Annotated in this window: 60 protein-coding genes (1 of these 60 cut by a window edge); 28 read left to right on the top strand and 32 right to left on the bottom strand. The window is 60.1% G+C overall.

What is annotated here, in order from left to right; genetic code table 11:
* The 5 genes from lgt to IV89_RS05270 all read left to right on the top strand — a co-directional run.
* Positions 1-221, top strand: partial view of a prolipoprotein diacylglyceryl transferase gene (gene lgt, locus IV89_RS05290; RefSeq protein WP_037944745.1) — the 3' end only. 664 nt of this gene lie to the left of the window's left edge; only the last 221 of its 885 coding nucleotides appear in the window; its start codon lies beyond the left edge, outside the window; the stop codon is at positions 219-221.
* Complete coding sequence (locus IV89_RS05285) at positions 218-1,282, top strand: SAM-dependent methyltransferase (RefSeq protein ID WP_037944746.1); 1,065 nt, start codon at positions 218-220, stop codon at positions 1,280-1,282. Before lgt ends, IV89_RS05285 begins: the two co-directional genes overlap by 4 nt.
* On the top strand, positions 1,279-2,034 hold the full coding sequence (pgeF, locus tag IV89_RS05280) for a peptidoglycan editing factor PgeF (protein WP_037944747.1): 756 nt from the start codon (positions 1,279-1,281) through the stop codon (positions 2,032-2,034). Before IV89_RS05285 ends, pgeF begins: the two co-directional genes overlap by 4 nt.
* A gap of 267 nt (positions 2,035-2,301) precedes the next feature.
* Complete coding sequence (locus tag IV89_RS05275) at positions 2,302-2,445, top strand: hypothetical protein (protein ID WP_005849514.1); 144 nt, start codon at positions 2,302-2,304, stop codon at positions 2,443-2,445.
* Positions 2,446-2,644: 199 nt separating this feature from the next.
* Complete coding sequence (locus tag IV89_RS05270) at positions 2,645-3,427, top strand: Hint domain-containing protein (RefSeq protein WP_037944749.1); 783 nt, start codon at positions 2,645-2,647, stop codon at positions 3,425-3,427.
* A 3-nt stretch (positions 3,428-3,430) separates the two neighbouring features.
* On the opposite strand, the gene IV89_RS05265 is transcribed toward IV89_RS05270, so the two are convergent.
* A complete protein-coding gene (locus IV89_RS05265) occupies positions 3,431-3,931 on the bottom strand; it encodes an Lrp/AsnC family transcriptional regulator (protein ID WP_005849518.1) in 501 nt (166 codons plus the stop codon).
* Positions 3,932-4,150: 219 nt separating this feature from the next.
* Here IV89_RS05265 and trxB point away from each other — a divergent pair, with 219 nt between their 5' ends.
* Positions 4,151-5,155, top strand: a complete 1,005-nt coding sequence (gene trxB, locus IV89_RS05260; protein WP_005849520.1) for a thioredoxin-disulfide reductase — start codon at positions 4,151-4,153, stop codon at positions 5,153-5,155.
* A gap of 167 nt (positions 5,156-5,322) precedes the next feature.
* Entirely contained in the window at positions 5,323-7,035 is a 1,713-nt protein-coding gene (locus tag IV89_RS05255) for a bifunctional sulfate adenylyltransferase/adenylylsulfate kinase (RefSeq protein WP_037945104.1), read from the top strand.
* A gap of 131 nt (positions 7,036-7,166) precedes the next feature.
* On the opposite strand, the gene IV89_RS05250 is transcribed toward IV89_RS05255, so the two are convergent.
* Both IV89_RS05250 and IV89_RS05245 read right to left on the bottom strand, forming a co-directional pair.
* Positions 7,167-7,385 carry a DUF1150 family protein gene (locus IV89_RS05250; RefSeq protein ID WP_009825186.1) on the bottom strand — a complete coding sequence of 73 codons (219 nt, stop codon included), beginning with the start codon at positions 7,383-7,385 and terminating at the stop codon, positions 7,167-7,169.
* A gap of 1 nt (position 7,386) precedes the next feature.
* A complete protein-coding gene (locus tag IV89_RS05245; protein ID WP_005849527.1) occupies positions 7,387-7,803 on the bottom strand; it encodes an Hsp20 family protein in 417 nt (138 codons plus the stop codon).
* Between the two features lie 161 nt (positions 7,804-7,964).
* Here IV89_RS05245 and IV89_RS05240 point away from each other — a divergent pair, with 161 nt between their 5' ends.
* The 3 genes from IV89_RS05240 to IV89_RS05230 all read left to right on the top strand — a co-directional run bounded on the left by IV89_RS05240 (position 7,965) and on the right by IV89_RS05230 (position 9,826).
* Positions 7,965-8,189, top strand: a complete 225-nt coding sequence (locus IV89_RS05240; protein WP_005849528.1) for a DUF465 domain-containing protein — start codon at positions 7,965-7,967, stop codon at positions 8,187-8,189.
* An 82-nt stretch (positions 8,190-8,271) separates the two neighbouring features.
* Entirely contained in the window at positions 8,272-8,760 is a 489-nt protein-coding gene (gene purE, locus IV89_RS05235; protein ID WP_180828016.1) for a 5-(carboxyamino)imidazole ribonucleotide mutase, read from the top strand.
* Entirely contained in the window at positions 8,753-9,826 is a 1,074-nt protein-coding gene (locus IV89_RS05230; protein ID WP_037944750.1) for a 5-(carboxyamino)imidazole ribonucleotide synthase, read from the top strand. Before purE ends, IV89_RS05230 begins: the two co-directional genes overlap by 8 nt.
* Positions 9,827-9,844: 18 nt before the next feature.
* On the opposite strand, the gene IV89_RS05225 is transcribed toward IV89_RS05230, so the two are convergent.
* Both IV89_RS05225 and IV89_RS05220 read right to left on the bottom strand, forming a co-directional pair.
* Positions 9,845-10,987 (bottom strand): alpha-D-ribose 1-methylphosphonate 5-triphosphate diphosphatase, encoded by a 1,143-nt coding sequence (locus IV89_RS05225; RefSeq protein ID WP_037944751.1) that lies wholly within the window; start codon positions 10,985-10,987, stop codon positions 9,845-9,847.
* Positions 10,974-11,783, bottom strand: a complete 810-nt coding sequence (locus IV89_RS05220) for an alpha/beta fold hydrolase (RefSeq protein WP_037944752.1) — start codon at positions 11,781-11,783, stop codon at positions 10,974-10,976. The genes IV89_RS05225 and IV89_RS05220 overlap by 14 nt, the downstream gene beginning before the upstream one ends.
* 49 nt (positions 11,784-11,832) lie before the next feature.
* On the opposite strand from IV89_RS05220, the gene IV89_RS05215 reads away from it, so the two are divergent.
* Positions 11,833-12,309 carry an NUDIX hydrolase gene (locus tag IV89_RS05215; protein ID WP_081858799.1) on the top strand — a complete coding sequence of 159 codons (477 nt, stop codon included), beginning with the start codon at positions 11,833-11,835 and terminating at the stop codon, positions 12,307-12,309.
* On the opposite strand, the gene IV89_RS05210 is transcribed toward IV89_RS05215, so the two are convergent.
* The 4 genes from IV89_RS05210 to IV89_RS05195 all read right to left on the bottom strand — a co-directional run bounded on the left by IV89_RS05210 (position 12,275) and on the right by IV89_RS05195 (position 16,103).
* Positions 12,275-13,123, bottom strand: coding sequence for a DMT family transporter (locus IV89_RS05210; RefSeq protein ID WP_037944754.1), 849 nt, complete (start codon positions 13,121-13,123; stop codon positions 12,275-12,277). The two genes, IV89_RS05215 and IV89_RS05210, sit on opposite strands and share 35 nt — an antisense overlap.
* A 110-nt stretch (positions 13,124-13,233) precedes the next feature.
* On the bottom strand, positions 13,234-14,883 hold the full coding sequence (gene groL, locus IV89_RS05205) for a chaperonin GroEL (protein WP_005849541.1): 1,650 nt from the start codon (positions 14,881-14,883) through the stop codon (positions 13,234-13,236).
* 73 nt (positions 14,884-14,956) lie between these two features.
* Positions 14,957-15,244 carry a co-chaperone GroES gene (locus tag IV89_RS05200; RefSeq protein ID WP_005849542.1) on the bottom strand — a complete coding sequence of 96 codons (288 nt, stop codon included), beginning with the start codon at positions 15,242-15,244 and terminating at the stop codon, positions 14,957-14,959.
* A gap of 178 nt (positions 15,245-15,422) precedes the next feature.
* A complete protein-coding gene (locus IV89_RS05195; RefSeq protein WP_037944755.1) occupies positions 15,423-16,103 on the bottom strand; it encodes a DUF2161 family putative PD-(D/E)XK-type phosphodiesterase in 681 nt (226 codons plus the stop codon).
* A gap of 132 nt (positions 16,104-16,235) precedes the next feature.
* Here IV89_RS05195 and IV89_RS05190 point away from each other — a divergent pair, with 132 nt between their 5' ends.
* Positions 16,236-17,156, top strand: coding sequence for a manganese-dependent inorganic pyrophosphatase (locus tag IV89_RS05190; RefSeq protein WP_037944756.1), 921 nt, complete (start codon positions 16,236-16,238; stop codon positions 17,154-17,156).
* Between the two features lie 104 nt (positions 17,157-17,260).
* Here IV89_RS05190 and IV89_RS05185 read toward each other — a convergent pair whose 3' ends face one another.
* A complete protein-coding gene (locus IV89_RS05185; protein WP_005849548.1) occupies positions 17,261-17,827 on the bottom strand; it encodes a carboxymuconolactone decarboxylase family protein in 567 nt (188 codons plus the stop codon).
* Between the two features lie 99 nt (positions 17,828-17,926).
* Between IV89_RS05185 and IV89_RS05180 the strand changes: the two genes are divergently transcribed.
* The 6 genes from IV89_RS05180 to IV89_RS05155 all read left to right on the top strand — a co-directional run bounded on the left by IV89_RS05180 (position 17,927) and on the right by IV89_RS05155 (position 22,546).
* Positions 17,927-18,499, top strand: coding sequence for a TetR/AcrR family transcriptional regulator (locus tag IV89_RS05180; RefSeq protein WP_037944757.1), 573 nt, complete (start codon positions 17,927-17,929; stop codon positions 18,497-18,499).
* A gap of 98 nt (positions 18,500-18,597) precedes the next feature.
* A complete protein-coding gene (locus tag IV89_RS05175) occupies positions 18,598-19,470 on the top strand; it encodes a TIGR01459 family HAD-type hydrolase (RefSeq protein WP_037944759.1) in 873 nt (290 codons plus the stop codon).
* 90 nt (positions 19,471-19,560) lie between these two features.
* Positions 19,561-20,004, top strand: coding sequence for a MaoC family dehydratase (locus IV89_RS05170; protein WP_005849555.1), 444 nt, complete (start codon positions 19,561-19,563; stop codon positions 20,002-20,004).
* Between the two features lie 105 nt (positions 20,005-20,109).
* A complete protein-coding gene (locus IV89_RS05165; protein WP_037944760.1) occupies positions 20,110-21,042 on the top strand; it encodes a bifunctional riboflavin kinase/FAD synthetase in 933 nt (310 codons plus the stop codon).
* Complete coding sequence (locus IV89_RS05160; RefSeq protein WP_037944761.1) at positions 21,039-21,509, top strand: YcgN family cysteine cluster protein; 471 nt, start codon at positions 21,039-21,041, stop codon at positions 21,507-21,509. The genes IV89_RS05165 and IV89_RS05160 overlap by 4 nt, the downstream gene beginning before the upstream one ends.
* Positions 21,509-22,546, top strand: a complete 1,038-nt coding sequence (locus IV89_RS05155) for a beta-eliminating lyase-related protein (protein WP_037944763.1) — start codon at positions 21,509-21,511, stop codon at positions 22,544-22,546. Before IV89_RS05160 ends, IV89_RS05155 begins: the two co-directional genes overlap by 1 nt.
* Before the next feature lie 3 nt (positions 22,547-22,549).
* Here the strand turns inward: IV89_RS05155 and IV89_RS05150 are convergent, their stop codons facing one another.
* Both IV89_RS05150 and IV89_RS05145 read right to left on the bottom strand, forming a co-directional pair.
* Positions 22,550-23,338: an alpha/beta hydrolase gene (locus tag IV89_RS05150; protein ID WP_037944764.1), complete on the bottom strand. Its 789-nt coding sequence runs from the start codon at positions 23,336-23,338 to the stop codon at positions 22,550-22,552.
* Positions 23,335-23,931 (bottom strand): 2-hydroxychromene-2-carboxylate isomerase, encoded by a 597-nt coding sequence (locus IV89_RS05145; RefSeq protein WP_037944765.1) that lies wholly within the window; start codon positions 23,929-23,931, stop codon positions 23,335-23,337. The genes IV89_RS05150 and IV89_RS05145 overlap by 4 nt, the downstream gene beginning before the upstream one ends.
* A 108-nt stretch (positions 23,932-24,039) precedes the next feature.
* Here IV89_RS05145 and IV89_RS05140 point away from each other — a divergent pair, with 108 nt between their 5' ends.
* Entirely contained in the window at positions 24,040-25,059 is a 1,020-nt protein-coding gene (locus IV89_RS05140) for a ribose-phosphate pyrophosphokinase (protein ID WP_005849565.1), read from the top strand.
* 31 nt (positions 25,060-25,090) lie between these two features.
* Here IV89_RS05140 and IV89_RS05135 read toward each other — a convergent pair whose 3' ends face one another.
* The 7 genes from IV89_RS05135 to IV89_RS05105 all read right to left on the bottom strand — a co-directional run bounded on the left by IV89_RS05135 (position 25,091) and on the right by IV89_RS05105 (position 31,492).
* Positions 25,091-25,429, bottom strand: coding sequence for an H-type lectin domain-containing protein (locus IV89_RS05135; protein WP_081858800.1), 339 nt, complete (start codon positions 25,427-25,429; stop codon positions 25,091-25,093).
* A gap of 127 nt (positions 25,430-25,556) precedes the next feature.
* Positions 25,557-25,994, bottom strand: a complete 438-nt coding sequence (locus tag IV89_RS05130; RefSeq protein ID WP_005849569.1) for a F0F1 ATP synthase subunit epsilon — start codon at positions 25,992-25,994, stop codon at positions 25,557-25,559.
* Between the two features lie 12 nt (positions 25,995-26,006).
* Positions 26,007-27,431 (bottom strand): F0F1 ATP synthase subunit beta, encoded by a 1,425-nt coding sequence (gene atpD, locus IV89_RS05125; RefSeq protein WP_005849570.1) that lies wholly within the window; start codon positions 27,429-27,431, stop codon positions 26,007-26,009.
* A gap of 19 nt (positions 27,432-27,450) precedes the next feature.
* On the bottom strand, positions 27,451-28,329 hold the full coding sequence (locus tag IV89_RS05120; RefSeq protein ID WP_005849572.1) for a F0F1 ATP synthase subunit gamma: 879 nt from the start codon (positions 28,327-28,329) through the stop codon (positions 27,451-27,453).
* A gap of 14 nt (positions 28,330-28,343) precedes the next feature.
* Positions 28,344-29,882 carry a F0F1 ATP synthase subunit alpha gene (gene atpA / locus IV89_RS05115; RefSeq protein ID WP_005849573.1) on the bottom strand — a complete coding sequence of 513 codons (1,539 nt, stop codon included), beginning with the start codon at positions 29,880-29,882 and terminating at the stop codon, positions 28,344-28,346.
* Positions 29,883-30,443 (bottom strand): F0F1 ATP synthase subunit delta, encoded by a 561-nt coding sequence (locus IV89_RS05110; protein ID WP_174226613.1) that lies wholly within the window; start codon positions 30,441-30,443, stop codon positions 29,883-29,885. It lies immediately after the preceding gene.
* Between the two features lie 278 nt (positions 30,444-30,721).
* Positions 30,722-31,492, bottom strand: coding sequence for a methyltransferase domain-containing protein (locus IV89_RS05105; protein ID WP_037944768.1), 771 nt, complete (start codon positions 31,490-31,492; stop codon positions 30,722-30,724).
* 151 nt (positions 31,493-31,643) lie between these two features.
* Here IV89_RS05105 and gloB point away from each other — a divergent pair, with 151 nt between their 5' ends.
* The 3 genes from gloB to IV89_RS05090 all read left to right on the top strand — a co-directional run bounded on the left by gloB (position 31,644) and on the right by IV89_RS05090 (position 35,873).
* On the top strand, positions 31,644-32,411 hold the full coding sequence (gene gloB / locus IV89_RS05100) for a hydroxyacylglutathione hydrolase (protein ID WP_037944769.1): 768 nt from the start codon (positions 31,644-31,646) through the stop codon (positions 32,409-32,411).
* Between the two features lie 175 nt (positions 32,412-32,586).
* Positions 32,587-34,908, top strand: a complete 2,322-nt coding sequence (gene clpA / locus IV89_RS05095) for an ATP-dependent Clp protease ATP-binding subunit ClpA (RefSeq protein ID WP_005849580.1) — start codon at positions 32,587-32,589, stop codon at positions 34,906-34,908.
* On the top strand, positions 34,905-35,873 hold the full coding sequence (locus tag IV89_RS05090; protein WP_037944770.1) for a M23 family metallopeptidase: 969 nt from the start codon (positions 34,905-34,907) through the stop codon (positions 35,871-35,873). The genes clpA and IV89_RS05090 overlap by 4 nt, the downstream gene beginning before the upstream one ends.
* A gap of 2 nt (positions 35,874-35,875) precedes the next feature.
* On the opposite strand, the gene IV89_RS05085 is transcribed toward IV89_RS05090, so the two are convergent.
* From IV89_RS05085 to IV89_RS05075, 3 genes are all read right to left on the bottom strand, one after another.
* Positions 35,876-37,624 (bottom strand): peptidoglycan -binding protein, encoded by a 1,749-nt coding sequence (locus IV89_RS05085; RefSeq protein WP_037944771.1) that lies wholly within the window; start codon positions 37,622-37,624, stop codon positions 35,876-35,878.
* 2 nt (positions 37,625-37,626) lie between these two features.
* Positions 37,627-38,829 carry a hypothetical protein gene (locus IV89_RS05080; protein WP_005849585.1) on the bottom strand — a complete coding sequence of 401 codons (1,203 nt, stop codon included), beginning with the start codon at positions 38,827-38,829 and terminating at the stop codon, positions 37,627-37,629.
* Between the two features lie 74 nt (positions 38,830-38,903).
* On the bottom strand, positions 38,904-39,434 hold the full coding sequence (locus IV89_RS05075) for a gamma-glutamylcyclotransferase (RefSeq protein ID WP_005849587.1): 531 nt from the start codon (positions 39,432-39,434) through the stop codon (positions 38,904-38,906).
* A 70-nt stretch (positions 39,435-39,504) separates the two neighbouring features.
* On the opposite strand from IV89_RS05075, the gene IV89_RS05070 reads away from it, so the two are divergent.
* Positions 39,505-40,527, top strand: coding sequence for a DUF2125 domain-containing protein (locus IV89_RS05070; protein ID WP_037944772.1), 1,023 nt, complete (start codon positions 39,505-39,507; stop codon positions 40,525-40,527).
* Positions 40,528-40,538: 11 nt separating this feature from the next.
* Here the strand turns inward: IV89_RS05070 and IV89_RS05065 are convergent, their stop codons facing one another.
* The 4 genes from IV89_RS05065 to rpsD form a co-directional block, all read right to left on the bottom strand.
* A complete protein-coding gene (locus tag IV89_RS05065) occupies positions 40,539-41,312 on the bottom strand; it encodes an extensin family protein (RefSeq protein WP_037944774.1) in 774 nt (257 codons plus the stop codon).
* A complete protein-coding gene (locus IV89_RS05060; protein ID WP_005849593.1) occupies positions 41,309-42,229 on the bottom strand; it encodes a prephenate/arogenate dehydrogenase family protein in 921 nt (306 codons plus the stop codon). Before IV89_RS05060 ends, IV89_RS05065 begins: the two co-directional genes overlap by 4 nt.
* A 1-nt stretch (position 42,230) precedes the next feature.
* Positions 42,231-43,313 (bottom strand): histidinol-phosphate transaminase, encoded by a 1,083-nt coding sequence (hisC, locus tag IV89_RS05055; RefSeq protein WP_005849595.1) that lies wholly within the window; start codon positions 43,311-43,313, stop codon positions 42,231-42,233.
* A gap of 167 nt (positions 43,314-43,480) precedes the next feature.
* On the bottom strand, positions 43,481-44,101 hold the full coding sequence (rpsD, locus tag IV89_RS05050) for a 30S ribosomal protein S4 (protein ID WP_005849596.1): 621 nt from the start codon (positions 44,099-44,101) through the stop codon (positions 43,481-43,483).
* 486 nt (positions 44,102-44,587) lie between these two features.
* On the opposite strand from rpsD, the gene IV89_RS05045 reads away from it, so the two are divergent.
* Positions 44,588-45,511 carry a response regulator transcription factor gene (locus tag IV89_RS05045; RefSeq protein WP_037944775.1) on the top strand — a complete coding sequence of 308 codons (924 nt, stop codon included), beginning with the start codon at positions 44,588-44,590 and terminating at the stop codon, positions 45,509-45,511.
* Positions 45,512-45,526: 15 nt separating this feature from the next.
* Here IV89_RS05045 and IV89_RS05040 read toward each other — a convergent pair whose 3' ends face one another.
* Positions 45,527-46,114, bottom strand: coding sequence for a DNA-3-methyladenine glycosylase I (locus IV89_RS05040; RefSeq protein ID WP_037944776.1), 588 nt, complete (start codon positions 46,112-46,114; stop codon positions 45,527-45,529).
* Between the two features lie 126 nt (positions 46,115-46,240).
* Between IV89_RS05040 and IV89_RS05035 the strand changes: the two genes are divergently transcribed.
* The 3 genes from IV89_RS05035 (at position 46,241) to phbB (ending at position 49,286) form a co-directional block, all read left to right on the top strand.
* The gene (locus IV89_RS05035) at positions 46,241-47,083 is read left to right on the top strand and encodes an EAL domain-containing protein (RefSeq protein WP_037944777.1); all 843 of its coding nucleotides are present in this window, start codon (positions 46,241-46,243) and stop codon (positions 47,081-47,083) included.
* A gap of 121 nt (positions 47,084-47,204) precedes the next feature.
* The gene (locus IV89_RS05030; RefSeq protein WP_037944778.1) at positions 47,205-48,380 is read left to right on the top strand and encodes an acetyl-CoA C-acetyltransferase; all 1,176 of its coding nucleotides are present in this window, start codon (positions 47,205-47,207) and stop codon (positions 48,378-48,380) included.
* A gap of 183 nt (positions 48,381-48,563) precedes the next feature.
* A complete protein-coding gene (gene phbB, locus IV89_RS05025) occupies positions 48,564-49,286 on the top strand; it encodes an acetoacetyl-CoA reductase (RefSeq protein ID WP_037944779.1) in 723 nt (240 codons plus the stop codon).
* A gap of 89 nt (positions 49,287-49,375) precedes the next feature.
* Here phbB and IV89_RS05020 read toward each other — a convergent pair whose 3' ends face one another.
* The 3 genes from IV89_RS05020 to IV89_RS05010 all read right to left on the bottom strand — a co-directional run bounded on the left by IV89_RS05020 (position 49,376) and on the right by IV89_RS05010 (position 50,629).
* On the bottom strand, positions 49,376-49,540 hold the full coding sequence (locus tag IV89_RS05020) for a DUF465 domain-containing protein (RefSeq protein ID WP_005849604.1): 165 nt from the start codon (positions 49,538-49,540) through the stop codon (positions 49,376-49,378).
* A 112-nt stretch (positions 49,541-49,652) separates the two neighbouring features.
* Positions 49,653-50,402, bottom strand: a complete 750-nt coding sequence (locus IV89_RS05015) for a methyltransferase (RefSeq protein WP_037944780.1) — start codon at positions 50,400-50,402, stop codon at positions 49,653-49,655.
* A 5-nt stretch (positions 50,403-50,407) separates the two neighbouring features.
* Positions 50,408-50,629, bottom strand: a complete 222-nt coding sequence (locus IV89_RS05010; RefSeq protein ID WP_037944781.1) for a DUF2007 domain-containing protein — start codon at positions 50,627-50,629, stop codon at positions 50,408-50,410.
* Between the two features lie 59 nt (positions 50,630-50,688).
* On the opposite strand from IV89_RS05010, the gene IV89_RS05005 reads away from it, so the two are divergent.
* Positions 50,689-51,687 (top strand): polyprenyl synthetase family protein, encoded by a 999-nt coding sequence (locus IV89_RS05005; protein WP_037944782.1) that lies wholly within the window; start codon positions 50,689-50,691, stop codon positions 51,685-51,687.
* Between the two features lie 27 nt (positions 51,688-51,714).
* Here the strand turns inward: IV89_RS05005 and IV89_RS05000 are convergent, their stop codons facing one another.
* On the bottom strand, positions 51,715-52,572 hold the full coding sequence (locus tag IV89_RS05000; protein WP_037944783.1) for a 4-(cytidine 5'-diphospho)-2-C-methyl-D-erythritol kinase: 858 nt from the start codon (positions 52,570-52,572) through the stop codon (positions 51,715-51,717).
* Positions 52,569-54,287, bottom strand: coding sequence for a tetratricopeptide repeat protein (locus IV89_RS04995; RefSeq protein WP_037944784.1), 1,719 nt, complete (start codon positions 54,285-54,287; stop codon positions 52,569-52,571). Before IV89_RS04995 ends, IV89_RS05000 begins: the two co-directional genes overlap by 4 nt.
* Positions 54,288-54,399 lie beyond the last annotated feature (112 nt).

Genomic DNA, 54,399 nt, shown 5'->3' with positions numbered 1-54,399 from the left:
CGGAGGGGCTGATCGGCGGCGTCTTTCTGGCCGGCTACGGGGCCGCGCGTTTCATCGTCGAATTCGTACGCCAACCGGATGCGCAATTTGTCAGCGCCGACAACCCGCTGGGGCTGGCGTGGCATGTAAACGGCTGGGGGCTGACCATGGGCCAACTGCTGAGCCTGCCGATGATTGCCATCGGGGTGTTCCTGATCTTGCGGGCGACGCGCAAGGCATGACCACACTACGCGACATTCTACACAGCCGCATCGCGTCCAACGGGCCGATGCGGATCGACGAATATATGGCCACCTGCCTGCTGCATCCGACGCAGGGCTATTATACCACCCGTGACCCCTTTGGCACCCAAGGCGATTTCACCACTGCTCCCGAGATCAGCCAGATGTTCGGAGAGCTGTTGGGCCTGTGTCTCGCGCAGAGCTGGCTCGCCCAAGACGCGCCCACGGCCTTCACCTTGGCCGAGCTTGGCCCCGGCCGCGGCACCCTGATGGCCGATATCCTGCGCGCGACCCGCAACGTGCCCGGCTTTATCGAGGCGGCGCAAATTACGCTGGTAGAGGCGTCCCCGACGCTGCGCGATGCCCAGGCCAAGACCCTTGCGGGGCATCAGGTGATCTGGGCCGACAGGACCGACGCGCTGCCCGACCAGCCGCTTTTTCTGGTGGCGAATGAATTTTTCGACGCGCTGCCGATCCGCCAGTTCGTCCGTGGCGAAACATCGTGGCGCGAACGGCAGGTTGGGCTGGCGGACGGCGCGTTGAGCTTTGGGCTGGGGCCCGAGCTGCCGCAACCCGCGCTGGCCGACCGGCTGGCCGATACCACGCCCGGCGATCTGGTCGAGGATTGCACGCAGCTTGCGCCGATCCTCCACCCCGTGTCGGAACGGATCGCGACCCACGGCGGCGCCGCGCTGATCGTGGATTATGGCGACTGGCACAGTCTGGGCGATACCTTGCAGGCGCTGCGGGGGCATGAAAAAGCCGATCCGCTGGCCGCTCCCGGCCAAGCCGATTTGACAGCACACGTCGATTTTGAAAAGCTTGCCCTCGCAGCCGCACCGGCCAGCCACACTCGCATCACCCCGCAGGGCGTCTTTCTTGAACGCCTCGGGATCACTCAACGCGCACAGACCCTTGCCAAGGGCATGACCGAGGACGCGCTGAACGCCCATGTCGCCGCACATAGACGCTTGACGCATCCGTCAGAAATGGGAAATTTGTTTAAAGTGATGGGGATTTATCCTCCGCACCATAGCCCGCCCCCAGGATTGGAACCATGACGCTGGAAATACTCACCTCCGATAGTCTTGGCGACGTGCGCCACGGGTTCTTTACGCGCCGCGGCGGTGCCTCCTCTGGCGTGTTTGCCGGGCTGAATTGCGGGGTTGGCAGCTCGGACCAGCGCGAGGTCGTAGAGATCAATCGTGCCCGTGTCGCCGATGCAATGGACGTGGCACCGGACCATCTGGTTGGCGTGCATCAGATCCATTCCGCCACCGTCATTAGCGTCGATGGCCCCCTGAACGAGAAACCCCGCGCCGATGCACTGGTCACCGCGACACCGGGGCTGGCCTTGTCGATCCTGACCGCCGATTGCCAGCCTGTGCTGTTCCACGACGCCGAAGCCGGCGTGATCGGGGCGGCGCATGCCGGTTGGCGCGGCGCGCTTGACGGGGTGCTGACGGCCACAGTCGAGGCGATGGAAGACCTTGGGGCCACGCGCGACAATATCACAGCAGTGATCGGCCCCTGCATCAGCCAGCGCGCCTATGAGGTCGGGCCAGAGTTCATCGACGCCTTCCTAGCAGAAGATCCGACATTCGCCCGCTATTTTGCAAATGGTGCCGATGACCGGATGCAATTCGACCTTGCGGGCTTTGGCCTGAACCGCCTGCGCGCGGCAGGTGTGGGCCATGCGGAATGGACGCGCCACTGCACCTATAGCGATGCGGATCGTTTCTATAGCTACCGTCGCAGCACCCACGCGAAAGAGGCTGACTATGGCCGGCTGATCGCTGCGATTGTGCTGTAGCAGCGTGAATTTAGGCAGCAATGCGACAGGCACCTGCCCAAATTTCGCCCCATAGCCAGCGAGCAGCCTGTTTGAATGGCGGCGCATTTTCTACCACAGGTCATAAATTCAAGGGTGTTTCGCGCTTTTGAGGCCGTGCCACAAACCGCTCTCAGGTTTGCTCGAATTATCTGTATTTTTTCGCGAAATGCCCAATCGGTGCCCGAAAGCATTTGCATAGTGATCCTCGACGAAAGGGCATTGCCCATAGACAATAGGATACAGAGCATGAAAACCAACGCACGCTTCATCAAATCGGTTATCGACGCTTCCAACAAGGAAGGCGTGAACCTGCCTTGGTCCCGTGGCACACGCCGCGCCGCGTTTATCGCGAAACGCGCTGCCCTGACGTCCCAGCAAAAAGCCGCCTGAACAGGGTCGGCTTATGGCCCGGGGGGTCACGGGCCGCCGGTGACTCTGCGCGCGGCGGGCGGGTGCCTGTCCGCACAGATGGTTTGAGACCGATCACAAACATTCTCTGCGCGCGGGCCTCTCTCGCGCGGATTAATCCGGATCGCAGGTGTTTCAGCGGGGGCTAGGCACGTGGGATCGACCATATAAAGGTCACATTATGACATTGCATACTGCCCCTGATTTCATCCCCTCCCCTACACATACGGCGCAATCAGCAGCCTCGCGTTCGGTTCTGCGGGAAGCGCGTGCCAGATCCACCGGACGCACCCGCGCGTATGAGATTGCGGTGCTGCGTCAGGACGGCTCCGTCTTTGTGACCGAAGGCTACGCCCCTGCCACACCGCTGTTCGAAGAACCGTTTTCCGCTTTCGCCCATGGCACGTTGATCCGCACGACCCAAGGGGAAATCCCGGTCGAAGACCTTTGCCCCGGTGACCGGATCGTACAGGCCGAGGGGCTGCACGACCCGCTTCTCTGGGTTGGATCAAGCAAGTTCGTCCCTGCGGATATCGGCCATCGCACGCCGCTTGTACGGGTCATGGCGGACAGTCTGGGGCTGGCGCGCCCCTCTGGTTTCCTGACCTTCGGTCCCGCTGCGCGCATCCTGCATACGCCACAAAGTCTTCGCGGCGCAGAGCAGACGCGCAAGGTCTTTACCCTGATGCGAGATCTGGTGGACGGGGTGAATATCATCGAAATTCAGCCTCCGACGCCGGTACGGCTGTATCACTTGGGTCTTGCCCGTCATGCCGCGATCAGCGTCAGCGGTCTGGAGATGGAGACATTTCACCCCGGCCCGTCGACAATCGCAGCCCTGCCGCTGCATCAACGTGACGCGTTTTTATCAATGTTTCCGCATATCAGTGGTGCCAAAGATTTTGGCCCGCTGTGTCACCCCCGCGCGTCAGAACGGTCAGACCCGATCTACGCTGCGCAATAGCCTTTAGGGTTCGCTTTTCAGACGGCTTTCCAGCACATCAAAAGGCACGCCCGGTTCATCTTTGGCCGGGCGGATCACAAGGCTGGTTTTGACGCTTTCCACATTGGGCGTCGTCAGCAATTGTCCGGTCAGAAAGCTCTGGAAGCTGGACAGATCGGGGGCGACGCATTTCAGCAGGAAATCCACCTCGCCGTTGAGCATGTGACATTCGCGGACCAGCGGCCAGTTGCGGCACTTCTCTTCAAAGGCGGTGAGGTCGGATTCAGCCTGGCTGGCCAGACCGACCATCGCGAAGACCTGTACCTCGAACCCCAGCTCACGCGCGTTAACATTCGCGTGGTAGCCGCGGATATATCCGCTTTCCTCAAGGGTCCGGACCCGGCGCAGGCACGGCGGCGCAGAGATGCCTACACGTTTGGCCAACTCAACGTTGGTCATGCGCCCGTCCGCCTGCAATTCGGCTAAAATTTTCCGATCAATCGGATCAAGCCGCGTCCCTGCCATAATACCCCCATAGGATTTTCAATTGTTATAGCACCAACATCGTTGGACGCAATAATCTTTCGCCGGTGCGCAATGTTCTGAATTCAAGCAAAAATCAACCGCATTTTCGATGACGGCGATCTTTGCAGGGCGGATATGCAAACTTGGGGTTTAAGGCAACCCGAGGGGCGTCTATATCGGTTGGAACGCAACAAATTATACATTCTGGGGTTCTTTATCATGGCCGAAACTCGCGAAACCAAGCTTTTGATCATCGGCTCCGGCCCTGCCGGATATACTGCCGGTGTCTATGCCAGCCGCGCGATGCTGAACCCGATCCTTGTACAAGGCATCGAACCGGGCGGGCAGTTGACCACCACGACCGAGGTTGAAAACTGGCCTGGCGACAGCGAGGTCCAGGGCCCCGATCTGATGATCCGTATGCAGGACCACGCCAAGGCGATGGGGACCGAGATCATCGGCGACATCATCACCGATCTGGACCTGTCCAGCCGCCCCTTCCACGCCAAGGGCGACAGCGGCACGACCTATGTGGCCGACGCCGTGATCCTTGCAACAGGCGCACGGGCAAAATGGCTTGGGCTTGAGACCGAAGAGAAGTTCAAAGGCTTCGGCGTTTCGGCCTGCGCCACCTGCGACGGCTTCTTCTATCGCAATCAGGAAATCGTAGTCATCGGGGGTGGCAACACCGCCGTGGAAGAAGCGCTGTTCCTGACCAACTTCGCCTCCAAGGTCACCTTGATCCACCGCCGGGACGAGCTGCGCGCCGAGAAGATCCTGATCGACCGGCTGATGAAAAATCCAAAGATCGAACCGCTGTGGTTCCACCAACTGGATGAAGTTTATGGGACCGATGCGCCGCTTGGTGTCGAAGGTGTCAAGGTCAAGCATGTCGAAACCGGCGAGATCACCGATATTCCGTGCAAAGGTGTCTTCGTCGCCATCGGCCACGCGCCCGCGAATGAATTGGTCAAAGATACGCTGGAAACGCATATGGGCGGCTATGTCGTCACCAAGCCGGACAGCACCGAAACCTCTGTCCCCGGTGTATTCGCGGCGGGCGACCTGACCGACCACAAATACCGTCAGGCCGTGACCAGCGCCGGCATGGGCTGCATGGCCGCGCTAGAGGCTGAACGATTCCTTGCGGAAGTTGGCGATGACGAAGGCAAAGACACATCGCTGCCGCTTGGCTATGGAGCCGAGGTAAAAGACGACGCATAACGTTCGCCTAGGATGGCGTTTGCTGGGATAAGATTGCCTTTTCCCAGCAAAAAACACGTCGCTGTCCGTAATTCGCCGCAAAGCGGCTACAAAGGTTGCCTAGCCCAATCGGTGCGGTCTATCAGCCCGAATATTCGAATTTGAACCTAAAATATTGCGAGACGCCCATGCAAACGCCCAACCTTGCTCCGATCCCTGAACTCTATGTCTCTTACGACTCGGCGCAGAAGCTGAAGGTGGAAGCTGGCGATCTGGTCAGCCATGACCTGACGCCGCGCCAGATCTGCGATCTAGAGCTGCTGATGAACGGTGGCTTCAACCCTCTTAAGGGTTTCTTGACCGAAGAAGACTATGACGGTGTTGTCGAAAACATGCGTCTGGCAGATGGGTCGCTGTGGCCGATGCCGATCAACCTTGATGTGACGGAGAAGTTTGCCGAAGGGCTCGAGATCGGGCAGGACATTGCGCTGCGCGATCAGGAAGGCGTGATTTTGGCGGTCATGACGGTCACCGACCGTTGGGTCCCGAACAAGGCCCGCGAGGCAGAGAAAGTCTTTGGCGCGGATGACAGCGCGCACCCGGCGGTGAACTATCTGCACAACACCGCGGGCAACGTCTATCTGGGCGGCCCTGTGACTGGCATCCAACAGCCCGTCCACTATGATTTCAAGGCGCGTCGCGACACGCCGAATGAGCTGCGCGCCTATTTCCGCAAGATGGGTTGGCGCAAGGTTGTGGCCTTCCAGACCCGCAACCCCCTGCACCGCGCGCACCAGGAACTGACCTTCCGCGCCGCGCGTGAAGCGCAGGCGAACCTGCTGATCCACCCCGTTGTCGGTCTGACCAAGCCCGGCGATGTGGACCACTTTACCCGCGTGCGCTGCTACGAGGCCGTGCTGAACAAATACCCCGCCGCCACCACCGCAATGAGCCTGCTGAACCTCGCCATGCGCATGGCCGGCCCCCGCGAGGCCGTGTGGCACGGTCTGATCCGCAAGAACCACGGCTGCACCCATTTCATCGTGGGCCGCGACCATGCGGGCCCCGGCAAGAACTCTGCCGGTGAGGATTTCTATGGCCCCTATGACGCACAGGATCTGTTCCGCGCCCATGAGGAAGAAATGGGCATCGAAATGGTCGACTTCAAACATATGGTTTGGGTGGCCGAGCGCGCGCAATACGAGGCGATTGACGAGATCGAAGACAAGGATGACATCACCATCCTCAACATCTCGGGCACCGAGTTGCGCCGCCGTCTGCAGGAAGGGCTGGAAATCCCCGAATGGTTCTCTTTCCCCGAGGTGGTCGAAGAGCTGCGCCGCACCAAGCCGCCGCGCAACAAGCAGGGCTTTACCGTCTTCTTCACCGGTTTCTCCGGCTCGGGGAAATCGACGATCGCCAATGCTTTGATGGTCAAACTGATGGAGATGGGCGGCCGTCCCGTCACGCTGCTGGATGGGGATATCGTCCGGAAGAACCTGTCGTCGGAACTGGGCTTTAGCAAAGAGCACCGCGATCTGAACATCCGCCGCATCGGCTATGTCGCCTCCGAGATCACCAAGAACGGCGGCATCGCCATCTGCGCGCCGATCGCGCCTTACGCCACCACCCGCCGCGCCGTGCGCGAAGACGTGGAAAGCTTTGGTGCCTTCGTCGAGGTGCATGTCGCCACCTCCATCGAGGAATGCGAACGCCGCGACCGCAAGGGTCTGTACAAGTTGGCGCGTGAGGGTAAGATCAAGGAATTCACAGGGATCTCAGACCCCTATGACGTTCCCGAAACCCCCGAACTGCGCGTCGAGACAGAGAACGTCGACGTCGACAACTGCGCCCATCAGGTGCTGCTCAAGCTGGAAAGCATGGGGCTGATCAAGGGGTAACCCTTTCGCCAAGTCAAATACAGAAAGGCCAGCCTTCATAGGCTGGCCTTTTTCATGCGTGTTGTTGGACGTCGTGCAAAAAAAGGGCCGCAAAATCGCGACCCTTTTTGTTTAATTTTCGATGTTAGGACTTAATGCACCATCACAGGCGCATAGTCATGATCGCGCGCGAGGCTAAAGGCGAGCTTGCGGTCACCGACCAGCGCCAGCTGCTGCCCTTCGGCGTCATGCACGGCGTATAGCTGTTTTAGCCCTTCCGCCTGCTCGCGCACTTCGAGGGGAAGGTCGGACACGGCAATCATCTTGACGTAGACGGTACGGTCCTGAACATGCGTTTCTTCGTTATGCATTTTATTCCCCTTTTCTGATCTTGATGGTCTGAACGACCTTTTCGGGCTTCGCGCGGGTGAGATCGACGTGTAGCAGGCCGTTTTCAATCAGCGCTTCGCCAACGTCTACACCGTCGGCCAGTACGAAGGATCGTTGGAACTGGCGTGCGGCGATCCCGCGGTGCAAAAAGATTCGGTCTTCTTGCGTGTCGACCTGACGGCCACGGATCACAAGCTGTCTATCCTCAACGGTTATAGAGAGATCTTGTTCCGCAAAACCTGCAACCGCAAGCGTAATGCGGTAGCTATAGTCCGACGTTTGTTCAATGTTGAACGGTGGATAGCCTTCGTTTCCGGCCTTCGCCGTACGTTCCATCACCCGTTCCAACTGCTCGAAACCCAGCATATGCGGGTAGGAAGCCAGCGTTAATTTCGTCATAAGACACGTCCTTTAAGATAAGCGACAGTCAGTCATCCGGCCCCGTATTCGGCGACCTGCATCAAATATGGGGGCCATGGGGGCAGGACGCAAGGGCTATGCCTTTGAATTGCAACCGCCTATATTCGCAGGCCTAGATATAGCAAGAATCAGCCAAACCTATGAATCCTCCCTCCGACCTGTCGATGAAGAATGACGATGTCCTGCGTGTCGAGCTTGAGGTGTTTCGCCGCGAGCATCGCGATCTGGACGATGCCATTCAGGCGCTGGTCGACAAGGGGACGGGCGATCAACTGACGCTGCAGCGGCTGAAAAAACGCAAGCTGCGCCTGAAAGACCTGATTGCCCAGATCGAAGACCGGCTTACCCCCGATATTACCGCCTGACAGCGCCCGCCAGCGGATTGCCACGCGGGCGATCATGGCTATAGTGCGCGCTTCTTATACGCTCTAGCAAAGGCCCTTTTTCATGGAAAATCCACCTGTCGGCATCATCATGGGCTCGCAGTCCGATTGGGCCACGATGCGCGAGGCAGCGACGCTGCTGGATGAACTTGGTATCGCTTACGAGGCCAAGATCGTATCGGCACACCGCACCCCCGACCGGTTGTGGAGCTATGGGAAAACCGCCGCCGACCGTGGCCTGCAGGTGATCATCGCCGGTGCGGGCGGTGCTGCGCATTTGCCCGGCATGATGGCGTCCAAGACCCGCGTGCCGGTGATCGGCGTGCCGGTGCAGACCAAGGCGCTGTCGGGTGTGGATTCGCTTTATTCTATCGTGCAGATGCCCCGGGGCTTTCCGGTCGCGACGATGGCGATCGGTGCGGCAGGTGCTGCGAATGCCGCATTGATGGCGGCGGGCATTCTGGCCCTCCAAGACCCTGCCCTTGCCGCCCGTCTTGACGCTTGGCGCGATGCGCTTAGCGCCTCCATCCCAGAGGAGCCTTCGGATGACTGAAGCATTGAAGACAGGGGCCACCATCGGGATTTTGGGCGGCGGGCAATTGGGGCGCATGCTGGCCGTTGCCGCCGCACGTCTGGGGTTTCGCACGCATGTCTTTGAACCCGGTGCCAACCCGCCTGCAGGTGATGTCGCCCATGCGCTGACCACCGCTGGCTATGATGACGTCGACGCGCTGACCGCCTTTGCCAAATCGGTTGATATTGTCACCTTCGAGTTTGAAAACATCCCGACAGATGCGCTGGATGTGATCGAAAACATCACCCCCATCCGTCCCAACCGCGAGGCGCTGCGCACCAGTCAGGACCGTCTGGTGGAGAAACAGTTCCTCGAAGGTTTGGGCCTGACTGTCGCCCCCTTTGCCGATATCGCCAATGCCGCCGATCTGGAGGCTGCCATGACAACCATTGGCGCGCCGTCGATCCTGAAAACCCGTCGCTTCGGCTATGACGGCAAGGGCCAGTCGCGTCTGCGCAGTGCGGATGATGCGGCGGGGGCCTTGGCGGATATGGCTGGCAATCCTGCGGTCCTGGAAGGCTTTGTGAACTTCACCGCCGAAGTGTCCGTGATCGCCGCGCGCAGCCCCTCGGGCGAGGTTGCCTGTTTCGATCCCGGTGAGAATGTGCACCGCGATGGCATCCTGCACACCACCACCGTCCCTGCCCGGCTAAGCGCCGCACAGCGCATGGATGCGGTCCTGCTGGCCGCCAAGATCCTGAATGCGCTGGATTATGTCGGCGTACTGGGGGTCGAGCTTTTCGTCACGCCGCAAGGTTTCATCGTGAACGAGATCGCGCCACGGGTGCATAACTCGGGTCATTGGACGCAGAACGGCTGTGCGGTGGACCAGTTCGAACAGCACATCCGTGCCGTGGCGGGATGGCCCTTGGGCGACGGCAGCCGCTATGCAGATGTGGTGATGGAGAACTTGATCGGCGACGATATGGACCGCGTGCCCGAGCTGGCGAAACAGCGCGACACAGCGCTGCATCTGTACGGCAAGGCCGAAGTCAAACCGGGCCGTAAGATGGGCCATGTGAACATCGTCAAACGGCCCAGCTAGGGCACTATCCGCGCGGGCCTAGCGAAGGAACCGCGCGGCAATCTCACCGGACATATAGCTGACGCGCCCGCCCGACATCGTCAGGGCCACACGGCGCGTCTGCGCATCGAGCACCAGTAGATCAGCCCGCTTTCCGGTGGCGATCACACCCCGATCCGACAGCCCCAGCACCGTCGCGGGCCCTGCCGATACCAAGTGCCACGCCTGCGCCAAGGGCAATACGCCACGATCCGCCAGCATGAAGGCCGCGCGTCGTGGCGACGGGTAATGGTAGTCAGAGGCAAGCGCCCCGCCGATCCCCATCGAAATCAGGTCAAGCGCGGAAACATTGCCGTTGTGCGACCCGCCGCGCACCACATTGGGCGACCCCAGCACCACATGATCCCCCGCCGCCGCTGCGGCTTCGGCTGCCTCCTGCGTCTCGGGAAACTCGGCGACGCGCACGCCACGCTTGCGCCATAGGGCGCGCCCTTCGGCGGTGGTATCATCATGGCTGCCCATCTGGATGCCCCGCGCCGCCAGCACCTTGCACAGCCAGTCCAGCGCGCCGGGGACATCGGCGCTTTGGACGTGCAGGTCTTGCATCATCCGCAGATGGTCGTCCGGGTTGCGCCCTGCCTTCAGCGCTTGCCCTACCATGCGTTTGGGCACCTGCCCTTTCGCCAGCCGGTCGTGCGGCAGATGGTCGTTGAACACGACATAGGACAGCCCCCAGTCCTGCATGCGCTGCGGCAGATCGGCGTAGAGGTCCAGCAGATGCGTCTCGAGCCGGAGCTGTCCGCGCAAGTCCGTAACCAACGTATCCGACACCTGCTGGATCGCGCCAAAGACCTGTTCGGCAAATTCATAGCCGCGCAAGCCGCCTTCCCAGCTGATGAACTGCGCCAGCACGGCGGTGGTGATGCCATTGGCGGCCAGCTCTGCCTCGGCGGCGACCAGACCCTCTTGCATGGTTTTCATCGCACCGCGACGGGGGGCGAGGTGCCGTTCGAACCCGTCCCCATGCACATCGACGATCCCCGGCACGATCATGTAACCGTCAAGATCAACGCGCGTGGTTTGCGCCACATCGGTAATCAGCCCCTGCGCAACCGCCAGCGGGCGGGGCTCAAGTACATCCGCGCCCAGGACGTGCGCCCCCGTAAATTCAACGTTCAGCATCGTTAGCCTTTTGTCCCGGCAAGCAGGCCCCATCGGGGCAGCCGATTGAATCCAGCACCGCGTCCACGAACCCCAGCGACCGGTCGAATTTCCCTGTGTCCAGATAGGTCATCGTCTGCGCAATCACCGTCGGGTTCAACATCATGAACGTATGCGTCACCGGCAGCATCAGAAAATCGCGCATCCCGTCGACCCGCGCGGATTGGACGGACACTTTGCCATCATCGCGCCCCGGCAGCAGCGACGAGAAATAGGGGTTCAGCGATTGCGTGCCCGCGATCACGCCCAGATCAAAGGTAACCGGAGGCAACCGCAGCGGAAGGGAGTTTTCACCCGTCCCCATCTGCGCCCCTGCGGGACCATTCATCCAATCAAAGGCGGCAAGATCACCCAGCGTGTCCACGACCTCGCTGCCGTGATTGGGCGGGGCCAGCATGACGACGCGGCCGATACGCGCATCGCCCGTTTCGGCAACCCATTGCCGCAGAAGGATACCGCCCATGGAATGGGTCACAAAATCCACCTTTTGCGTCCCGCATGCCGCGACTGCGTCGGGCAAGGTGCGGCGGGTCAGCTCTTCGACGGGGGCGGTGGTTGACGGGTAACCGGGGCGCACCACGGTGTAGCCCTCGGTCTCGAGCGCGGCCTCCATCACGGCAAAGGAGGTCTCTGTTCGGGCGAGCCCGTGCAACAGCACCACGCAGCGCCCGTTTCCGGCTGTGGAAAGCGACGCTTGCGCCTGTGCCATGCCCGACAGCACGCCAAGCGAGAAAATGATTGTGACCAGTGTTTTCATAGCTAGGGTCAAATAGACTGAAAACGCCGCATGTGAAATGCTTTGACGCATGCGCCGCGAGATTGAGGGTAAGATGGCGGAAAATAGCCCGCGTTTGGCGGTTCGTGCCGTGTTGGTCCATGAAGGCCGCTTGCTGCTGGTCAACGCCTATCCCGATGGCAAAAGCGACCTGATGTGCGCGCCCGGTGGCGGGGTAGAACGCGGCAGCGCCCTGCCCGACAATCTGATCCGCGAGGTGTTTGAGGAAACCGGCCTGCAGATCGCCGTGGGGGTACCCTGTCTGGTAAATGAATTCCACGACCCCGAGGGGGATTTCCATCAGGTGGATATCTACTTTCGCTGCACGGTGACCGGCTCTGCCGATGTGGACCCCGCGTGGCAGGACGCCGAAAGGATCGTGACCGACCGCCGCTGGGTCACCCCCGACGAGATGCGCGGTCTGCGGGTCAAGCCGGACAGTCTGGCGCAGGTCGCCTTTGGCAACGGCCCGATCAGCTACGACCCGCTGGAGCCGATCGTGCGCTGACCGCCAGCCCGATTCCGCCAAGCACCAGCGCAGTGGCAATGATCACCTTTGCGCCCAAAGGCTCTGCCAGCAAAAGCGCACCGGCAAGGATCGCGATGACCGGCACCGACAGTTGCACCACCGCCGCCGTCGCCTGCGCCAGCCTTGGCAGTACCGCATACCACAGCGCGTATCCGAGGCCCGAGGTGACGGCCCCGCAGACCACGCCAAGAGCAATGCCCGTGGGGGTGTAGAATGTCGGCTGCACCAGAAGCAGGATAGCGACCAAGGGCGTGCAGATCACAAAGTTCCCCGCGCTGCCTGCCAGCGGGTCAGACGCACCGCGGCCAATGATCGTATAGGCGGCCCAGCCGAGCCCTGCGGCGATCATCAATACGGCGCCCAATGGGTCAACCGCCACGCCTTGCGACGGCCAGAGCACCAGCACCAATCCTGCAAAGGCCACCCCCGCCCCTAACAGCTTGCGCGGTGTCGGTGTCACGCCGAACAGCGCACCATGGGCGAACATGGCGATCTGGACCACACCGAACAGGATCAGCGCGCCCAACCCTGCGTCCAGAGTGAGATAGGCGAGCGAGAAACCGATGATATAGATGGCCAGCGTGACCGCCCCCAGCCCCTGTTGACGTCGCAGCAAGGGCACCCGCCCGCCGCGCAGCACGACCAGCAGCGCCAAGAGCACCGCCCCTGACAACACCCGCACCACGGCAAATCCGGTGGGATCAATATGCCCGCCCGCAATGGCAAAGCGGGTCAGGACAGAGTTGGCCGCGAAGGCGACCATCACAAGGGCAGTGAGCAAGAAAATACGCATGGCGACTGCTTAGGCTACCAACGCGCGACGTACCACGAAAAAGGGGCGCATCTGGTGATGCGCCCCTTCATTCTGTCAGCACAAGGGCGTGATCGCCCCCGCGGCGTGATTTACATCATGCCGCCCATGCCGCCCATGCCGCCCATGTCGGGCATGCCGCCGGCTGCGCCGCCGTCTTTCGACGGTTTGTCGGCAACCATGGCTTCGGTTGTGATCAGCAGACCAGCAACGGATGCCGCGTCTTGCAGCGCTGTACGCACAACTTTGGCAGGGTCGATGACACCGAATTTGAACATGTCGCCATATTCTTCGGTCTGAGCGTTGAAGCCGAACTTCAGGTCGTCGCTTTCGCGGATTTTGCCGGCCACTACGGAACCGTCAACACCAGCGTTTTCAGCGATCTGACGCAGAGGCGCTTCGAGCGCTTTGCGGACGATGCCGATACCAACGTTCTGGTCTGCGTTGTCGCCTGTCAGCCCTTCGAGCTTTTTGCCCGCTTGAACCAGTGCAACACCACCACCAACAACGATACCTTCTTGAACAGCGGCACGTGTCGCGTTCAGGGCATCATCAACGCGGTCTTTGCGCTCTTTCACTTCAACTTCGGACATGCCGCCAACGCGGATCACGGCAACACCGCCTGCCAGTTTGGCAACGCGTTCTTGCAGCTTTTCTTTGTCGTAGTCGGATGTGGTTTCTTCGATCTGGTTACGGATCTGAGCCACACGTGCTTCGATCTCTGCCTTCTCGCCAGCGCCGTCAACGATTGTTGTTTCGTCTTTGGTGATGGTGACTTTCTTGGCCGAACCCAGCATGTCCATTGTAACGGACTCGAGTTTCATGCCCAGATCTTCGGAGATCACTTGACCGCCTGTCAGGATCGCAAGGTCTTGCAGCATGGCTTTGCGGCGATCGCCGAAACCAGGTGCTTTGACCGCTGCGATTTTCAGGCCGCCGCGCAGTTTGTTGACAACCAGAGTTGCCAGCGCTTCGCCTTCAACATCTTCGGAGATGATCAGCAGTGGTTTTTGCGACTGGATCACTTGCTCAAGCAGGGGAACCATTGGCTGCAGCGAGGACAGTTTTTTCTCGTGCAGCAGGATGATCGCGTCTTCCAGCTCGACAGTCATCTTGTCGGAGTTGGTGACGAAGTAAGGGGACAGGTAACCGCGGTCGAACTGCATGCCTTCAACAACATCGGTCTCTGTTTCCAGACCTTTGTTCTCTTCGACGGTGATCACACCTTCGTTGCCGACTTTCTGCATCGCGTCCGCGATCTGACGGCCGATTTCTTTCTCGCCGTTTGCAGAGATGGTGCCGACTTGGGCAACTTCGTCGCTGTCGTTGACAGGGCGCGCTGCTGCTTTGATCGCTTCGACGACAGTGGTGGTCGCCATGTCGATGCCGCGCTTCAGGTCCATCGGGTTCATGCCAGCGGCAACCGATTTCATGCCTTCTTTAACGATGGCTTGAGCCAGAACGGTTGCGGTTGTTGTACCGTCACCCGCTTCGTCGTTGGTCCGGGAAGCAACTTCCTTGACCATCTGTGCGCCCATGTTTTCGAACTTGTCTTCCAGTTCGATTTCTTTCGCTACGGATACACCGTCTTTGGTGATGCGAGGCGCGCCAAAGGATTTGTCCAGCACAACGTTACGGCCTTTGGGGCCCAGTGTGACTTTGACGGCATCGGCAAGGATGTTCACACCCTTAAGCATCTTGTTACGGGCGTCGGTCCCGAATTTTACGTCCTTAGCAGACATAGTGTCTCTCCTAAAATCTTGGGTTGATGTCAGCGTATCTTGGGTGAGGCGCTAGGCCCCGGTCTGCCTGAGCTCAGGACAGGATCCCCATGATGTCGCTTTCTTTCATCATCAGCAGTTCTTCGCCGTCCAGGGTGACTTCTGTGCCGGACCATTTGCCGAACAGAACCTTGTCGCCGGCTTTTACAGCCATTGCGATCAGCTCACCGCTGTCCTTGCGCGCGCCTTCGCCACAAGAAACAACTTCACCCTCGGAGGGTTTTTCTTTTGCGGAATCAGGGATGATCAAGCCACCCTTGGTTTTTTCTTCGCTTTCGGTGCGGCGCACCAGCACACGGTCATGCAGCGGTTTAAATGCCATCTTTCAGCTCCTTAAGGCTCAAAGTTATTCTCCCAAGCCGCCCCTCCGGTCGAGGGGTGCAGCCATTAGCACTCAGCCCTGCCGAGTGCTAACGAGGGATAGCTAAGGATGTGCACGGCCCTAGTCAACCACGGTAATTTGAAAAATTTTAGCCAACTTGCACCGTGGCCCGAGCAGGCTAGTCCGACCCAAGCACCCGCCCCGCGGCGGAAACGGCTTCGGCACCTGTCGGGGTCAGGCCGTATATGCCTGTCTCGATCTTTTCAAACCATCCGTAGTGATTGTCGCGCATCATGGCGGTTGCCCGCTGAACCTGGGTTTCGCGCGCGACATGGGCACCTTTGCTCGCCCCTGCCTCGAACAGATACATCGCGAGCTTCAGCGCATCCTGCCGATAGGCGGTGACCAGCCCTGCCCGCGTCTGCCCGCCGTCATTCGGGTCGCCCTGACGCCGTGCGAATTCGCGCAGCAGCCGCGCCTGCCGCTTGGCGCTTTTGCGCGGCGCATAGGGGCCCGGGTCGCAATGCACCTCGACCAGACCATCCTTCAGCCGCACGGTGATCAACCCCAACCCCAAACGCCGCGCCAGTGCCGTGTTATCCTTGACCGCCTTGGCAAAACGTTTGCCCGGCTGACGGGCGACCGCCAGGTAGACATCATCGCTGACCGACAGACGCGCGATACATTGATGAAACAGCGCGAGGCTAAAGCCCAGCTTCAGCTCTACCACCACCGGCGGCTCTGCCCCGCGAACGGCCACGACATCGGCAGCCCCCACCTCTGACTTCACGACATAGCCCTGATCCTCGAGAAAGGATTTGATCGGCGGGTAAAGGTCGGTTTCGCGCGGGTTTGTCATGGGTGCAGTGCTACCAGCTTTGCCCCGTTGCTGAGAACCCCAAAGCCGCGGCTATCAGGCAGGTGGTGACAACTGCGCCAACCAACCATATAAGGCGCGCAAATCAACACTCTCCCACTGCAGGACATTCCTATGACAACGCTTGTTTTTGGCCATAAATCCCCCGACACAGACAGCACCGGCAGCCCGATCATCTGGGCATGGTACCTGAATGAAATCAAAGGCGTCGACGCCGCCCCCGCCCTGCTGGGCGAGCCCAACACCGAAGCGCGGTTCATGCTGGACCACTGGAAGCTGGACAAGCCGCAGATCATCGACGACGTGCAGGCCGACCAGCCCGTTGTGATCGTTGACACCAACAACCCTGCCGAGCTGCCCGCCAGCATCAATGACGCGGACATCACCGCCATCATCGACCACCACCGTCTGGTGGGCGGGCTTGAAACCAAAGGCCCCGTCAACATCGTGATGGAGACGCTCGCCTGCACCGCGACGATCATGTACAAGATGATCGGTGATGACATGGCGCAGATGCCCACCAATATCAAAGGCGCGATGCTGACCTGTATCCTGTCCGACACGCTGGAATTCCGCAGCCCGACCACAACGCAAGAAGACACCGCCATCGCCCACGCGCTGGCCAAGGATCTGGGTGTCGACATCGCTGAATATGCGGCCCAGATGTTTGCGGCGAAATCCGACGTCTCGTCCTTCTCCGAAGCAGAGCTGCTGCGCATGGATTCGAAAGAATACGAAGTCGACGGCAAGAAATTCCGCGTCTCCGTTCTGGAAACCACATCGCCCGCAGCCGTGCTGAACCGTAAAGACGCGCTGATGGCCGCAATGCCCGGCGTTGCCACAGAAGACGGGGCCGATCAGGTGTTGCTCTTCGTTGTCGACATCCTGAACGAAGAAGCCACCATGCTGATCCCCAACGACTTTACCAAGTCTGTGGCAGAGAAAAGCTTTGGCGCGACCGTCACCGGTGACAGCGTTGTCCTGCCCGGTGTGATGAGCCGTAAAAAGCAGATCATCCCGAACATCAAAGTCTAAACGGACCTATCTGGCTCCCTGCTTGGCGGGGGCACAAACGCAAAAGCCCCCCTGAGATCAGGGGGGCTTTTGTCATTTCAGCGCCGCGCCGAAGCGCGAGGGGCTTATACCTTCAAAGGGGTATCGCCGCGTTCCCATGCCAGCGGCTTGAATACGTCGTCGACGGGCGTCTGCGCGACGTGGTTCACGTAGTTGGAGATGGTTTTCTGCGCCATCCCAAGGATCACATCCAGCACCGCACGGTGGCCATAGCCCGCGTCGAAGAACGCTTTCATCTGATCGTCAGACACGTTGCCACGCTGGCGGAACATCTGGACGGTAAAGGTGCGCAGCGCTTCCAGCTTGGGTGTCGGCAGCGCGGTTTCGTTGCGTAGCGCGTCGGAGATTTCGTCCGATACCTTCATCATCTTGGCGATACCTGTGTGCGCGGGGACGCAGTAGTGGCATTCGTTCTCGACGTTGATCGCCTGCCAGACCACAGTTAGCTCTTCCGCATCAAAATCGGTTTCGGTGAACAGCTTGTGCAGCACCTGATAGCCTTCGTAAGCCTGTGGGCTTTCGGCCAGAACCTTGTGCAAACCGGGCAGACGGCCAAAGGCCTTTTGCGACTGCTCAAGCAGCGGCTTGGAGGCTTCGGGTGCGGTATCAAGATCGTGGGATGGGAAGGACATGGAAAAGCTCCTGTAAATGTTTCGCTAAAGTACATTTAGGGTTTATTGAGCGATCACTCAAGTATATAATTGAGCAATCATTCAAGAAAAGGTGATCCCATGCCCCGCAAACCCAGCTATGACCGTGAAGATCTGATCGAACGCGCCCGCGATCTGTTCTGGCAACGCGGTTGGGCGGGTACGTCGCTGAAGGACCTGGAGGCGAGCCTCAAGATGAAGCCGGGCAGCTTTTATGCAGCTTTCGGGTCAAAGGATGCGCTGTTCGAACTGGCGCTGGATCGCTACGCCGCTGACGGGTCAGAGCGGATGAAGACGCTTGCCCGTAACGAAGGCCCCCTGCCCGCGCTACAAAAATTTCCCCGCATGGTGATTTCGAATGACACCGCACCGGCCAAAGCCTGCATGCTCTCGAAAACCCTGCTTGAACTGCAAGCCCACCGTCATCCGCTGGCGCAAAAGGCAAACGCCCATCTGCTGAAGATGGAGCAGATGTTCGCAGAGCTGTTTTCCCAAGCCCAAGCCGCGGGTGACATCAGCACCGATCACGATCCGCGCAGTCTGGCGCGGCGCTACCAGTCCGATGTGCTGGGGCTGCGCGTCTCTGCGGAACGTGAGGGGGTGGATGCCGCCGCCATCGCGGGCGAAATCGCGGACGGGTTGGCGCGGCTCTGACACGCATCACGGCGCGGGCCTGTTGCGCTGCCCAGTTGCCCCGCGGGGGGATGTGTGCTTTCTGCGGTGCAAAGCTCTTGCAGATTGGAAAGCGGCCCATGACCCAGATTATCAATAACCTTTTCGAAATCTCTGACCGCTATGACGCCTTGTTCGTCGACCTTTGGGGCTGCGTCCACGACGGGGTCAAGGCGCTGCCGGATGCGGTCACCGCGCTGCAAGCCTATCGCAACGGCGGCGGCAAGGTGGTGCTGGTCACAAACTCCCCCCGCCCCCGCGACGGCGTGATCAAACAACTGGCGCATTTCGGCGTACCGGATGATGCGTGGGACGACATTGCCACCTCGGGCGATTCTGCGCGCACGGCGATGTATCGCGGCATGGTGGGCACGCAGGTCTGGCACCTCGGCCCGCCCATGGACAAACACTTCTTCGATCCCAGCGACGTGCTTGATGATCCCGTCGATATCCAGCGCGTTGATCTGGAAGACGCCGAAGGCATCGTCTGCACCGGCCCTTTCGATCCGTCCGAGGCCCCCTCAGTGCTGCGCCCGCAACTGCTTTATGCCAAGCAAAAGGGGCTCAAGCTGCTTTGCGCGAACCCTGATATAGTGGTGGACCGTGGCGATGTGCGCGAATGGTGCGCCGGTGCTGTCGCGGCGCTTTATACCGAGATGGGCGGGGAAAGCCTGTATTTCGGCAAGCCGCACCCGCCGATTTATGACCTGGCCCGCCGCAAGCTCTACGCATTGGACAAGGATATCACCGACAATGGCATTCTCGCCATCGGCGACGGCATCCATACTGATGTCAAAGGGGCCATGGGCGAGGATATCGATTCGCTTTTCATCTCTGGCGGTCTGGCCGCGCGGGAAACCGAAACGCAGACCCAGCCCGAACCCGAGGCGCTAATCCGTTATCTGGAAAAGGAAACATCCGCTCCGACCTACACAATTGGGCACCTACGCTGACCTACTTTTTCCTTGCGTTTCTGCGCCTGCAAAGCAATTAAGTTTCACACCGAATAAAACTGGCGTCACTTTATTACTGAAAGGGCTGGCATGTTGGATAATCTGCCCCGTGGAACGATCTGTATTGAAGATATCGAAATCGGCATGACGCGCTATCTGCGCAAGGTCATCACCGACGAAGACATCGAGATGTTCGCGCAAGTGTCCACTGATCGCAATCCGGTACATCTGGACGACGCCTATGCGCAGGACACCATCTTTGAAGGGCGGATCGCCCACGGCATGCTGACTGCGGGCCTGATCTCTGCCGTGATCGGAGAGCAGTTGCCGGGGCATGGCACCGTCTACATGGCGCAGTCTCTCAAGTTTCTGGCCCCCGTGCGCCCCGGCGATCTGGTCTATGCCGAGGTGAAGGTCACCAATATCGAATTCGACAAGCGCCGTGTGAAACTGGATTGCCACTGTGCGATTGACGGCAAAAAGGTCCTGATTGGCGAAGCAACCGTTCTGGCCCCGTCGCGCAAGTTCGACTGACGATAGCCCTCCCGCCAGCGCCCGTCCCGGGACGCTGCGGTTTTTCGGCACCGTGACCCGCCCCGCTGCTTGTCAGCACCGGCAGAGGGGGCTACCACCAAGCGCATGGAAATCATTCGCGACTATCAATTTGTATCCGCTTCCGATCAGGGGGCAACCGCCGCTATTGGCAATTTCGACGGGGTGCATCTGGGGCATCGGTCGGTCATCGATATGGCCCGTGCCGCCCTGCCCGACGCGCCCTTGGGCGTGGTCACATTCGAGCCACACCCCCGCGAATATTTCGCCCCCGACGCCCCGCCCTTCCGTCTGATGGGCGCAGAGGCGCGCGCGCACCAGTTGCAAAAGATCGGCGTCGACAAGCTGTATGAGCTGGGGTTCGATGCCGCCCTTTCCGGCCTCAGCCCCCGCGCCTTTGCGCAGGAGGTGATCGTTGATGGGCTGGGCCTGCGCCATGTGGTCGTGGGTGCGGACTTCCGCTTTGGCAAGGCGCGCGCGGGCACCGCTGAACAGCTGCAGGCCTTCGGTGCCGAGATGGGGTTCGGCGTGACCATCGCGCCGCTGATGGCGAAGGGGCCTGATACCGTGTCCTCGACCGCGATCCGCAACGCGCTGACAGAGGCACGCCCCCGCGACGCCGCCGCGATGCTGGGCCATTGGCACCGCGTTGAAGGCCCGATCCTGCACGGTGAAAAGCGCGGGCGCGAACTGGGCTACCCGACGGCGAATATGTCGATCGACGGGCTGCACCCTCCAGCCTTTGGTGTCTATGCGGTGCTTGTCGATGTGCTTGAAGGGCCGCAGGCAGGGCGCTACCACGGCGTTGCCAGCCTTGGCGTGCGCCCGATGTTCGGCGAGAACAAGGCCAACCTCGAGACATTCATCTTCGACTTCAAAGGCGATCTCTACGGCAAGCATGTCTCTGTCGCGCTGGTCGACCACCTGCGCGGCGAGGAAAAATTTGACAGTCTTGACGCCCTGATCACCCAGATGGACGCCGACAGCGCACAGGCCCGCAGCATTCTGGCCGCGCTATGACCGATCCGATTGCCGCCAAAGGTCTTGCCAAACGGTTCTGGGAAAAGAAGCCGCTGACCAAGATGTCGCAAGACGAATGGGAAGCGCTGTGTGACGGTTGCGGAAAATGCTGCCTGAACAAGCTTGAAGACGAAGACACCGAAGAAGTCGCCCTGACCCGCGTGGCCTGCCGCCTGCTGGATGATGCGACCTGCCGGTGCAGCCACTACGAGAACCGGCACCAATTCGTGCCCGACTGCATCGTTCTGAAGCCCGACAATCTGGATACCCACGCCTATTGGATGCCACTGACCTGCGCCTATCGGCTGCTGTGGCAGGGCAAGCCGCTGTATGACTGGCACCCGCTGATCAGCGGTGACCCTGATAGCGTGCACCGCGCGGGAATCTCGGTGCAGCATAACACCGTCTCGGAATTCGACACCCCGTTCGAGGAATGGGAAGACCACATCATCGAGGAGCCAACCTGATGTTTTTTGCCTCTGACAACGCGGGCCCTGTTCACCCCCAGATCATGAACCGTCTGGCACAGGCAAACACCGGACACGCGATGCCCTATGGCAATGATCCCATCATGGAAGAAGTCCGCGACGCGATCCGCACCGCGTTCGAGGCACCAGAGGCCGCGGTCTATCTGGTCGCAACCGGCACCGCGGCCAATGCGCTCGCGCTGGCGTGCTACACCCAGCCATGGCAGACGATCTTTTGCTCCGTCACCTCGCATATCCACGAAGACGAATGTAATGCGCCCGAGTTCTATGCCGGTGCCGCCAAGCTGACTGTGGTTGAAACCGACGACAAGATGACACCCGAGGCGCTGACAAAGGCGATCGAGAAACACCCCGAGGGCAATGTACATGGCGCGCAGCGCGGGCCGGTGTCGATCACGCAGGTGACCGAACGGGGCTCGGTTCATTCGCTGGAAGAGTTGAACGCCCTCACCGCTGTTGCCAAAAGCTATGACCTGCCGGTGCATCTGGACGGGGCGCGCTTTGCCAATGCGCTGGTTGCCCTGGGCTGCACCCCGGCAGAGATGACGTGGAAAGCGGGTGTCGATGTCGTCAGCTTTGGCGGCACCAAGAACGGTTGCATGGGTGTCGAGGCGGTGATCTTCTTCGACCCCTCCAAGGCTTGGGAGTTCGAGTTGCGGCGCAAACGCGGGGCGCATCTGTTTTCCAAGCACCGGTTCCTGTCTGCGCAGATGGCGGGCTATATGCAGGATGATTTGTGGAAGACGACCGCCGCCTTGGCCAATGACAACGCGCGCCATCTGGCCGAGGGTTTGCGCGCCGCAGGGGCAACGCTGCTGCATAAACCCGACGCCAATATGATCTTTGCCAAATGGCCCCGCCGCATCCACCAGAAGCTGCATGATGCGGGGGCGAAATACTATGTCATGGATGGCCCGTTAGAGGGCGACGACCCGAATGAGCCTTTATCGGCGCGGCTGGTCTGTGACTGGTCAATCGGCGCAGAGGCGATCGACCAGTTCCTATCGTATTTCTGACGGCTATACCGTTTCGAGAAAGCTGCGAATTTCAGCGGCGACGGCCTGCGGGTGCGTGATCGGAGCCATGTGCCCCGCCCCCTCGATCGCCTTGCGTGTCACGTTCGGCAAACGGCGGGCGATGGACGTGCTGATCGCATCTACCATATCCGCCGATGTGCCCCCGTCCATCAACAGCACCGGCATCGCGGCGCGGGCAAACTTGCCCGGTTCTAGCAATCCGGCATTGTCGTCCCGCAAAAACGGCTGGCTAGCGGGCACATAATGGATACGGTCAGCCATATACTGGCGCAGCTTTTCCGGAGTCTGTTCCCATCCGCTGCCGTCGCCCCAGCCGGTGTTGAAGATGCGCGCAGCCTCCATCCGGTCGCCCGCATCAAAAGCCGCATCGAACCCGTCGGAGTTGCGATCCGCGGCCGCGACCCGTTCCGGATCGTCAGCCAGAGCCGCCGCGAAATAGACCGGTTCGATCATCGTCAGGCTGCGCACCAGTTCGGGGTTCTCGATGGCAATTCGCAAGCCGATCGTCGCGCCAAAAGAATGGCCGATAATATCAATCGGTTCGGTCACCAGTTCCCGCACCAGATCGGTCGCCCGGGCATGGATATCCCCCAGCCCGTCCCAATCAGCGGATTTACCATGGGAGGGCAGATCGGGACAGAGCAATGTCAGCTCATCCGCCAACGCCTCGCCCACGCCGCGCCACGCGCCGGAATGGGCAAGCGTGCAGTGAACAGCCAGCGCGTGTCGTGGGCCATGCCCGAATTGCCGTGTATATAAACCTGAACTCACAGTTTACCTGCCACCACGAGGTCAAGGTCTTCAAGCCGGTCCTGGCCCCAGAACTTGTGGCTGTCGTCCAGAATATAGAATGGCGCGCCAAAGACGCCCTTTTCGACCGCCTCTTCCAGATTGCGCGCGTAGGTATCAGCCCCCTGCAGCAAGCCTTTGTCGGCCAGCGCGGGATCAAAACCCGCTTTTTCAAGACAGTCGCGCACGACCGCATCTTCGGCAATATCGCGTTCCTCGGCCCAGACGGCTTTCATGATCAGCTGGCACAGCTTGCCTACGTCGCCGCCTTCGTTCTGCGCTGCGATAATGGCGTAAGAAGACGGCGCGCCGTTGGTGGGCCAATGCGCGGGTTTGAGGTTGAACGGCATCCCCAGCTTCTTGGCCTGACGCGGCAGTTCAATCGCGCGATACTCTTGCCGCGACGGATGTCGATCTTTTGGAGGCTGCCCGCCCGTGCGCCCGAAAGCGGTAATCAGATCGAAAGGTTTATAGGTGATCGTCGCCCCGTGTTTGGCGGCGATTTCCTCAAGCCGGTTTCCCGCCAGATAGGCATATGGTGAAAGTGTCGCAAAAAAATAGTCGATATGGGGCATTTGGGTCTCCGATCAGGGCTGTGCAGCTTTGCCAGACCGTAAGGCCATGCTAAGCGGTGTCAACGTCACGATTCTGTCACATGTTCTGCATCCAGGGACCCTTTGCACATGGCTCAAACCACCGAACCCAAACTGATCTCAGGTAACGCGAACATGCCGTTGGCCAAAGCCATCGCACGGCGGATGTCGCTGCATCGGGGGGTCAACGTAGGGCTGGTCGACGCACGGGTCGAACGGTTCAATGACGGCGAAATCTTTGTGGAGGTTTACGAGAACGTCCGCGGCGAGGATATGTTCATCATCCAGCCAACGTCGAACCCCGCCAATGACAACCTGATGGAACTGCTGGTCATGGCCGACGCGCTGCGCCGGTCCTCTGCGGCGCGTGTCACGGCTGTTCTGCCCTATTTCGGCTATGCCCGTCAGGACCGCCGCACCAAGGCACGCACGCCAATCACCGCCAAGATGGTCGCGAATATGATGGTCGGCAGCGGCATTGAGCGTATCCTGACGATGGACCTGCACGCCGCACAGATCCAGGGTTTCTTCGATATCCCTGTCGACAACCTCTATGCCTCCCCCGTTTTTGCGCTGGACATCCAGAACGAATTCAAGGGCCGCATGGACGAGCTGATGGTCATCTCTCCGGATGTGGGCGGCGTGGCCCGCGCACGCGAACTGGCCAAGCGCATCAACTCCCCCCTCGCCATCGTGGACAAGCGCCGCGAAAAGCCCGGCGAGATTGCAGAGATGACCGTGATCGGCGATGTGACCGACAAAGTCTGCCTGATCGTGGACGACATCTGTGACACCGCCGGCACCCTGTGCAAAGCGGCCGAAGTGCTGATGGAAAACGGCGCGAAGGAAGTCCACTCCTACATCAGCCACGGCGTTATGTCCGGCCCTGCGGTCGAACGCGTTAGCAATTCGGTGATGAAATCGCTGGTCATCACGGACAGCATCGCGCCGACGCCCGCCGTCAAGCAAGCTACAAACATCCGGATCGTGCCCACAGCGCCGATCTTTGCGCAGGCGATCCTGAACATCTGGAACGGCACCTCGGTCTCGTCCCTGTTCGACGCCGACACGCTAGAGCCGATCTACGACGGCATGTACAAACCCGGCTAAGCGCCCCTGAAACAACGGCTGGGGGCGCTGCTTAAAGCTCCCAGTCGTCTTGCTGCGGCAACGGCCCGATGGCCATCCAAGACGCCCTGACGCGCGCGATACGCGTATCGCCCCAGGTGCGGAACACCAGTTCAAATCCCTCTTTCGTAACATTCTCTGATCGCAAATCCGCGCGCATGACCGTGGCGTTATCCACGTCCCACAGCGCAAGCGAGGCGTGTACCGTGGGGATATCGCGGTACGGCGTGGAGAAGGTGATATGGTTGCGCCGCTCGCGCTGGCCCTTCCCCGTCCACATCTCGCCACCATCCTGAAAATCGGAGAACAACACCGTTTCTCCGCTATCGATACCAACGCTGCTTGCGTTCATTCTTTTCATGGTGATGGCCTGCCCCAACCTGTCCTACCCCTACAATCCGACAACCATAAGTTAAGGTTAACAAATAGAAAAGGCCCCGCGGATGCAGGGCCTTTTCATCAAAACGGGCAAGGAAACGTCAGAGGCTGGGTTGCTTGCTCGACAAGCCGATTTCGTCCCCCATGGCGACCATGTCGGACAGCAGCTTGGCTGCGTCGTCTACGGGGCCAGGTTCATTCACGAAACCCTCTTTTGCCGTCGTGTACATGGCTTTGGCTTCGGCGATCATTTCGTCCAGATGCTCTTGGGTCATATCACCCTTGGACACCGCGCGTTCGGCCAGAACCGATACGCCTTCGGAAGAAATCTCGGCAAAGCCGCCGGTTACCACATACTCAGCAGTGCCTTCCGGGCCTTCAACACGCAGCACACCGGGGCGCAGCGTGGTGATGGTGGGGGCATGATCAGGCATTGCTGTCATGTCCCCGTCCGCACCCGGAATCTGAACGGCCGTCACCTGCATCGAGGCCAGCCGCCGCTCGGGCGAAACGAGGTCGAATTGCATTGTGTCTGCCATTTTCAGCGCTCCTTAAGCGGCGTCTGCCGCCATTTTTTCAGCTTTCGCTTTCACTTCTTCGATGCCGCCAACCATGTAGAAGGCACCTTCGGGCAGGTGATCGTATTCACCGGCAACAACCGCCTTGAAGGAGGTGATTGTCTCTTCCAGTGGAACCTGCTTACCGTCGGAGCCGGTGAACACTTTCGCAACGTCGAAAGGCTGGCTCAGGAAGCGTTCGATCTTACGCGCACGGGCAACGGTCAGTTTGTCGTCTTCCGACAGTTCGTCCATGCCGAGAATCGCGATGATGTCCTGCAGCGACTTGTAGCGTTGCAGGATACCCTGAACGTCACGTGCCACGTTGTAGTGCTCTTCGCCAACGATGGATGGGTCCATCAGACGCGATGTGGAGCCGAGCGGATCAACAGCAGGGTAGATACCCTTTTCCGAGATCGAACGGTCCAGAACGGTTGTCGCGTCAAGGTGCGCAAAGGATGTCGCGGGCGCAGGGTCGGTAAGGTCATCCGCAGGAACGTAAACGGCCTGAACCGATGTAATCGAACCGGATTTGGTCGATGTAATACGTTCTTGCATCGCACCCATGTCGGTCGCCAGTGTTGGCTGGTAGCCCACGGCCGAAGGAATACGACCCAGCAGAGCCGAAACCTCGGAACCGGCTTGGGTAAAGCGGAAGATGTTGTCGACGAAGAACAGAACGTCGGTACCGGATTGGTCGCGGAACTGTTCGGCCAGTGTCAGACCGGTCAGAGCAACACGCATACGCGCTCCGGGAGGCTCGTTCATCTGGCCGTACACCAGCGCAACCTGTGATTTTTCCAGATCATCGGGGTTAATAACGTTGGATTCGATCATCTCGTGGTACAGGTCGTTCCCTTCACGGGTACGTTCACCAACGCCCGCGAAAACCGAATAACCGGAGTGCACTTTGGCGATGTTGTTGATCAGTTCCATGATCAGAACGGTTTTACCAACACCGGCACCACCGAACAGACCGATTTTACCACCCTTGGCGTAAGGTGCCAAAAGGTCGATAACCTTGATACCTGTTTCCAGCACTTCGGAAGTGGTCGACTGTTCCGCGAATTCGGGCGCGTCCGCGTGGATCGAGCGACGCTCGGCCGATTGGATGTCGCCTTTTTCGTCGATGGCTTCGCCAACAACGTTCATGATGCGGCCCAATGTGGCGTTGCCCACTGGGATCGAGATTGGCGCGCCTGTGTCTTCGACGCGCTGGCCGCGAACGAGACCTTCGGTCGCGTCCATCGCGATGGTACGCACGGTGTTTTCGCCAAGGTGCTGAGCCACTTCGAGGATCAGTTTCTTGCCGTGGTTTTCAGTTACAACAGCGTTGAGGATCTCTGGCAGGTGATCCTCGAACTGCACATCGACGACGGCGCCGATGACTTGTGTGATTTTGCCGACTGCATTTGCCATGTCGTTTCTCCGATTTGTCCTACAGCGCTTCCGCGCCGGAAATGATTTCGATCAGCTCGTTGGTGATGACGGCCTGACGCGAACGGTTATACTCGATGGTCAGATCTTCGATCATGTCACCGGCGTTCCGTGTAGCGTTGTCCATTGCCGACATCCGGGCACCCTGTTCAGAGGCCGCGTTTTCCAGCAGAGCCGAGAAGATCGCCGTTGCAACGCCGCGCGGCAGCAGGTCGGCCAGGATGGCCTCTTCGCTGGGCTCGTAGTCGAACAGTGTCGTCGCCTCGTCCGCGCCTTCGGTCTCTTCGAAGGTCGCCGGGATGATCTGCTGTGCCGTCGGGATCTGGCTGACGACGTTCACGAACTTCGCATAGAAGATCGTGGCGATGTCATATTCACCCGCGTCAAAACGGCCAAGTACGTCCTTGGCGATCCCCTGCGCATCGGCATAGCCAAGGCGCTTGACGTCGCTGAGGTCAACGTGACCGACCAAAAGGTCGCCAAAGTCACGACGGATGCTGTCGCGGCCTTTCTTGCCAACGGTCAAAATCTTGACCTCCTTACCCTTGGCGATAAGGCCACGGGCATGGGCTTTGGCAAGCTTGGCGATGTTGGCGTTAAAGCCACCGCACAGGCCACGTTCAGCGGTCATGACAACCAACAGGTGAACCTGATCCGACCCCGTGCCGCTCAGCAGCTTGGGGGCGGTGTCAGACCCACCTACCGATGCAGCCAACCGCGACATCACAGCGTTAAAACGCTCTGTGTAGGGGCGGGACTGCTCGGCAGCTTCCTGCGCGCGGCGAAGCTTCGCCGCGGCAACCATTTGCATGGCTTTCGTGATCTTGCGGGTCGATTTGACCGACGCGATCCGGTTTTTTAGGTCCTTGAGGTTTGGCATGTGCCCTCCCTCCCTTAAGCGAAGTCAGCGGCGAAAGAATCGATGGCAGCTTTGATCTTGTCTTCCAGCTCACCCTTCACCTTGCGGTCGTTGTTGGTGATGTCAGCCATCAGGTCGGCGTGCTTGCTGCGCAGGTGCGCCAGCAGGCCCGCTTCAAAGCGGCCGACTTCTTTGACGTCGATCTTGTCGAGGTAGCCGTTTGTACCCGCATAGATCACGCAGACGATTTCCGCGTTGGTCAGAGGGGAGTACTGAGGCTGCTTCATCAGCTCTGTCAGGCGCGCACCACGGTTCAGCAGCTGCTGAGTGGAGGCATCAAGGTCGGAACCGAACTGAGCAAAGGCCGCCATTTCGCGGTACTGAGCCAAGGACAGTTTAACCGGACCAGCAACAGAAGACATCGCTTTGGTCTGAGCCGAGGACCCAACGCGCGAAACCGACAGACCGGTGTTCACAGCAGGACGGATACCTTGGTAGAACAATTCGGTTTCCAGGAAGATCTGACCGTCGGTGATCGAGATCACGTTGGTTGGAATAAACGCGGAAACGTCACCACCTTGGGTTTCGATGATCGGCAGAGCTGTCAAAGAGCCGTTGCCTGCGTCATCGCCCAGCTTCGCCGAACGCTCGAGCAGACGGGAGTGGAGATAGAAAACGTCACCTGGGTAAGCTTCACGCCCGGGCGGACGACGCAGCAGCAGGGACATCTGGCGGTAGGACACGGCTTGCTTGGAAAGGTCATCGTAGATGATCAGCGCGTGACGGCCGTTGTCGCGGAAGAATTCCGCCATAGCTGTTGCGGAGTATGGTGCGAGGTACTGCATTGGCGCAGGCTCGGACGCGGTGGCGGCAACAACGATGGAATAGTCAATCGCGCCTGTTTCTTCGAGCTTTTTAACAAGCTGGGCAACAGTCGAACGCTTTTGGCCGATCGCAACGTACACGCAGTACATTTTCTTGCTCTCGTCGTCGCCTGCGGCGTCGTTGATCTGCTGTTGGTTCAGGATCGCGTCCAGAGCAACGGCGGTTTTACCGGTCTGACGGTCACCAATGATCAGCTCACGCTGGCCACGGCCAACGGGGATCATCGCGTCAACGGATTTCAGGCCAGTCGCCATTGGCTCGTGCACCGATTTCCGTGGGATAATGCCGGGGGCTTTAACGTCCGCGAGGCCACGCTCGGTGGATTCGATGGGGCCTTTGCCGTCGATAGGGTTACCCAGACCGTCAACAACACGACCCAGCAGACCGTTGCCGATTGGCACGTCCACGATGGAGTTGGTGCGCTTGACGGTGTCGCCTTCTTTGATGTCGCGGTCGGAACCGAAGATAACAACACCGACGTTGTCTGTCTCGAGGTTCAGGGCCATGCCCATGATGCCGCCGGGGAATTCGACCATCTCGCCAGCCTGGACGTTGTCCAGACCATACACGCGAGCGATACCATCACCAACGGACAGAACGCGGCCAACTTCGGCAACTTCTGCTTCTTGACCAAAGTTCTTGATCTGGTCCTTCAGGATCGCAGAAATCTCTGCAGCTTGGATACCCATTTATCCGACCTCTTTCATTACATTCTGGAGGGAATTGAGCTTTGCGCGGATCGACGTGTCGATCATCTTAGAGCCCACTTTTACGATAAGACCGCCAATGAGGGAGTCATCAACGGTCGCATTCAACGTTACTTTTTTGCCTGTGGTCGCGGCGAGCGACTTGGACAGTTTTTCGGACTGCGCTTTGGTCAGCGCCTTGGCCGAAATCACATCAGCAGTCACTTCGCCTTTTTCGACGGCGATGATGTCACGCAGGTTCTGGACCAGCTGCGGCAGGACGAACAGACGGCGCTTGTTGGCCATCAGTTCCAGCGTGCTGGCGAGCGTCTGGGACAGGTCCATCTTTTTGGCGATGGCACTGATCGACGCGGCTTGCTGTTCGCGCGTGTAGATCGGCGAATTGATCAGATCGCGGAAATCTTCGCTTTCGGCCAATGCGGCTTGCAGCGCATCAAGATCTTTCTCGATCTGGGGAAGGGCTTTGGCCTCTTGGGCCAGCTCGTACACGGCGGTCGCATAGCGTTGTGCGATACCTGTAGAGATTGATGCTGTTTCGGACACGTCCATCCTCTCATACGTCAGGGCCGGATAAGCGAATACATCGCGTCACCGGGGTGTTGGCGCGACTTGAAATTACCCAAGACGTCTAAATCAGGGCGGATGTAGCAGACGGACCCGCATCCCGCAACACAGTATAGTGACGTTGCCACAGGAAAGCGCCCCTTATTCTTAGCGCAATGCACCCCTGCGACGCTTTGACCTGATCAACCTGCCTAAAAATCAATAGACATCCGGCAATTTCGGGTGTGGCAGCGATTCTTGCCGCCGTGGCGCGGGGGTCACATAGGCTGTGGCAGGGCCGCCTGAACTGCCGAAGGTGTCACCGCGCCGACCCCTTCCAGAACGCGGATCGACCGGCGCGCTGGCGTGCGTGCAACCTTGCCCTTGGGCGGGTACACCAGCTTGGTCACCTCGACCATAAACGCCCCGCCAGCCATGATCGTCGGCATGTGCCGCCCGACTTTTTCAAACAGCGGCCCCGCGCGCCGGAACGTCCGTCTGGTCGAGGGCATCAGATACAGCGCACCCAACTGGCGCTCGGGCAGGAACTGGTGTTTGCGCAGTTGCGTTTCGAGCTGACCCAGCGAATAGGGCCGCCCGTATCCGAAGGGCGTGATATCGCTACGCGCCCAGAAGCCTGCACGGTTGGGCACGATGAACAGCGCCCTGCCCCCCGGCCCCAACACGCGCCAGCATTCCTCTAGCAGGTCGCCCTGCCGGTCAGACGTTTCAAGCCCGTGCATCAGAACCAGCCGGTCGACATGTCCGGTTTCGATCGGCCAAAGCGTTTCTTCGGTCAGCACAGAAGTATTGGGCATACCCGCGGGCCAAGGCATGACCCCCTGCGGCCCCGGCATCAGCGTCATCACCCGCCGCGCATCCGCCAGATAGGGGCGCAGCAAGGGGGCCGCGAAACCAAAGCCCACCACGGTCTGCCCCTTGGCCTCGGGCCAAAGCTCAAGCATGCGGGTACGCAAGGAATGCTGCGCCGCGCGGCCAAGGGCACTGCGATAGTAAAAGTTGCGCAGGTCTTGGACATCAAGGTGCATGGGCAAAGGGCCTTGTTGGGTGGATCGCCCCGACCCTAGACCAAAGCCACGCGCCGCAAAAGAGCGGACTGCGCGAAACCCGTTTGCAGCACCGCCCTGCCCGCGCTAGCGTGGTGATCCGCATCCCGAAACCCCGACCGGAGCCGCTGCCATGTCCTTTGATCTTGTGACCATCCCCTGCCTGTCCGACAACTACGCCTTCCTGCTACGCGACCAGACCAGCGGCAAGGTCGCCTTGATCGACGTACCCGAGGCCGCGCCGATCGCTGCCAAGCTGGACGAGCTGGGCTGGACGCTGACAGAAATCTGGCTGACCCATCACCACCCCGACCACATTCAGGGCGTGCCCGCGCTGATTGCCGACCACCCTGCCCGCGTGATCGGTGCCAAGGCTGATGCCGAACGCCTGCCCCCGCTGGACGCGGCCTATGACGACGGGCAATCCTTCACCTTCGGCGCGCATACGGTCGATGTGATCGATGTGTCGGGCCATACCGTCGGGCATATCGCCTTTCACGTCCCCGCGGCCAAATGCGTCTTTACCGCCGACAGCCTGATGGCGCTTGGTTGCGGTCGTTTGTTCGAAGGCACACCCGCGCAGATGTGGGACAGCCTGCAAAAGCTGATGCGCCTGCCAGCCGATACCACCGTATGTTCGGGTCACGAATACACGCAGTCGAACGCAAAATTTGCCCTGACGGTTGATCCGGAAAACGCGGCACTTATATCTCGTGCAAGAGAGATCGATCAGGCCCGTGCTGATGGCGAGCCGACAGTTCCCTCGACGCTTTCAACGGAACTTGAAACCAACCCCTTCCTGCGCCCGTCCGATCCGGGCATCCGTGCGCAACTGGGGATGGTCAACGCCACCGACACCGATGTGTTTGCCGAAATTCGCGCGCGCAAAGACCGTTTCTGACCGCCGCAATCATGGTCTAAAATCGACGTTCACGATAAATGTGACAGCGATATTGCAGAAAAACCTTGAAGCTGCGCCGTGATCAACCAAACTCTAATACTATGAGGCCATGCTCGGTTGCGGCGCGTCCTGTTTCTGACGCCCCCTCCGACACAGATCGAAAAGGAGCACGCCTGTGCCTTCATTCTCGTCTACCCTAGAACAAGCCATTCACGCGGCGCTGGCCCTTGCCAATGCGCGCAAACATGAATTCGCTACGCTTGAACATCTCCTTTTGGCCCTGATCGACGAACCCGACGCCGTGCAGGTGATGAAAGCCTGTTCTGTCGATATGACCGAACTGCGCGAAACGCTGGTCGAATTTGTCGATGAAGACCTGAACAATCTGGTCACCGATGTTGACGGCTCCGAAGCGGTGCCAACGGCAGCGTTCCAGCGGGTGATCCAGCGCGCGGCGATCCATGTGCAATCCTCTGGCCGGACCGAAGTGACCGGCGCGAACGTGCTGGTCGCGATCTTCGCCGAACGCGAAAGCAACGCCGCCTACTTCCTGCAAGAACAGGATATGACGCGCTATGATGCGGTCAATTACATCGCGCATGGCGTCGCCAAAGATCCGGCTTTCGGTGAACCACGCCCCGTGTCCGGTGCGCCGGATCACGAGGAAGAAGCCCAAGGCGTCACCGATGGCGACAAGAAAGAATCCGCGCTGGCGAAATACACCGTTGATCTGAACGCGAAATCCCGCGAAGGCGACGTTGATCCGCTGATCGGCCGGTCGGACGAGGTGGAACGCTGCATCCAGGTGCTGTGCCGCCGCCGCAAGAACAACCCGCTGCTGGTGGGTGACCCCGGCGTCGGGAAAACCGCCATCGCCGAAGGGCTGGCGCGCAAGATCGTTGCCGGTGAAACGCCCGAGGTCTTGGCCGAAACCACGATCTACTCGCTCGACATGGGCGCGTTGCTGGCGGGCACCCGCTACCGCGGTGATTTCGAAGAACGTCTGAAAGCCGTCGTGACCGAGCTTGAAGAACATGACAACGCCGTCCTGTTCATCGACGAGATCCACACCGTTATCGGTGCCGGTGCCACATCCGGCGGCGCGATGGATGCCTCCAACCTGCTGAAACCCGCGCTTGCGGGCGGCAAGCTGCGCACCATGGGGTCGACCACCTACAAGGAATTCCGCCAGCATTTCGAAAAAGACCGTGCCCTTGCGCGTCGTTTCCAAAAGATCGATGTGAACGAGCCTTCGGTCGAGGATGCGGTGAAAATCCTGCGCGGCATCAAACCCTATTTCGAGGATCACCACTCGGTCAAATATACCTCTGACGCGATCCGGACCTCGGTTGAACTGGCGCACCGCTATATCAACGACCGCAAACTGCCTGACTCCGCCATCGATGTGATCGACGAAGCGGGCGCGGCGCAGCATCTGCTGGCGGCCTCTAAACGGCGCAAGACCATCGGCACCAAGGAGGTCGAAGCTGTGGTCGCCAAAATCGCGCGCATCCCGCCCAAGAACGTGTCCAAGGATGATGTGATTGTGCTCAAGGATCTTGAGGCATCGCTGAAACGCGTCGTCTTCGGTCAGGACAAGGCGATCGAAGCCCTGTCGTCCGCGATCAAACTGGCCCGCGCTGGCCTGCGCGAGCCCGAAAAACCCATCGGCAACTACCTGTTCGCAGGGCCGACAGGTGTGGGTAAGACCGAGGTGGCGAAACAGCTGGCCGACACGCTTGGTGTGGAACTGCTGCGTTTCGACATGTCTGAATACATGGAGAAACACGCCGTTTCCCGCCTGATCGGTGCCCCTCCCGGCTATGTCGGGTTTGATCAGGGCGGCATGTTGACCGATGGCGTTGACCAGCACCCGCACTGCGTTCTGCTGCTCGACGAGATGGAGAAAGCCCACCCGGACGTCTACAACATCCTGTTGCAGGTGATGGATCACGGCAAGCTGACGGACCACAATGGCCGGACAGTGGATTTCCGCAATGTCGTGCTGATCATGACGTCGAACGCAGGCGCGTCCGAGCAGGCGAAAGAAGCGATCGGCTTTGGCCGTGACCGTCGCACCGGCGAGGATACCGCCGCGATCGAACGGACCTTCACGCCCGAATTCCGCAACCGTCTGGACGCGGTGATCAGCTTTGCTCCGCTTCCGAAAGACGTGATCTTGCGGGTGGTCGAAAAATTCGTGCTGCAGCTTGAAGCTCAGCTGATGGACCGCAACGTGACGATTGAACTGTCCACAAAAGCCGCCGAATGGCTGGGCGACAAAGGCTATGATGCACGAATGGGTGCGCGCCCCCTTGGACGCGTCATCCAAGAGCACATCAAAAAGCCCCTCGCCGAAGAGCTGCTGTTCGGCAAGCTGGCGAAAGGTGGTGTGGTCAAGGTCAACGTCAAGAAGGGCGAGCTGGACCTGACGATCCTCGGGTCGGAAAACCCCAAGCTGACAGGCAACAAGCCACCGTTGCTGACAGCTGAATGATATCACGCAGCGCCGTATTTGCGCTTGCCCTGCCCTTTGCCAGCCCCGTGCTGGCAGAGGGTTTTCTTATCTCCCCTCCCCTTGATTGCGACCTTGGCACAGACTGCTTCATCCAGCAGTATGTCGATAGCGACCCGTCGTCTGATGCGATGGATTTCACCTGTGCCGCGTTAAGCTATGACGGGCACAAAGGCACGGATTTCGCACTGCCCAGCCGGGCCCGTATCGCCGACAACATCCCCGTCCTTGCCAGCGCCGCAGGCCGTGTCACCGGTATGCGCGACGGTATGGCTGACAGCGGTTATACCAGCGAAAACGCTGCCGATATCGACGGTAAGGAATGTGGCAACGGCGTCGTGCTTGACCACGGGAACGGTTGGGAAACGCAGTACTGCCACCTCAAACAAGGCTCCGTCAGCGTCACCACGGGGCAAGAGGTCGCCTTGGGCAACACCATCGGCTTTGTCGGGCAGTCGGGAAAGGCCGCCTTCCCCCATGTGCATCTGTCGGTGCGCAAAGACGGGGCCGTCGTTGATCCCTTCGATCCCGATGGGACCACCAGCTGCGACGCGCCCGGTGACAGCAACCTTTGGGCTGAACGGCCCGACTACCGCGCCGGTGGGCTGATCAGCATTGGTTTTGCCGATGCGGTCCCCGCCTATGACGCCATCAAACAAGGCGAGGCAGCGGCGGCGTCCCTGCCCGTGGATGCGGATGCGCTGGTGATCTGGGGCTACATGTTTGGCACGCGGGCGGATGACATCGTGAACCTGTCCATCACCGGCCCTGACGGCATGGTGATCGCGGATGATGTGACGTTGACCAAAACCCAGGCCCAAGCTTTTCGCGCCATCGGCAAACGTGGCCGCGTGGACTGGCCCGCGGGCACCTATACCGGCACGGTGACGATGATCCGCGGCCTGCAGATCATCAGCCAACGCAGCACGGAAATCGAGGTCAAATAACGCTACCTCTCAGTCAGCTTAAGCTCGATCCGGCGGTTTTGCGCGCGCGCGGCTTCGGTGTTGCCACTGGCAACGGGCTGATATTGGCCAAAGCCGTTCGCGGCCAGCCGTTCCGGTGCGATCCCGAGGAAGTTGATCATATATTTGACCACCGAAAGGGCGCGCGCCTGACTAAGCTCCCAGTTATCCGCAAATTCGCCCAACCCCGACAGCGGCTGATTGTCGGTATGCCCGTCTACGCGAATGACCCAGTCGATTTCAGGCGGGATATCGGCCGCGATGTTGCGCAGGATACCGGCGACCTTGGCGATCTCTCCGCGACCATCGGCGGACAGCGTGGCGGCCCCCGGGGGGAACAATACCTCGGAAGAAAAGACGAAACGGTCCCCCTCGATGCGCACACCCTCCTGATTGCCCAAAAGCGCACGCAAGCGGCCAAAGAACTCGGACCGGTATTGTTCGAGGTTCTTCGTCTCGGCCTCAAGCCGCGCACGTTCAGCCGCTTCAAGCTCGGCGCGGCGGCGTTCTTCGGCGGCGACCCGTGCGAGGGCGGTGTTCAGATCTGACCCCAACGATTGCAACTGCACCTCTTTCGCGGCATCGCGTGCGACGGCATCATCCAGCAGGGATTGCAGCTCCCCCAACTGGCCGCGCAGGGCGGCAACCTGCTGGTTCAATAGTTCTGTCTGGCGCTGCGCGGCGGCAGTCGCCGCTTCTTCCTGCGCCAGCTCGGACCGGGCGGCCTCCAGCAAAGCGGCCTGTTTCTCTGCATCCGACAGCTCTGCCTCGGCGCGGTTCTCAGCGGCAAGCTTTGCAGCAAGCGCATCCGCCAGTTTGGCGCGCAGCTCTGCCCGATCGGCCTGAGTTGCTTCAAGAGTTTCGGTTTCTGCCAGCGCAGCGGCAAGTTCTGCATCCAGCGTTTCCTTGGCAGCGCGAGCGGCGGCCAGCAGGGTCAGCGTATCCTCGGCCTCTTTGCGCTGCTTCTCTAGCGCCAGCGTCATTGCAGTCAGCTCTGCATCGGCGTTTTCCAGCTTTTCACGCAAGCGTTCGGCGGCGGCGGCTTCGGCCAGACGGGCGGCTTCGGCCTCTGACAGCGCGGCGGCATTCTGCGCGGCGGCGGTTTCCAAAGCGGCCTGCGCATCCTGATTTTGCGCCCGCAGATCATCCACCAGCGCTGTCAGCGCATCACGGCGGGCGGCGGCAAGGCGGGCGGCTTCGGCCTGGGCGTCCGTCTCTGACCGCGCCTGCGCCAAGGCAAGGTTCAACGCCTCTTGCGCGCTCAGCAGTTCTTCTTGTCGTGTTTCAAGCGCCTCTCCACGGGCGACCGCCGCATCCCGCTGGGACAACAGGCTTGCCACCTGAGCTTCGAAGCCGGTGATCTTGGCCTCTGCCGCGTCAAGCTGTGCGGCCTGCGCATCGCGTGTCGCGGTCAAGGAGGCGATCATCGCCGCCTGCTCTGCCGCCTGATCGCGTGCAGCGGTGAGGGATGTGTTCAGCGTCCCCAGTTCTGCCTCAAGCGCGGCCGTGGTTTGCCGTTCCATCCCAAGCGCTTGAGCCAGCGCCGCGACTTCGCCCGACAGCGAATTCAGCTCGTTCTCTTGCCCGTTGATCCGCTGGGTCTGTACGGCTTGCAGCACCATAAAGATGGTCAACACGAACATCAGCACAAGCAAAAGACCCGTCATCGCATCCACGAATCCCGGCCAGATCGAGCCCTGAAACCGTGCCCCAGTGCGTCGGGAAAGCGCCATGATCAGCTGCCCTCGGTGTCGGTACGGTCAGGGGTGCGCAAGCGGCGCGGCTCAGCGCCACGCGGGGCCGACAGCGCTTTGGCCAGCAAGGATATATCCTTGCGCAACTCGGCCATCGTCTCCTGCCGTCCGGCTGAAATCTCTTCGAGAATACGCAGCATCTGCACGTCGATCGACCGCAGGCGCATCCGGCTTTCCGCATCCGCGCGTTCGTGTTCACCCTGCCCTTCAAGCACGGCGACCATACGCTCCTGCCCCTTGGCGATCCGGTCAAGGCTTTCAGCCGGCGTATCGGTCTGTGCGGCCCGCGCCGACAATTCCTCCATCGTGGCGGCCAGCGCACCAATCTTGCTGTTCAGCGCGGTCTGGCTTTCCGCCGATTGTCCGATCAACTGACGCAGGCTGTCCATCTGTTCGGCCATGTGATCCAGCACACCAGCCACCGCGTTTTGATCCGACGCCCCGTCCTCGCCCGAGGAAAAACCAACGCGGGTGATCGAGCTGAGCCAATCTTCAAGCTCTTGATAAAAGCGGTTCTGCCCGTGACCGGCAAAGAGTTCAAGCAAGCCAACCACCAGCGATCCCGCCAGCCCCAAAAGGGACGACCCGAACGCCACCCCCATACCGCCAAGCTGCGATTCCAGCCCTGTCATCAGACGCGCGAACATATCCGTGCTGCCGTCCCCTTCTTGCGGGGCGAGGCTGCGGATGGTTTCAACCACCGCCGGTACGGTCGTCGCCAAGCCGTAGAACGTGCCCAGAAGCCCGAGGAAGATCAGCATGTTGACGATATAACGCGTAATCTCGCGCGCTTCGTCGATGCGGGTGGCGACGGAATCCAGGATCGATCGGGTAGAGGTCGCGTTCACCTGCATCCGCGCGCCGCGTGTGCGCAGCAGCGATGCCAGCGGTGCCAGCAGCTGCGGAGCGACGGCATCGGCATTGGGCGCGTCAGAGGCAAAATTCTCGATCCAGCGCACAGAGCCGATCAGTTGCACCACCTGATAAAAGCAGGCGATCACACCGATGAAGAAAACGACAATGATGACCCCGTTCAAATAGGGGTTCGCCGCAAAAATAGGCAAAACGCTTGGCAGCGCTAGAAAAGCCCCGATGCAGGTCAACCCGAGGGCGATCAGCATCAGCGTGATCTGCCGCACCGGCTGGGAAAACTGTGGTTTGGATTCGCGATCTGACTGCGCCATGCCTCGTGGCTCCTGACACTTTTGTGCTTCTGTTGCCGCAGCCTACACTTAATCCCGACGGTTATGCCACGGGTTTATGCGCATAAAGTCTTTACGCGGTCGTGCAGCCACGCCAGCGACGGATCATGCAGCCCGATCTGCGTCAGATGCGCTGCGGTGTTGAATAGATATTCGGTATTCGGCCCCATGCCGCCAACCGCGCCCGAGATGATCTGCGCCTGCTCTTCCAGCGGCAAGCCGCCGCAGTATTGGTCATGTTCCGCGTCAATCACATAGACCAAGGCCGCCACGGTGCGCCCGTCCTCTAGCTGCACATCCAGGGTTTTCTCTACATAAGCCGACGAGACAAGCTCGCGTTCGCGCAAATAGGCCAGCGTCGCCTCTTCGGTGCCCGGTGCCACGCGCAGCGCCATGCCATCGCAGGCCGTGCCGGTATCCGCATCCAGCGCCAGCACAAGCCCCGGACGTTCGACCGAGCCACGGTGGTGGATGGAGCGCATGCAGAAAGACCGCGCATACCCGGGCAACCGCCCGATCACGCTTTCCGCGACGTCAAACCCCGGTTTCCACAATAAGCTGCCGTAACCGAACACCCACATTGCCATGTCTCTGGTCCTTTATCATTGGCTTGTTTAAAGCTGCGCTATCGCAGGCGTTAATAAGGTGTTGGGTAAAATGGGCAAGGTCGTGTTGGTTATTGTCGTTCTGGCGGCGGTTTGGTGCGGATGGTGGGTCGCTGCCTCGTCTGGATTGCAGCGGGGCATCGCGAAACTGATCGAAACGCGCCGCGCAGCCGGCTGGCAGGCAGACGTGGGCGAAATGAAAAAGCAGGGCTTCCCCACGCGGTTGCAAACCCGTCTGACCGATGTGACCCTGACCCCGCCGGCCCAAAATGCCGGGCGCGGGATCGCCAGCGCCGTCGCGGCAAAGCGCATCGACATCTCTACCCCCGCATACTGGCCCGGATATGTCACCGTTGCCTCGCCCTATATCGAACTTGGCCTGTCCGGCCCCAACCTGCGCGCCATGTTGTCGGCCGAGGACGTGACCACCGATATGCGCCTGCGCCCCAGTGTTTCAGGCCAGCTGGACCGGTTGACGCTGGACGGCGGTGCCTGGGTGCTTGACCTGCCCGTCACCGGCCCTGTCGAGGGGCGCGGGTTGAACGTCAGCGCTGTGCAACAGACCGTCGGCCAGCCGATCTACGATCTGGCGCTGGACGCGCAGAATGTCACCCCCAGTGCCGCACTGCGCGGCCTGTTCGGCCTGCCCGACGATTGGGCAGAGGCGTTTGACACCGTCACCGCCAAAGCAACCATCACCTTTGACCGGCTGTGGGACCGCAAGGCCCTTGGCCGGACCCGCCCCCAGCCCCGTGTGATCGACCTGCGTCACGCCGAGCTTGCCTGGGGCGACATCGCCCTGTCCCTGAGCGGCACAATTGCGGTTGCCGAAGATGGTCTGGCAACAGGGACATTGTCGGTCGTGGCACAAGACTGGCCAACGATGCTGACCATGGTTGAGAGCGCGGGGTACATCCCCCCTAACTTCCGCCCCCAAGCGGAACAAATGCTGAAGGGGTTGGCGCAAATGTCGGGGAACACCGATGCGCTGGATCTGGACATCACCGTGAAGGACGGAAAGATGTCTATGGGTTTCATCCCCTTGGGCCGAGCACCCAAGATTATTTTGCGCTGAATTGCGTTAAATCAACGGCAATAGGTCCCCTTGCGATACCGCGCCGTGTCGAAATGAAAGTGATCCAGATGGAAACGGTTCGCTTTCGGGCCAAGCACGGTGCCAAACGGCCCGCAGGCCCCCTTGTGCACCCGACGCATGGCCTTACGGCTCGCGGGGGCATTCCAGCCCTTCAACACACTGACCTCGGCTCCGCTGTGCATCTGAAAACCCGAGATATCGATCGCCCGCCCGCGCCCGTGTTCTGATATCTTGCCACCCGGCTGGTTGTTGCGCGTCCGGCAGGCGTAATGGGCGGCGACACGCAGCCCGCGCAGGCCACCCTGACCGGCAAAAGCGGGCTTTGCCGATTGATCAATCCATGTTTTCAATGCTTTGGCAGTCTTGCAGTCCATCACCGCCGCCTGGCTCAACCGTACGCTCGACACCGACTGGATCTGCACCGCATCGCTGACGCCGCAGCCCTTTAGCTTGGGTTGCACCCGTCCGATCGCTTTGCCCTGAATGGAAATATCTCCGCATACCGCGCCCTTGGCCAGCAGGCGGCGTTTGGCCTTGGCCGCTTGCTCTGCCTTACGGCTGCGCAGGCTGGGCCGTAGCGAGGAGGCGATCCCGCCCGTGGCCGCTATCGCGCGTTTGGCCCCCGCATTGCGCGGCGGCGTGGCAATCGACCCTTGGGGTGTCAGCGCAGCACCCCCGGCCAAAGCCGGCGGGCGCAAAGAGGTATCGGGGCCGGCCAGTGCCGCACCGGAAAGCAGCGCGTATATCAGCGCTGCCCGGATCATTTATTGCCGGGTTGGCGACCAAAGTTCGGCGCGTCCGTGTCCTGCCCCGCTTCGATAATACCGCGACGGATCGCGCGGGTACGGGTGAAGTAATCATGTAGATGATCGCCATCCCCCATACGGATCGCGCGCTGCAATGCGAAAAGCTCTTCGGTAAAGCGGCCCAGAATCTCGAGCGTGGCCTCCTTGTTGGTCAGGAACACATCGCGCCACATGGTCGGATCGCTTGCCGCGATGCGGGTAAAGTCGCGAAAGCCTGCGGCTGAATATTTGATCACTTCGCTATCAGTCACGCGGCGCAAATCGTCGGCCACGCCCACCATCGTATACGCGATCAAATGCGGCGCGTGGCTGGTCACCGCAAGCACCAGATCGTGATGCTCCGCATCCATTTCCTCGACATTGGCACCCATACCATCCCAAAGGTTCCGCAACCGCGAGATCGCATTGGCGTTGGTGTCGGGCACAGGCACCAGCAGGCACCAGCGGTTGTCAAAAAGCTCTGCAAAGCCGCTGCGTGGGCCGGAGTGTTCGGTCCCCGCCAAAGGGTGTGCGGGGATGAAATGCACCCCGTCGGGCAGCAGTGGGCCCACTTGCGCGATCACATCCGCCTTGACCGACCCCACATCCGTCACCGTGCAGCCGGGTTTGAGATGCCCGGCCATCTCGGCCGCGACCGACCCCATGACGCCGACGGGCACACAAAGCACCACCAGATCCGCGTCTTTCACTGTCTTGGCGATGGAATCGCAGACCTCGTCGCACAGGCCAATCTCGCGGGCGGTGTCGCGGGTTTCGGCGCTGCGTGCAAAGCCCGACACATGGCCCGCAAGCCCGCCGCGCTTCATCGCCCAGAACATCGAAGAGGCGATCAGCCCCAAGCCGATCAGCGCGACTTTCTCATAAATTACGGGCATATCAGTCGCCTTTAAACTGTCGGATCGCATGCACCACGCGGCGACATGCGCTTTCATCGCCCACGGTGATCCGCAAGCAGGTCGGCAGCTGGTAGCCCGCCACGCGCCGCACGATCAACCCTTGGGTCTTGAGGTATTCATCACAGGCCTCGGCCTCGTCCTGCGACTTGAACCGTGCGAGGATGAAGTTCGCGCAAGACACATCAGACGGCACGCCGATCTCTGCCAGCGCATCAGCCATCCAACTGCGCCATTTGGCGTTCTCGCTCCGGCAATGGGCGGCGTAGCCGGTATCCTTGATCGCCGCCGTCGCCGCATTCAGCGCGGCTTGCGACAGGTTGAACGGGCCGCGCACACGATTCAGCACATCGATAATATGCGCCGGTGCATAGCCCCAACCGATCCGCAGCCCGCCCAGGCCGTAAAGCTTGGAGAACGTCCGCGTCATCACGATATTATCGTGGCTATCGACCAAAGCCGCGCCGCCGTCATAGCCTTCGACATATTCGGCATAGGCCCCGTCGAGCACCAGAATTGCCTGTTTGGGGATACCGGCGGCAAGGCGTTCAATCTCGCTCAGCCCGATCATGGTGCCGGTGGGGTTGTTCGGATTCGCAATGAACACCAGCCGCGTTTTGTCGGTGCACCCCGCGAGCAGCGCATCCACATCCGTGACCCGTTCGTTTTCGGGCACCTCAACCGGGGTCGCGCCGTTGGCCAGCGCGGAGATCCGGTACATGCCAAAGCCGTGCACCGTGTGCAGCACCTCTGTCCCCTCGCCCGAGAACGCTTGGCACAAAAAGGCGATGATCTCGTCCGAGCCGGCCCCGCAAATGATGCGGTCAGCGTCCAGCCCGTGCACCTGCGCGATCGCCTGACGCAGCGCGGTATGATCAGAGGACGGATAGCGATGCAGATCATAGGACGCATCGCGGAACGCTTTGACGGCCGCGTCGGACGGGCCAAGCGGGTTCTCGTTCGAGCTGAGCTTGATCACATTATCAAGCCCCGCCACATGGGACGCCCCGCCTTGATACAGCGCGATGTCCATAATGCCGGGTTGCGGGCGAATAGCGGTTGTCATCTGTCATGTCTCCTGTCGGGCGGACCATAAACGCGCGCCGTCGCCAGCGCCACTACGATCTTGTCCCAGCGTCATATGGCCCCGCGCTAAAGGCGCGTCACCAAACGCAAAAAGGGCCACGCCGGTCTTTCCAGCGTGGCCCCTTCGGCATTGATATGCGAGGAACCTTAGTTCTTGGCGTAGAATTCGACCACGAGGTTCGGTTCCATCATGACAGGGTATGGCACGTCGCCCAAAGCGGGGGTGCGCACGAATGTCGCTGTCATCTTGGAGTGATCCGCCTCGATGTAGTCAGGCACGTCACGCTCTGCCAGTTGCGTCGCTTCGAGCAGGGCAACCATTTGCTTGGAACGGTCACGCACTTCGATCACGTCGCCTTCTTTGACGCGGTAGGAAGGAATGTTAACCTTCTTGCCGTTCACTTTGACGTGGCCGTGGTTCACGAACTGGCGCGCAGCGAAAACGGTCGCGACGAATTTGGCGCGGTATACAACGGCGTCCAGGCGACGCTCCAGCAGACCGATCAGGTTTTCACCTGTGTCACCTTTTACACGCTCGGCTTCGCCGTAGATGCGGCGAAATTGCTTTTCGGTCAGATCGCCGTAGTAGCCTTTCAGCTTCTGCTTGGCGCGCAGCTGAATGCCGAAGTCGGACATTTTGCCCTTGCGGCGCTGACCGTGCTGGCCGGGGCCGTATTCACGACGGTTCACTGGGGACTTAGGACGGCCCCAGATGTTTTCGCCCATACGGCGGTCAATTTTGTGCTTGGCAGCTGTACGCTTAGTCACGGCTGTTCTCCTTTTTGAGGCCCCCGCAGGATTGCGACGGGCGGTAAAGGGCGTTGTCCTCTGGCCGAAGCCTGACAGGGTTCCCCTTGCGGGGTCCACCAACACCAATCAAGCGGCGCTTATACGGTGCTGCGGGTTGGAGTCAATGCACGAACTTGGCCCAATTAGCCTCAAATCGTAGCTTATTAGGCAGCAGCGGCCGGGAAGTCCGTGAAAATGCGCATTTCGATGAACGCTCCGCCGCCCTACGTCATGTGACCCGCTGAACGTTGCCTTAAAATCGCCAAAATCGTTAACAAAAGGTTAAAGCGAGCACTATTAAGTTGAAAAGTTAACGATTGTCACGCAGCATCAAGGTGTTGAACGGTTTGAGGGGGCTAGTGTGACGCATAACATGGGCTATCGCGGCGGATACCGTTGGCATCCAATGCACTTCATCGGAACTCGTAATGCAGTTGTGGTGCGTAGCCTTCAAAGGCCACACGCATGAGAATCTTGGCCGTCGAGGACAATCAAGATCTGCGCAATTTGCTAGAAGAATATCTTCGGACGCAAGATCACGAATATGTCCGCACGGCCGCCTCCGGCAAGGAAGCGCTTGAAGTCATCCATAGCGCGCCTGTTGTTTTCGACTGCCTACTGCTCGACATCCAGATGCCGGAAATGTCCGGCGTAGAACTGATCCCCCACATCCGGCAAATCGACGGGTACGAATTTGTGCCCATCATCATGCTCACCGGCGTGAAGAACAGCGAAAGCATCGCGAAATCCTTCGTGGCGGGCGCGTGGGACTATATCATCAAACCCTTCGAGTTTTTCGATCTTGAGGCACGCATTCATGGTGCGGAAATGCGCAACGCCGAATTTGTCCGGCACCTGAAACGCCCGCATGAATCCCCCAACCAAGAGAATTTCGACGTTCTGAAAGAGCTCGCGCTCGACCGTCCGATGTCGCCGTCCGAGCTTTCCGAGAGCGGCCTTGTCCCGCAGGACGCCTTTGAAAACTGCATTATGCGCATGCAATCCGAGTTTGGTGGCGGCATGCAGATCGCTGTGATCGTGCTGCAGAACTTTGCGGATGTGCTTTCGCAGGTTCCGCAAGACCAGCGCGTCGAGTTTTCCGTCGGATTGGCACGCAGGTTGACCGATGCGCTCAGCAGCCTGAACCTTATCGTGACATATCGATCAAACGGCACCTTCGCCGCGCTCTCGCCCGCGCTTAAAACGCAATCCACGCTCAATATTGCTGACGTGGTGAAGAACGCGGTCCAGACCTCGCCAGAGGCAGCATGTCATCGCGATATCGTGGTCAACGTCGACTACTGCCGCACCAAGGCATTCTCGACCAGCGGCGACACGATTGTGATGCTTGACCAACTCGCAAAGCGCCTAAGTACCGTTACCGCCTAACACGGCCACAGTGGCCTAGCCAGCGTCCCAGTCATGTTTGGGCATTTGCGCCACAGCCTGATGACGGGGACAGCACGTCAAATGGTCATTCACCATGCCCACAGCCTCCATGAACGCATAGACGATTGTCGGGCCGCAGAACTTAAACCCCTGTTTTTTCAAGTCAGCCGATATCTGCTTTGAAAGCGGCGTCCATGCGGGAACATCCGACTGACGCTCAAACCGGTTTTGCAGTGGCTCGAACCCCACGTATTTCCATAAATACCGATCAAATCCCTCCTTCTTTTCAATCTCTTGCCAAACGCGTGCATTTGTAATCGCCGCCTCGATCTTTCCGCGGTGGCGGATAATGCCGGGGTTGGCGAGCAAGCGTTCAACCTCGGCTTCACCCCATGTGGCGATGACATTAGGGTCAAAACCGGCAAAAGCCTCGCGGAAATTCTCTCGCTTTTTAAGTATCGTGATCCAACTCAGCCCTGCCTGAAAGCCATCGAGGATCAGTTTTTCCCAAAGCGCGCGGCTGTCATACTCCGGCACACCCCAGTCAGTGTCATGATAATTCAGATAAATTTGCTCTGGCCCAGCCCAGTCACACCGCTGCATCCGCATCCCCTTCTCCGACGGATCTGGCCGGATAGCTAAAATTTGTACTGCGTTGCCGCGTTAACCCGGCGTTACAAGTTTCCGCGCCAAGGTGACATGAGTACAGCGATAAATGGAAGCGCCACTTTGGAAGATATATCACCACACCCGCTCGCCGATCTGCCCGAGGGGACGAAAAACCCGCTCGACTACGCGCTGACCCAACGCGACGGCAGCACATTGGCCATGGTCAGGGCTGCTGTCGCGCATAATCAGACATTGATGGCATACCAGCCCGTCATGCGGGACGCGGACGACCCCAAAATCGCCTTTTACGAAGGTTTCATTCGCATTCTGGATCCCACCGGTCGCGTCATCCCCGCCCGCGAATTCATGCCCGTGGTCGAGAAGACCCAGCTTGGCCGCGAGATTGATGTGCTGTCGCTCAATGCGGGGCTTGCCGCGCTGAGCGACAACAAAGGGTTACGCCTTTCAATCAACATGTCCGCGCGCTCTATCGGGTATGCGGGATGGACGACCCTTTTGAACCGGTGGCTGTCGCGCGACGGCACCATTGGCGAACGTCTCATCCTGGAAATTAGCGAAAAATCGGCGATGCAAATGCCCGAACTCGTCGCCAGCTTTATGGACCAGCTCCAGACACGGGGCGTTTGCTTTGCATTGGATAACTTTGGCTCTGACTACATCGCCATCCGCTATTTGAAAGAGATGTTCTTTGACATTCTGAAGATCGACGGGCAGTTCGCCCGCGGCGTAAGCGACCACCCCGACAATCGTGCAATCGTGTCGATCATGGTGTCGATCGCGCGCAACTTCGACATGATAACCGTCGCTGAACAGGTGGAAAATCAAGACGATGCATCCCTGCTTCTCGCGCTTGGGGTCGATTGCCAACAGGGCTTTCTGTATGGCGCACCAACCACCCAACCCTACTGGGAGAGCACGCCGGAAGAGCGCAAAAATGCGTAAGCGAACATGGCGCGATTGCCGCATGTGCAGCAATGGGATATGTCCAAACCATAGAAGACGGGGGAACGGGGAAACGCCGTATTATATTACCCCACGTCAGTAGTTCAGGGGAAGAACACATATGACCAACGTTGTCATCGCATCCGCAGCGCGCACGCCTGTCGGCAGCTTCAGCGGATCCTTTGCAAATACACCCGCGCACGATCTGGGCGCCGCGGTACTGAAAGAGATCGTCGCCCGCGCAGGCATCGACCCTTCCGAGGTCAATGAAACAATTCTGGGTCAGGTTCTGACCGCCGCTCAGGGGCAAAACCCTGCCCGTCAGGCACATGTGAATGCGGGTCTGCCCATCGAAAGTGCGGCATGGTCGATCAACCAGGTCTGCGGCTCTGGTCTGCGCGCGGTCGCTTTGGCAGCACAGCACATCCAATTGGGCGACGCCGATATTGTGGCAGCCGGTGGTCAGGAAAACATGTCGATGAGCCCCCACGCACAAAATCTGCGTCCGGGCCAGAAAATGGGCGACATGCAACTTATCGATACGATGATCCGCGACGGTCTGTGGGATGCGTTTCACGGTTACCATATGGGCCAAACAGCTGAAAACGTTGCCGCGAAATGGGACATCAGCCGCGACGCCCAAGACGCATTCGCGGTGGCCTCGCAGAACAAAGCCGAAGCCGCCCAGAAGGCCGGTAAATTCCAGGACGAAATCGTGCCTTTCACCGTCAAAACCCGCAAGGGCGAGGTGGTTGTCGATCAAGATGAATACATCCGCCACGGTGCCACGATGGAAGCGATGCAGAAACTGCGCCCCGCCTTCACCAAAGACGGCTCCGTCACCGCAGCCAATGCGTCCGGCCTGAACGACGGCGCCGCTGGCGCATTGCTGATGTCCGCGGACAACGCCGAAAAGCGCGGCATCACACCTTTGGCGCGCATCGCGTCCTATGCGACCGTTGGCCTGGACCCGACGATCATGGGTGCTGGCCCGATCTATGCATCGCGCAAAGCGCTTGAGAAAGCGGGTTGGCAGGCCGAGGATCTAGACCTTGTCGAAGCCAACGAAGCGTTCGCGGCGCAGGCCTGCGCGGTCAACAAGGACATGGGGTGGGATCCATCGATCGTGAACGTAAACGGCGGTGCCATCGCAATCGGCCACCCCATCGGTGCCTCCGGCGCCCGCATCCTGAACACGCTTTTGTTCGAGATGCAGCGACGCGGCGCGAAAAAAGGCCTCGCGACCCTGTGCATCGGCGGTGGTATGGGCGTGGCCATGTGTCTTGAGCGCCCATAACGCTGGATAATCGATCAAGCGTGGCGCGTGTTCGGCAAGAACGCGCGCCACGCGAAAAACATCTGCTTTTTCCCTGCGTAAACTGTTGCAATGAATTTCAAGCCTGACTACAAATTCCCCACGTAATTAAATTACGAAATTAACAAGGCAAACGAAACAACATTGCCTTAAGGGGAGAGATTTATGTCACGTGTTGCACTTGTAACAGGGGGAAGCCGCGGGATCGGGGCGGCTATTTCCACAGCTTTGAAAGACGCCGGATACACCGTCGCGGCAACATATGCCGGGAACGACGAGGCAGCCGCGCAGTTTACAGAAACCACGGGCATCAAAACCTACAAGTGGAACGTCGCCGACTATGACGACTCCAAAGCCGGGATTGCCAAAGTCGAAGAAGATTTAGGCCCGATCGACGTGGTCGTAGCAAACGCAGGCATCACCCGCGACGCGCCTTTCCACAAGATGACGCCCGACCAGTGGAACGAAGTGGTTGGCACCAATTTGACGGGTGTTTTCAATACGATCCACCCGGTTTGGCCTGGCATGCGCGAACGAAAATTCGGTCGCATCGTCGTCATCAGCTCGATCAACGGGCAGAAAGGTCAGTTCGCCCAGGTGAATTATGCCGCGACCAAAGCAGGCGATCTGGGCATTGTGAAGTCACTCGCGCAGGAAGGCGCGCGCGCCAATATTACCGCGAATGCGATCTGCCCCGGCTATATCGCGACGGATATGGTGATGGCGGTGCCCGAGAAGGTGCGCGACTCTATCGTGGCGCAAATCCCGTCCGGCCGCCTAGGTGAACCCGAAGAAATCGCCCGCGCGGTTGTATTCCTAGTCAGTGATGACGCGGGCTTTATCAACGGGTCCACGATCACCGCGAATGGTGCACAGCATCTGGTCTAAACGGCCTACCTGAACGCAAAAGGCCAGCGCATTTCGCGCTGGCCTTTTTGTCGGCGGCCCAATGGGCACGCCAACGGAATTGAAATCTATCAGGCGGAAAGCCGGGTAATTTCCTCTTTCAAACGCAGCTTTTCCTTTTTCATATTCGCAACCTTTAGCCCGTCCATACTCGGCGATCGTTGGGCCTGTTCTACAGCGTCACTCATTGCCAAATGCTTCCGTTTCAGAGCATCCAGATGTGCGTCAAAAGCCATGTAACTCTCCTTAGGTTATGTTGCGTAGAATGATTGAAGCACGAAATATTCCACCTGTCACGCGGCAGCGCAGCAAAACTATCGACAAGTTGAGATATCGGCGAGAGGCTGCTTAGAATGGCAGCGCTGCGCCCTCGCGCAGGACCGCTCGTATTTCGGGCACATAGCTGTCGCCGTCGCTTAAATGTTGTGCGCCTTCGTGCATGATAAGGGGCGCGTTCAAGCGAAACGCCCCCCGCCCGCTTTTGCGCGCACGCAGGATGACCAGTTCAGCCATGCGACCAATGCGCGGTGCGATCGGCAGCACCTCTATGCTGCCCATATCATGGGGTAGCGCGCGGATCAGATCGGGCAGGCGTTCCGCCCGATGGATAAAATGCGCCTGCCCTTTCGGGGCAAGGCGTTTGGCCGCGATCTTGACCCAGGTTTCCAAGGGGGTCGCTTCACCCAAGGCGGTTTCACGACCGCTGTTCGTCGCAGCGACAGAGGCGTGGCGATCGAAATACGGCGGGTTGGCAAGAACGTGGTCAAATTGTCGCTGCCGCAGGGCCAGCGGCATAGCATCAATGTCGGCCTCGACCACTTCAAATGCTGGATTATTGCGCCGTGCAAGCGCGGCATAGGCAGACTGGATCTCGACCCCCGTCAGCTGCAAGCCCGGCACCCGCGCGCCCAGACAAAGCGACGCCGCCCCTACCCCGCAGCCCAGCTCTAGTACGCGCTGACCGGCCTGCGCCGGCACCGTTGCAGCCAATAAAACAGGGTCGACGCCCGCACGGTAGCCTTTACGCGGCTGCCACAAATGCAGCTTGCCGCCCAGAAACGCATCCCGCGTGAGCGCGTCGGGGTCATAGACGTCCACAGCGGTTACTTGGGCAACCCGGTGGGGATGTCATTGTCGCGCAACACCCGCGTTGCGGCGGTGTGATCGTCGTCGTGCACCATCAAGCGGCGGGGGAAAATGCCGATCCCGCCTTCAAGCACGCTCATGTTTACGTCCAGCGGAAAGCAGTCTATATCCTCGCCCTGAAGAAGGGCGCTGGCAAAGGCGATTATTGTCGGATCGGTTGTGCGCAAAAGTTCCTTCATAACAGAGATGTAAGGGCAATCGACGTTGATTGTCGAGCCTTCCAATTAAGGTCGTGTAAATGACGAGCGAAAACACCCAGAAACCACATGACCGGATGGCGGCCTATCTCAACGCGGATATGACCGCGGTGAACGATCTGATCCGCGACCGCATGGCGTCAGAACATGCGCCGCGCATCCCCGAGGTCACGGCCCATCTGGTAGAGGCAGGCGGCAAGCGGCTGCGCCCGATGCTGACCCTCGCTGCGGCGCGTCTGTGTGGCTATGACGGCCCCTACCACGTGCACCTTGCCGCCACGGTAGAGTTCATTCACACCGCGACCCTGCTGCACGACGATGTGGTCGATGAAAGCGCGCAGCGTCGCGGGCGACCGACGGCCAACTTGCTGTGGGATAACAAATCCTCGGTGCTGGTGGGCGACTACCTTTTCGCGCGCAGCTTCCAGCTGATGACCGAGACGAATAACATGCGCGTGCTGGCGATCCTTGCCAATGCCTCCGCCACGATTGCCGAGGGCGAGGTACTGCAACTGACCGCCGCGCAGAATCTGGCCACGGATGAAGGCATCTACCTACAGGTCGTGCGCGGGAAGACAGCGGCGCTGTTTTCGGCGGCGACGCAGGTGGGCGGGGTGATTGCCACGGCCCCTGACGCACAGGTTCAGGCCCTGTTTGACTATGGTGATGCCTTGGGGATCGCGTTCCAGATTGTCGACGATCTGCTTGACTACCAAGGCGACCCGAATGCCACCGGCAAAAACATCGGCGATGACTTCCGTGAGCGTAAGCTGACCCTGCCCGTGATCAAGGCGATCGCCAAAGGCGACGCGACCGAACGTGCCTTCTGGACCCGCACCATCGAGAAGGGCAGGCAGGAGGACGGCGATCTTGAACACGCTCTGTCGCTGCTGAATGCACATGGCACTCTGGATGAAACCAAGGCAGAGGCGCTGGCATGGGCGGAACAGGCCAAGACTGCGCTGAACACCCTGCCGGATCACGAGCTGACGCAGTTGCTGCGCGATCTGGCCGATTACGTCGTCGCGCGTATTAGCTAAATGTCACCCGACTGAGGCGCGTCGAAGCTACCCCAGCATCGGTGCGGCGGTGACCCACCAGTCGGGCTGTGCCGCCGCAATACGCGTGACGGCGCGCTGCGCCAGTGCTTCGGTCTCGTAAAGGCCAAAGCAGGTCGCACCAGAACCCGACATACGCGCCAGCAGCGCGTCCTGTAGGCTGCCCAGACAATCTGCCACCTCTGGCACCACCTCGATTGCCGGTGCCTCCAGATCGTTGCGCTGTGTGGCCAGCCAGGCGGCGAACGCAGGCGCGCTGGTGAATGCGGGCAGATCTTTGGGCATGGGCGCGTTGGCGCGGGACTCGAGCCGCGAGAAGACCTCGGGCGTGGCGGCGGATTTGTTCGGGTTGATCAGCACCAGCCAGCAGGGCGGCAGCTTGGGCGCGGGCGTCAATCGCTCGCCGATCCCCTCCATCCGCTGGGGGGTGTCATGCAGGCAAACCGGCACATCGGCCCCCAGTCGCGCCACGTCCTCGGGCACCGGAAGCCCCCAATGCGCCGAGAGCAAGCGCAGCGCCGTGGCCGCATCCGCTGATCCTCCACCGATACCTGCCGCGGCGGGGAGGTTTTTCGTCAAATGCAACCGCGCCCCCCTGCCCGCGCCCGCGTCCAGCAGCCTTGCCGCACGCACCACGAGGTTGCGATCATCATGGGGGGCGGCACCGCCATAGGGACCATCGACAAACAGCTCAAGCTGGTCAGAGGGGGATACCGCAATCCGGTCGCCCACGCCGGCGCGCACCACAAGACTATCCAGCAGATGGTAGCCATCGCTGCGCTGCCCGGTGACATGCAGGGTCAGGTTCACCTTGGCCCAGGCGAAACCCGCGTTGGCAACCCCGAGGGCAGCGGCTTGGGTCGTCATTTCTCGGCAGAGGCTTTGCTGAGCGGCTCGGCCCCTTCTTCGGCCAATACCGCGTCCAGCCCCACCTCGAGCTTGCGGCGCATGCGGTCGGGATCGGCCTCGCTGTCTTTGTCTTCTGGATCCACAAACGATAGCGCCCGACGCCATTGGAATTCAGCCTCGCGTTGACGGCCAACGGACCAGTAAACGTCGCCCAAATGGTCGTTGACCACCGGATCAACGGCAACCAGTTCAACGGCCCTTTCCATCTGGTCGACGGCCTCTTCGTAGCGGCCCAAACGGTACAAGACCCAGCCCAGTGAATCGACGATATAGCCTGATTCAGGGCTCGCCGCGACGGCGCGTTCGATCATGTTCAACGCTTCGTCCAGATTGCGCCCCTGTTCCACCAGCGAATAGCCGAGGTAGTTCAGCACCTGAGGCTGATCGGGGTTGATCTTGAGAGCGGCGCGAAAATCGCGTTCGGATGCCTCGCCATTGCCAGAGCGTTCTTCGGCAATGCCGCGGGCGTAATACAGCACCCAGCGTTGCGGATTGCTGTCGGGTGTCAGCTCTATCGCGCGGTCATAGGATTTGATTGCGGCCTTGAAGTTGTCCTGCGCCCGCAACGCATCGCCCAAGGCGGAATGGACCGACGGCAATGTGCCGTGGCTGCGGGTCAACTGTTGCAGAACCTCGATCGCCTGTTCCGGTTTGTTCGACCGTCGCAGCGCCGCCGCACGCCCGAGTTCGGCTGCGTGATAGGCGGGGTTGTCGGCGGGTACGTCCTGCAGTTCCTCGATCGCCAGCTCGTACTGGCCGATGTTTTCCAGCAGATCCGCGGTCAGCAACAGGTCGTCGATATGATCGGGGCGCAGGTAACGCGCGATGCGCGAATAAAGCAGCACATAGTAGTCACCGGCACTTTCATTGCGCAGCACGGCGGCGAAGGTAAAGAAGACTTCGGCAATGCCTGCCTTGGCATCGGGGATCTGGGTAAAGGCGACCTGCCCCTCCCCCTGCAAGGCGGCGACCAAGCCGTCAAGTTCGGGGTCGCTGCTGGCCCCGAAACTATCGGTCAGCAGCGCAAGCGCCTGTTCATTTCGCCCGAGCTGGCCAAGGATTTCCGCCCGCGCGATCACACCGCGCCGTGTTTGCCCTGCCGATCCCGCTTGGTTCGAAGCAAAGATTGCCTCCGCCCCTTCGTAGTCGCCGACCGACGCCAGTGCCAAAGCCTTGTGATACAGCACAAACCCCTGCATGCCGGCTTCTTTGCTCAGATCGTCGAACTGGGTGATGGCGGCGGTCATGTCGCCCACGCCCACATGCGCCCAAGCCTTGACCAAACCGTCCACCCAAGGGCCGATCCCGCCCTCGTCTGCGGATTGTTCGATCAGACCCGCATAGTTTTCTTCCTGCGCCATGCCAGCGGTTGTCACCAGATAGGCGATCTGCCCGGGCTGGTCCGACGCGGCCATAATGCGCGCCAAAGGCAGGGCGCGGTCGATATCCCCCAGCGAGAGCAACGCCAGAACCGTGCTTTCAAGGAATTCGGGGTTCTTGGGATCAAGCGCCAGCGCCTCGCCATAATACTTGGCAGATTCCGCAAAATCACTGCGCACCGCAGCATGCCGACCGGCAAGATAGGCCCCCGCCGCCGATTGCGCCTGTACGGGCATTGCAACGGCTCCGGTCAGCGCCAAAACGCTTGCGGTCAACAGAAGGTTACGGATCATACTGGCACGCCTCATTTGTATTTGGCGCAAGGCTAACAGGTTCACGACCAAGCGCAATGCCGCCTATCCAAAGGGACATCCCGCTTATCCTCTATCGGCGGAACCTTGCATG

The organism is Sulfitobacter sp. CB2047 (genome assembly GCF_000735125.2).
Lineage (GTDB): Bacteria > Pseudomonadota > Alphaproteobacteria > Rhodobacterales > Rhodobacteraceae > Sulfitobacter > Sulfitobacter pontiacus.
Note: the sequence above shows the minus strand (reverse complement) of the source record. Positions and strands in the feature narration are given on the sequence as shown.

Coding starts and splice junctions, on each gene's coding strand:
- IV89_RS05160 (WP_037944761.1), top strand. CDS start 21,039: ATGACCGATCCGATTGCCGCCAAAGGTCTTGCCAAACGGTTCTGGGAA.
- IV89_RS05220 (WP_037944752.1), bottom strand. CDS start 11,783: ATGAAAACACTGGTCACAATCATTTTCTCGCTTGGCGTGCTGTCGGGC.
- IV89_RS05030 (WP_037944778.1), top strand. CDS start 47,205: ATGACCAACGTTGTCATCGCATCCGCAGCGCGCACGCCTGTCGGCAGC.
- hisC (WP_005849595.1), bottom strand. CDS start 43,313: ATGACAACCGCTATTCGCCCGCAACCCGGCATTATGGACATCGCGCTG.
- IV89_RS05020 (WP_005849604.1), bottom strand. CDS start 49,540: ATGGCTTTTGACGCACATCTGGATGCTCTGAAACGGAAGCATTTGGCA.
- gloB (WP_037944769.1), top strand. CDS start 31,644: ATGTCCTTTGATCTTGTGACCATCCCCTGCCTGTCCGACAACTACGCC.
- IV89_RS05170 (WP_005849555.1), top strand. CDS start 19,561: ATGTTGGATAATCTGCCCCGTGGAACGATCTGTATTGAAGATATCGAA.
- IV89_RS05000 (WP_037944783.1), bottom strand. CDS start 52,572: ATGACGACCCAAGCCGCTGCCCTCGGGGTTGCCAACGCGGGTTTCGCC.
- IV89_RS05060 (WP_005849593.1), bottom strand. CDS start 42,229: ATGCCCGTAATTTATGAGAAAGTCGCGCTGATCGGCTTGGGGCTGATC.
- IV89_RS05085 (WP_037944771.1), bottom strand. CDS start 37,624: ATGGCGCTTTCCCGACGCACTGGGGCACGGTTTCAGGGCTCGATCTGG.
- IV89_RS05215 (WP_081858799.1), top strand. CDS start 11,833: ATGCGCCGCGAGATTGAGGGTAAGATGGCGGAAAATAGCCCGCGTTTG.
- IV89_RS05285 (WP_037944746.1), top strand. CDS start 218: ATGACCACACTACGCGACATTCTACACAGCCGCATCGCGTCCAACGGG.
- purE (WP_180828016.1), top strand. CDS start 8,272: ATGGAAAATCCACCTGTCGGCATCATCATGGGCTCGCAGTCCGATTGG.
- IV89_RS05080 (WP_005849585.1), bottom strand. CDS start 38,829: ATGGCGCAGTCAGATCGCGAATCCAAACCACAGTTTTCCCAGCCGGTG.
- IV89_RS05130 (WP_005849569.1), bottom strand. CDS start 25,994: ATGGCAGACACAATGCAATTCGACCTCGTTTCGCCCGAGCGGCGGCTG.
- IV89_RS05185 (WP_005849548.1), bottom strand. CDS start 17,827: ATGTCCTTCCCATCCCACGATCTTGATACCGCACCCGAAGCCTCCAAG.
- IV89_RS05200 (WP_005849542.1), bottom strand. CDS start 15,244: ATGGCATTTAAACCGCTGCATGACCGTGTGCTGGTGCGCCGCACCGAA.
- IV89_RS05105 (WP_037944768.1), bottom strand. CDS start 31,492: ATGCACCTTGATGTCCAAGACCTGCGCAACTTTTACTATCGCAGTGCC.
- IV89_RS05090 (WP_037944770.1), top strand. CDS start 34,905: ATGATATCACGCAGCGCCGTATTTGCGCTTGCCCTGCCCTTTGCCAGC.
- IV89_RS05010 (WP_037944781.1), bottom strand. CDS start 50,629: ATGAAGGAACTTTTGCGCACAACCGATCCGACAATAATCGCCTTTGCC.
- IV89_RS05070 (WP_037944772.1), top strand. CDS start 39,505: ATGGGCAAGGTCGTGTTGGTTATTGTCGTTCTGGCGGCGGTTTGGTGC.
- IV89_RS05135 (WP_081858800.1), bottom strand. CDS start 25,429: ATGAACGCAAGCAGCGTTGGTATCGATAGCGGAGAAACGGTGTTGTTC.
- IV89_RS05275 (WP_005849514.1), top strand. CDS start 2,302: ATGAAAACCAACGCACGCTTCATCAAATCGGTTATCGACGCTTCCAAC.
- IV89_RS05065 (WP_037944774.1), bottom strand. CDS start 41,312: ATGATCCGGGCAGCGCTGATATACGCGCTGCTTTCCGGTGCGGCACTG.
- IV89_RS04995 (WP_037944784.1), bottom strand. CDS start 54,287: ATGATCCGTAACCTTCTGTTGACCGCAAGCGTTTTGGCGCTGACCGGA.
- trxB (WP_005849520.1), top strand. CDS start 4,151: ATGGCCGAAACTCGCGAAACCAAGCTTTTGATCATCGGCTCCGGCCCT.
- IV89_RS05255 (WP_037945104.1), top strand. CDS start 5,323: ATGCAAACGCCCAACCTTGCTCCGATCCCTGAACTCTATGTCTCTTAC.
- IV89_RS05190 (WP_037944756.1), top strand. CDS start 16,236: ATGACAACGCTTGTTTTTGGCCATAAATCCCCCGACACAGACAGCACC.
- pgeF (WP_037944747.1), top strand. CDS start 1,279: ATGACGCTGGAAATACTCACCTCCGATAGTCTTGGCGACGTGCGCCAC.
- IV89_RS05210 (WP_037944754.1), bottom strand. CDS start 13,123: ATGCGTATTTTCTTGCTCACTGCCCTTGTGATGGTCGCCTTCGCGGCC.
- IV89_RS05140 (WP_005849565.1), top strand. CDS start 24,040: ATGGCTCAAACCACCGAACCCAAACTGATCTCAGGTAACGCGAACATG.
- IV89_RS05075 (WP_005849587.1), bottom strand. CDS start 39,434: ATGGCAATGTGGGTGTTCGGTTACGGCAGCTTATTGTGGAAACCGGGG.
- IV89_RS05250 (WP_009825186.1), bottom strand. CDS start 7,385: ATGCATAACGAAGAAACGCATGTTCAGGACCGTACCGTCTACGTCAAG.
- IV89_RS05120 (WP_005849572.1), bottom strand. CDS start 28,329: ATGCCAAACCTCAAGGACCTAAAAAACCGGATCGCGTCGGTCAAATCG.
- atpA (WP_005849573.1), bottom strand. CDS start 29,882: ATGGGTATCCAAGCTGCAGAGATTTCTGCGATCCTGAAGGACCAGATC.
- IV89_RS05155 (WP_037944763.1), top strand. CDS start 21,509: ATGTTTTTTGCCTCTGACAACGCGGGCCCTGTTCACCCCCAGATCATG.
- groL (WP_005849541.1), bottom strand. CDS start 14,883: ATGTCTGCTAAGGACGTAAAATTCGGGACCGACGCCCGTAACAAGATG.
- IV89_RS05265 (WP_005849518.1), bottom strand. CDS start 3,931: ATGGCAGGGACGCGGCTTGATCCGATTGATCGGAAAATTTTAGCCGAA.
- atpD (WP_005849570.1), bottom strand. CDS start 27,431: ATGGCAAATGCAGTCGGCAAAATCACACAAGTCATCGGCGCCGTCGTC.
- IV89_RS05195 (WP_037944755.1), bottom strand. CDS start 16,103: ATGACAAACCCGCGCGAAACCGACCTTTACCCGCCGATCAAATCCTTT.
- IV89_RS05270 (WP_037944749.1), top strand. CDS start 2,645: ATGACATTGCATACTGCCCCTGATTTCATCCCCTCCCCTACACATACG.
- IV89_RS05145 (WP_037944765.1), bottom strand. CDS start 23,931: ATGCCCCATATCGACTATTTTTTTGCGACACTTTCACCATATGCCTAT.
- phbB (WP_037944779.1), top strand. CDS start 48,564: ATGTCACGTGTTGCACTTGTAACAGGGGGAAGCCGCGGGATCGGGGCG.
- IV89_RS05240 (WP_005849528.1), top strand. CDS start 7,965: ATGAATCCTCCCTCCGACCTGTCGATGAAGAATGACGATGTCCTGCGT.
- IV89_RS05180 (WP_037944757.1), top strand. CDS start 17,927: ATGCCCCGCAAACCCAGCTATGACCGTGAAGATCTGATCGAACGCGCC.
- IV89_RS05245 (WP_005849527.1), bottom strand. CDS start 7,803: ATGACGAAATTAACGCTGGCTTCCTACCCGCATATGCTGGGTTTCGAG.
- IV89_RS05005 (WP_037944782.1), top strand. CDS start 50,689: ATGACGAGCGAAAACACCCAGAAACCACATGACCGGATGGCGGCCTAT.
- IV89_RS05225 (WP_037944751.1), bottom strand. CDS start 10,987: ATGCTGAACGTTGAATTTACGGGGGCGCACGTCCTGGGCGCGGATGTA.
- IV89_RS05230 (WP_037944750.1), top strand. CDS start 8,753: ATGACTGAAGCATTGAAGACAGGGGCCACCATCGGGATTTTGGGCGGC.
- IV89_RS05040 (WP_037944776.1), bottom strand. CDS start 46,114: ATGCAGCGGTGTGACTGGGCTGGGCCAGAGCAAATTTATCTGAATTAT.
- IV89_RS05045 (WP_037944775.1), top strand. CDS start 44,588: ATGAGAATCTTGGCCGTCGAGGACAATCAAGATCTGCGCAATTTGCTA.
- IV89_RS05165 (WP_037944760.1), top strand. CDS start 20,110: ATGGAAATCATTCGCGACTATCAATTTGTATCCGCTTCCGATCAGGGG.
- IV89_RS05175 (WP_037944759.1), top strand. CDS start 18,598: ATGACCCAGATTATCAATAACCTTTTCGAAATCTCTGACCGCTATGAC.